Origin of the sequence: Streptomyces sp. NPDC102283 (assembly GCF_044766265.1) — a bacterium.
In the GTDB taxonomy this organism is placed as follows: domain Bacteria; phylum Actinomycetota; class Actinomycetes; order Streptomycetales; family Streptomycetaceae; genus Streptomyces.
Genome location: NZ_JBIWLQ010000003.1, coordinates 295,016 through 351,591, shown reverse-complemented (window position 1 = coordinate 351,591; position 56,576 = coordinate 295,016). Strand labels below are relative to the sequence as shown.

Sequence of the window (56,576 nt, the reverse complement as noted above, 5' to 3'; positions counted from 1 at the left end):
GCGGAGTTCGGCGATGCCGTCCTCCGCCTGGTTCGCGCGTCGCCGGCCCTCGAAGGTGAACGGGCGGGTGACCACGCCGATCGTCAGGGCGCCGAGCGAGCGTGCGATGTTGGCGACGACGGGTGCGCCGCCGGTGCCGGTGCCGCCGCCTTCTCCGGCGGTGACGAAGACCATGTCGGCCCCCTTGAGGACCTCCTCGATCTCCTCACGGTGGTCCTCTGCCGCCTTACGACCGACGGCCGGGTTCGCCCCGGCGCCGAGGCCCCGGGTGAGTTCGCGGCCGACGTCGAGCTTGACGTCGGCGTCGCTCATCAACAGGGCTTGTGCGTCCGTGTTGATCGCGATGAACTCGACGCCCTTGAGGCCGACCTCGATCATTCGGTTGATGGCATTGACACCACCGCCGCCGACACCGATGACCTTGATGACTGCGAGGTAGTTCTGCGGTGCTGCCACGTCGAAGGCCTCTCGCCTCGAGTTACGTGTCGTCGCTCTGCGGTAGCCCCGCGGCGACGACTGATGTCGATGGGGACGGTCCGAACGCCGACCCAAACCCTAACGTTCAAGTTTAGGGTTACCAGTGTGTCTGCTTCCTGGACTCTTCCGAACAGGACACTAAGTCGACAAGTGGCGCACGTTCAACGAACACGCCGAACCTCCCGTTTTTCTTTTCACCCTATGTGATCACCCGTAGCGCTGACCAACCAGGGTGCTGGCCAGCACAAATACCCGTCAACTCGCTGATACCGCCGGGGCGGTGGGAGCACTTACGTCGAACTGTCCCGCTTTGGGGGCGGCTTTCATGAGTGCGGCGAGGACGCTCGCCTTCACCGGCCCGTCTTCGCCACTCCCCCAGGTCACCACACGACCCCGGGTGAGCCGCAAGGAAATCGCGTCGTACGAGGTGACCCGTACGACCTCGGTGTCCTCGGCCACACCCGCCGGAAGGTCTCCGGCGACCCGGACCGCTTCCCGCAACAGACCGTCACCGCCGAAGCGGCGGAGACTCGCGGACGGCTCGGGAGTCAGCTCCAGCAGGGGCACGCCCTCCGGTGCCTTGTCCACGGTGGCGAAGCGCACGCCCTCGGCATCCACTTCCACGAACGCGCCACTCTTTTCGACCAGCAGGACCGGCTTCCGTTCGGTCACCTTAAGGCCGATGCCGTCCGGCCAGGACCGAACGACATCAACTGTGTCGATACGAGGCAACTTCTGGCGCAACCGGCGCTCCATGGCGTCGGTGTCCACGGAGACCAGCGGGGCACCGATCGGCGTGGCGGCAACCGCTTCCACTTCTTCGCTGGTCAGGACCTCGACGCCGCTCGTGCTGACCTTCTCGACGCGGAGCCAGGAGGAGCCGTAGAGCACCCAGATCACGAACGCGGTGAGCAGGGCGGCCGCGACGCCGATCAGGATCAGCAGGGTACGGCGGCCGATCCGGGGCCCCTCGGGGCCGGTGTGCGGCGGGCGGGCGGAGACGTCCGCCCGCCCGGGTGCGCCGCGCTGGGCGGTCGTCGGTCCGGCCACGCTCGCTCCTTCGCCGGACCCGGGGCTCCCGCCCCGGGTCCGCACCGCATCGCGCCGGGCGCCTAGCGGCGCGCGGCAATCGCTTCGTACACCATGCCGACGAGCAGGTCGTCGGCGTCGCGCCGGCCGAACTCGGCAGCGGCGCGGGACATTTCGTACAGCCGGTGAGGGTCCGACAGTACCGGCAGGACGTTGCCCTGCACCCACTCCGGGGTGAGCGCCGCGTCGTCCACCAGCAGGCCGCCGCCGGCGTTGACCACCGGCTGGGCGTTGAGCCGCTGTTCGCCGTTGCCGATGGGCAGCGGGACGTAGGCGGCGGGGAGCCCGACGGCGGAGAGTTCGGCGACGGTCATCGCGCCCGCGCGGCAGAGCATCATGTCGGCCGCGGCGTACGCGAGGTCCATCCGGTCCACGTACGGTACCGGGATGTACGGCGGCATCCCGGGCATGTTGTCGATCCGCGGCAATTCGTTCTTCGGGCCGACCACATGGAGGATCTGGATCCCGGAGCGCTGGAGCAGCGGCGCGACCCGCTGGACCACCTCGTTGAGGTGGCGCGCGCCCTGCGAGCCGCCGGAGACCAGCAGCGTGGGCAGGTTGGGATCGAGCCCGAAGGAGGCGCGGGCCTCCGGGCGGACCCGGGCGCGGTCCAGGGTGGCGATGGTGCGGCGCAGCGGGATGCCGATGTAGCGGGCGCCGCGCAGCTTGCTGTCGGGGGTGGAGACGGCGACCCCATGGGCGTACCGCGAACCGATCTTGTTGGCCAGGCCCGGGCGGGCGTTGGCCTCGTGGACCACGATCGGCACGCCGGCCCGCTTGGCGGCCAGGTAGCCGGGCAGGGCGACGTAGCCGCCGAAGCCGACCACGCAGTCCGCCTTGGTGCGCTCCAGGATCTGCTCGGCGGCCTTGATCGTGCCGCGCAGCCGGCCCGGGACGGTGATCAGTTCGGGCGTGGGCTTACGGGGCAGGGGCACGGCGGGGATGAGCGCGAGCTCGTACCCCCGCTCGGGCACGAGCCTGGTCTCCAGTCCGCGTTCCGTGCCGAGGGCAGTGATTCCCACGGTCGGGTCCTGCCTGCGCAGGGCGTCTGCGAGGGCAAGCGCGGGCTCGATGTGTCCGGCGGTCCCCCCGCCGGCGAGTACGACATGCACCGAAATTCACCGCTCTCCGGACGGACGCTTCTTGACGCGCCGTCTCATCGTCTTCCATCTCACCCCGGGCTTCCGCATGGCCAGGGCCGCCTTGGCGGCTGGGTCCTCCCGTGCGAAGGCGATCATCAGCCCGACCGCGAACATCGTCGGCAGCAGGGCCGACCCCCCGTAGGAGAACAGCGGGAGCGGGACCCCGGCGATCGGCAACAGGCCGAGCACCGCACCGATGTTGATCACGGCCTGGGCCGTGATCCACGTGGTCACGCCTCCCGCGGCAAACCTCACGAAGGGGTCCTCCGTGCGTCCGGCCACGCGGATACCCGCATAGCCTAGGGCCGCGAACAGGGCGAGCACGGACAGCGTCCCCGCCAGACCCAGCTCCTCGCCGGTGATGGCGAAGATGAAGTCGGTGTGAGGTTCCGGGAGTTGACCCCATTTTTCCACACTCGCACCCAGCCCGGAACCGAACCATCCGCCGGACGCCAGAGCATAGATCCCATGTGCGGCCTGCCAGCAGCCACCCTCCGGATCGGGCTCGCTCACGCCCATGCAGGCGAGCCGGGACATCCGGTTGGGGCTGGTCCTGATCAGCAGGAAGGCGATGACCGCGGCGAAGCCGAGTACCCCGGCGAACAGCCGGGTGGGAGCGCCGGCCAGCCAGAGCAGACCGAACAGGATCGCCGTGAGAATGATCGCGGTTCCCATGTCGCCGCCGAGCATGATCAGCCCGAGCAGCATGAAGGCGACCGGCACGAGCGGCACGAGCATGTGCTTCCACTGCGTCAGCAACCGCTTGTCCTGCTTGCGGGCCAGCAGGTCCGCCCCCCACAGGATGAGGGCCAGCTTGCCGAACTCGCTGGGCTGGAGCTGGAACGGGCCGCCCAGGTAGAGCCAGTTCTGGTTGCCGTTGACCGACATCCCTATCCCCGGCACCTGGACCAGGACCATCAGGAAGACGGTGACCATCAGTATCGGGTAGGCCAGCGCCCGGTGGAGCTTCACGGGCATCCGGGACGCGAGCAGCATCAGAGCACCGCCGATGACGGCGGCGAGGAACTGCTTTCCGAAGAAGTACGTCGCGGGCTTGCTGATGTCCAGCGCCTTGATCATCGAGGCGGAGTAGACCATCACCAGGCCCAGCACGGTGATCAGGAGGCTGGAGCCGAGGATCACGTAGTAGGCGGTCAGGGGACGGTCCCAGGCCCGTCGTGCCCGCTCGTAGGTGCGGCGCGGTCCGCCGCCTCGCCCGGTGCGCGGGGGGCGGGGCCCCGAGTCGCCGCGTCCGGAGCCCCGCGGCGTCCCGGGACGCCGCGCTCCGGTGGCGAGGCGCCCGCGCAGGGCGAGTCCGGGCGGAAGCGGCACTCCGGAGAGGGCGGGCGTCGCGGTGAGGGTGCGGGTAACCGAGGCCCGTGCGCGGTCCCGCCGTACGGCGAATCTCTCGTCGGCCGGCATTGTCGCTGTCCCCTCCACTGCTCGGGCCCGGGGCCCGTGACCCCGGGCGAGGAGGCCCGGTCGGTCAGGCGCTCTCGTCGGCGCGTGCGCGGACCGCGTCCGCGAACGCCTCGCCCCGCTTGTTGTAGTTGGTGAACATGTCCATCGAGGCGCAGGCCGGGGCCAGCAGTACCGTATCGCCCGGCCGGGCGAGCTCGGCCGCCCGCGCGACCGCTTCGGACATCGCTCCAGTGTCGGTCCGGTCGAGGTCGACCACCGGGACTTCGGGGGCGTGTCGCGTCAGGGCTTCGTGGATCAGGGCGCGGTCGGCGCCGATCAGCACGACCCCGCGCAGCCGCTTCGCCGCGCCGGTGACCAGTTCGTCGAACGTGGCGCCCTTCGCCAGTCCGCCCGCGATCCAGACGATGGAGTCGTAGGCGGCGAGGGATGCCTCGGTGGCGTGGGTGTTGGTGGCCTTGGAGTCGTCCACGTAGGCGACTTCGTCGATGTCCGCGACGTGTTCGATGCGGTGGGCGTCCGGCCGGAAGGCGCGCAGCCCGTCGCGGACCGCGGCCGCCTCCACGCCGAAGGCGCGGGCGAGGGCCGCGGCGGCGAGGGCGTTGGCGATGTTGTGCGGGGCCGGCGGGTTGACGTCGGTGACCTCGGCCAGTTCCTGGGCCTGCTTCTGGCGGTCGGCGACGAACGCCCGGTCGACGAGGATGCCGTCGACCACGCCGAGCTGCGAGGGGCCGGGGGCCCCGAGGGTGAAGCCGATGGCCCGGCAGCCCTCTTCGACGTCCGCCTCGCGCACCAGGTCCTCGGTGGCCGGGTCGGCCGCGTTGTAGACGCAGGCGACCGTGTTGCCCTCGTAGACGCGGCCCTTGTCGGCGGCGTACGCCTCCATCGAGCCGTGCCAGTCGAGGTGGTCCGGGGCCAGGTTGAGGACGGCGGCGGAGTGGGCGCGCAGGGAGGGCGCCCAGTGCAGCTGGTAGCTGGAGAGTTCGACGGCGAGGACGTCGTACTCGGTCTCGCCGAGCACCGCGTCCAGCAGCGATACGCCGATGTTGCCCACGGCCGCGGTGCGCAGGCCCGCGGCCCGGAGGATCGAGGCCAGCATCCGTACGGTCGTGGTCTTGCCGTTGGTGCCGGTGACGGCGAGCCAGGGCGCGGGCTCCCGGCCGTCGTCACCGCGCAGTCGCCAGGCCAGTTCGACATCGCCCCAGACCGGGACGCCCGCCTCGGCGGCAGCCAGGAAGAGCGGCTTGTCCGGCTGCCAGCCGGGGGCGGTGACGACGAGTTCCGTGGACGGCGGCAGGGTGGCGCCGTCGCCGAGGCGCACGGTGATGCCGAGCGCCTCCAGTTCGGCCGCCTGCGCACGGGCGCGCTCGTCGTCGCCGTCGTTGACGACGGTGACGAGCGCGCCGCGCCCGTGCAGGGCGCGGGCCGCGGGGATCCCGCTGACGCCGAGCCCGGCGACGGTGACGTGCTTGCCCTGCCAGTCCACGGTGCTGCTCACTTCTTGGCTGCCCATCCCGCGTAGAAGAGGCCGAGGCCGACGATCACGCACATGCCCTGGATGATCCAGAAGCGGACCACGACAAGGACTTCGGACCACCCCTTGAGTTCGAAGTGGTGCTGGAGCGGTGCCATCCGGAAGACCCGCTTGCCGGTCATCTTGAACGAACCGACCTGGATGACCACGGACATGGTGATCATCACGAAGAGGCCGCCGAGGATGGCGAGCAGGAACTCGGTGCGGGACAGGATCGCCAGGCCCGCGAGGGCGCCGCCGAGGGCGAGCGAGCCGGTGTCGCCCATGAAGATCTTGGCGGGCGAGGTGTTCCACCACAGGAAGCCGAAGCAGGCGCCCATCAGGGCGGCGGCGACGACGGCGAGGTCGAGCGGGTCGCGCACCTCGTAACAGGCGCTCGGGTTGGTCAGGTTGTCCGCGTTGGCGCAGGACTCCTGGAACTGCCAGAGGCCGATGAAGGTGTAGGCGCCGAAGACCATCACGGAGGCGCCGGTGGCCAGCCCGTCGAGGCCGTCGGTGAGGTTCACGCCGTTGGACATGGCGAGGATCATGAACAGCGCCCAGACGCAGAACAGCACCGGGCCGATCGACCAGCCGAAGTCCTCGACGAACGAGAGCCGGGTGGAGGCCGGGGTGTAGTCCATGGAGTTGGGGAACTGGAGCGAGAGCACCGCGAAGGCGATGCCGACGATCAGCTGTCCCGCCATCTTCGCCTTGGCCCGCAGACCGAGCGACCGCTGCTTGACGATCTTGATGTAGTCGTCGAGGAACCCGACGAGGCCCATGCCTGCCATGAGGAACAGCACGAGTACGCCGGAGTAGCGGATGTCCTCACCCGTGATGACCTTCGCGAGGAGGTACGCGATGATCGTCGCCATGATGAAGGCGATGCCGCCCATCGTGGGCGTGCCCTGCTTGCTGCCGTGCGTGCGCGGGCCGTCGTCCCGGATGAACTGCCCGTATCCCTTGCGGGCCAGCAGCTTGATCAGCAGCGGGGTACCGACCAGGGTCAGGAAGAGCCCGATGGCCCCCGCGAAGAGGATCTGCCTCATCGGCCGGCGACCTCGCCCTCGGTCGAGTTCTCCAGCAGTGCCTGGGCGACCTTCTCCAGGCCGACCGACCGGGACGCCTTCACCAGCACGACGTCTCCCGGGCGCAGTTCACTGCGCAACAGGTCGACGGCCGCCTGTGCGTCGGACACGTGCACCGACTCCTCACCCCACGAACCCTCGTTATAAGCGCCCAGTTGCAGCCAGGAGGCTTCTCTCCCCCCGACAGCGACGAGCTTGCTGACGTTGAGTCGGACGGCGAGCCGTCCGACCGCGTCGTGCTCGGCGAGCGACGCGTCACCGAGCTCGGCCATCTGACCGAGCACCGCCCAGGTGCGTCCCCCGTCGGCCCCTCGGGCCTGACCCATGGCAGCCAGCGCACGCAGCGCGGCTCTCATGGATTCGGGGTTCGCGTTGTAGGCGTCGTTGACGACGGTCACACCGTCCGGACGCTCGGTGACCTCCATGCGCCAGCGGGAGAGGGTGCCCGCCTCCGAGAGCGCCTCGGCGATCTCGGTCACGGACATGCCCAACTCATGGGCGACGGCGGCCGCGGCGAGCGCGTTCGACACGTGGTGCTCACCGTACAGGCGCATGGTCACGTCGCTGCACCCGGTGGGTGTGTGGAGCTCGAAGGCGGGCCGCCCGTCGGCGGTCATCGTGACCTTCTCGCCCCGTACGTCCGCTTCCGGGGCTTCTCCGAAGAGCAGCACGCGGGCCTTGGTGCGCGAGGCCATGGCGCGGACGAGCGGGTCGTCCGCGTTGAGCACGGCGCAGCCGTCCTCCGGCAGGACCTCGACCAGCTCGCCCTTGGCCAGGGCGATGGCCTCCCGGCTGCCGAACTCGCCGAGGTGCGCGGAGCCGACGTTGAGGACCAGGCCGATGCGGGGCGGGGTGAGGTTGGCCAGGTAGTGGATGTGGCCGACGCCGCGGGCCCCCATCTCCAGGACCAGGTGCTCGGTCTCGGCGGTGGCGGTCAGGGCCGTGACCGGCAGGCCGATCTCGTTGTTGAGGGAGCCGGGCGTCCAGACGGTCGGGCCCTTGCGCTGGAGGAGCTGCGCGATCAGGTCCTTGGTGGACGTCTTGCCTGCGGATCCGGTGAGTCCGACGACGGTGGTGCCGAGGCGTTCCACGACGGCACGGGCGAGGGCTCCGAGCGCGCCGACGACGTCGTCCACGACGATCGCCGGAACGCCGACGGGGCGGGCCGCCAGCACGGCTGACGCACCCGCCTCCACGGCTCGCCGGGCGTAGTCGTGGCCGTCGACCCGTTCGCCGGCGAACGCGGCGAACAGGCTGCCGGGCGCGACCTCGCGGGAGTCGATGACGACGGGTCCGGTCACGCCGACTGCCGGATCCGGTATGTCGTACGACTGCCCGCCGACGATTTCGGCGATCTCGGCGAGGGAAAGGGTGATCACTTGGTCATCCCTGACTGTTGTTCTCGAGGTGAGGGACACGGCCCGGGGCGCCGGGGCGCGTCAGGGACCGCTCGATGGCTGCGTGCAGGACCTTGCGGTCGTCGAAGGCGCGTACCACCCCGTGGATGTCCTGGCCCTGTTCGTGCCCCTTGCCGGCGACGAGGACGGTGTCGCCCGCCTCCGCGCGGGCGACGGCGGCGGCGACGGCCGAGGCGCGGTCGGCGTCGACGAGCACGTCGCCGCGCTCGTGGACGGGCACTTCGGCGGCGCCGGAGAGCATCGCGGCGAGGATTGCGAGGGGGTCCTCGGAGCGGGGGTTGTCGGAGGTCAGCACGGCGGTGTCGGCGAGCCGGGCGGCTGCCGCGCCCATCGGGCCGCGCTTGGTGGTGTCGCGGTCGCCGCCGCAGCCGAGGACGATGTGCACCTTGCCCTCGGTGACCTTGCGCAGGGAGCGCAGTACGGACTCGACGGCGTCGGTCTTGTGCGCGTAGTCGACGACGGCGAGGTAGGGCTGTCCGGCGTCCACCCGCTCCAGCCGTCCGGGGACCCCGGGGACGGCCGCGATGCCGTCGGCGGCCGTCTGCGGGTCGACGCCCGCGACGGCCAGCGTGACGATCGCGGCGAGGGTGTTGGCGACGTTGAACGGGCCGGGCAACGGGGCGCGGGCGGTGATCCGCTCGCCCTTCGGGCCGACGGCGGTGAAGGTGCTGTCCTGCGGTCCGACCTCGACGTCCTCGGCGTGCCAGTCGGCGTCCGGGTGGCCCTCGGCGGAGAAGCTGGTGACCGGCACCCCGGACTCGGTCAGGAGCCTGCGGCCGTACTCGTCGTCGAAGTTCACGACGCCGCGGTGGCTGCGTTCGGGGGTGAACAACTGGGCCTTGGCCTGGAAGTAGTCCTCCATGCCGGAGTGGAACTCCATGTGCTCCGGGCTGAGGTTGTTGAAGACGGCGACGTCGAAGACGCAGCCGTCGACCCGGCCGAGCACCAGGGCGTGGCTGGAGACCTCCATCGCGACGGCCTCGACGCCGCGTTCGCGCATGACGGCGAACAGGGCCTGGAGGTCGGTGGCTTCGGGGGTGGTGCGCTCCGACTTGATGCGCTCGTCGCCGATCCGCATCTCGACGGTGCCGATCAGCCCGGTGGAGCGTCCGGCGGCGCGCAGTCCGCCCTCGACGAGGTACGCGGTGGTGGTCTTGCCGGAGGTTCCGGTGATACCGAGCTGGAGCAGGCCGATGCCGGGCCGCCCGTAGATGTCGGCGGCCACCTCGCCCATGACGGCGCGCGGGTCCTCGGTGACCAGCACCGGCAGACCGGTGGCCGCTGCGCGTTCGGCGCCGTCGGGGTCGGTGAGGACGGCGGCGGCGCCGAGGCCCGCGGCCTGGGCCGCGAAGTCGGCGCCGTGGAAGCGGGCGCCGGGCAGGGCCGCGTACACGTCACCCGGGCGCACGGCCCGCGAGTCGTGGGTGATTCCGGTGATCTCACCGGAGCCCGCTGTTTCGACGCCGAGCCGGTCTGCCAGCTCGCCGAGAGGGGTGGGCCGGAGCCGGTCCGGTCGGGGCGCTCCCGGGTAGGTCACAGGCGCGTCCTTCTGAGAGGTTTGGGACTGATCAGCGTGGGGCACGGCGGTGAGCGTACCGGGCCGGTGCGGCGTCTCGCGAAGCGAGGGACCCCGGTTGCGGCGGTTCTCGTTCCGGTTCCCGGGATCGGGGGTGATGGTTGTCACTGAGGGTTCCCTTGGAGGAGATGCTCGCGCATCCCCGTGTTCACTCGCCGGGTTTGAAGGACACCGGCAGCCGGGGCGGCTCGCTGCCGGACGGTGGGGTCTGGAGCGTCTTGAGCGCGAACTCCATGACCTGCTTGTAGATCGGGCCGCAGATCTGGCCGCCGAAGTAGCTGCCCTTGGTGGGGTTCTGGATCGCGCAGTAGACGGTGACCTGTGGGTTGTCGGCGGGGGCGAAGCCTGCGAAGGAGGCGGTGTAGCCCTTGTAGACGCCGCGGACGGGATCGACGCGGTTGGCGGTGCCGGTCTTGCCCGCGACCCGGTAGCCGGGGATGGCGGCCTTGGTGCCGGTCCCTTCCCGGTCGTCGACGACGGACTCCAGCATCGTCGCCAGGGTCTTGGCGGTCTTCTCGCTGACCACCCGGTTCTCCTCGGGGGCCTCGGCCGCCGCGAAGCGCCCGTCGGAGCCCTTGGCGCCACGGACGAGGGTCGGGGCGATCCGTACGCCGCCGTTGGCGATGGTGGAGTAGACCGAGGCGGCCTGGACGGCGTTGAGCGAGAGGCCCTGGCCGAAGGGGATCGTGTACTGCTGCGAGGTCGACCAGTCCTTGGGGTGGGCCAGCAGGCCCGGCGACTCGCCGGGGTAGCCGAGCCCGGTCTTGGAGCCGAGGCCGAATTTGCGGAGGTAGGAGTAGAGGACCTGGTTGGACTCCGCCTGGGTCTTGCCGAGCTGACCGGTCGCCAGGATGGTGCCGATGTTGCTGGACTTGGCGAGGACCCCGTTGAGCGTGAGGTACCAGGTGGGGTGGTCCACGTCGTCCTTGAAGAGCCGGTCGCCGCGGTGCAGCCGGTTGGGGACGGTGACGTGGGTGCCGGGCGTGGCGGCCTTCTCCTCCAGTACGGCGGCCATGGACATGACCTTGCTGGTGGAGCCGGGCTCGTACACGTCCTGGAGGGCGGCGTTGCCGAGGGAGGCGGAGGTCACCTGGGAGAGGTCGTTGGGGTCGTAGCCGGGGGCGTTGGCCATGGCCAGCAGCTCGCCGGTCCGCGTGTTCTGCACGATGACGTAGCCGCGGTCGGCCTTGGACTTCTCGACCTGGTCGCTGATGGCCTTCTGGGCGGCCCACTGGATGTCGCGGTCGATGGTCAGCTCGATGTCGGAGCCGGGCACGGCCGGGATCTCGCTGCCGCCCGCGGTGGGAACCCGACGGCCGCCGGCCTGGGCGTAGCGGATCTTGCCGTCCTCGCCCGCGAGTTCCTTGTCGAGCTGCGATTCGAGGCCTCCGCCGCCCTTGCCGTCGGCGCTGACGAATCCCAGTATCCCGGCGGCGAGACCCCCGTTGGGGTAGACGCGCTTGGTGGTCGGCACCTGGAGGACGCCGGCCAGGACGTTGGCTCCCGGACCGCCCTTCAGTTTGTCCTCGTACGCCTTCTCGGCGAAGACGGACTTGAGGTCCTTGATCTGCTTCCAGACCTGGGGGGTCTGCCGGTAGGCGAGGACGGTGTAGCGGGCCCCCGGCACCGAGAGCTTCTCGACGAGCTCGTCGACGTCCTTGCCGAGGATCGGGGCGAGCAGGGCCGCGGCCTGCTGGGGCGCGTCCGGGGCCTTGCTGTCCTCGGGCGTGAACATCTTCGGGTCGGCCGTGATGTTGTGCGCGTCCACGCTGGTGGCGAGCGCGACGCCCTTGCGGTCGGTGATCTCGCCGCGCTCGGCGGCGACCGTGTACTCCAGGTAGCGGTTCTTCTCGGCCTTGGCCGCGTACGCGCTGGCGTCGACGGCCTGGACCTGGAGCAGTCGGGCCACGAAGGCCAGCATGACCAGCGTCAGCCCGAGGCTGACGAGCCGCAGCCGGGGGCGGGGGCTGCCGAGGCGCAGGGACCGCTGTGCACCGGGGCGCGCGGTGGTGCGTCCCGGTGCGGGACGGGGGCGGCGGGCCGGTGGGCGCGCGCCGGAGCGGCCGGATCCTGATCCCCCGCTGCGGGGGCGGGCCGGTCCGGGTACGCGGCGGCGCGGCGGTTCCTTGGGCGGCACTGCGTCACCTGCCGGGGCTCGTCGGGGGCGGGGAGCTCTCCGCCGCGGGGTCGGTTGCGGGGTCGGGCTCGGTGGCGGACACGGATCCGGCGGGCGAAACGGATCCGGCGGGCCCGGCGGAGGCGCCGGGGCCCGGGGTGGCGCTCGCCGAGGCGCTGGGGCTCGGCGTGGGGCTGGGGCTCGGCGACGGCGGGGCGGTGGCCTCGGTGGGGTTGCCGCGGACCGTGCCGTCGGGGTTCAGGAAGGCGGGGCTGCCGCCGGGGACCATGCCCAGCTCCCGGGCCCGGCGCTCCAGGGCGTCGGGCTGGGAGCGGCTGTCGACGTCGCGCTGGAGGGCCTGCTGCTCGTCGGTGAGCTCGGTGGTGTCCCGCTTCAGCTCGCTGAGCCGGAACGATCCCTCGTTGAGCGCGGAGTTCAGCAGGAGCAGGGCGATGAGCCCGCCGCCCAGGAGCAGGACGACCAGCAGCACGAAGGGGGTGCGGGCCGCGGTGCTGGGCCCGGTGGACGGCATCAGCCGGGCGAGCCGCGCGGCCCGCCCCTTCAGCGGTGCGGCCGCTCTGCTCACCGCACGGCTCCCCGGTCGCCCGGCGTCGGGCGACCGTCTCGCGTCGGACGACGCCGGGCGCTCATCGCTCCTCCGCGCGGATGCGCTGGGCGCCGCGCAGCCGGGCCGGGGCGGCGCGCCGGTTCTCGGCGACCTCCTCCTCGGTGGGCAGCTCGGCGCCCCGGGTGAGCTGCTTCAGCCGGGGCTGGTAGCGCTCGGGGACGACGGGCAGTCCGGGGGGCGCGGTGTTGGCGGCGCCGGCCGCGAAGACCTGCTTGACCAGCCGGTCCTCCAGCGAGTGGTAGGACAGCACGGCGATGCGGCCGCCGACGTCGAGGCACTGGACGGCGGCCGGAATGGCCCGTTCCAGGACGCTCAGCTCGCCGTTGACCTCGATGCGCAGGGCCTGGAAGGTCCGCTTCGCGGGGTTGCCGCCGGTGCGCTTGGCGGCCTGCGGCAGCGCGTCACGGATCAGCTCGACGAGCCGGGCGCTGTTGCTGAACGGCTCCTTCTCGCGCTCGCGCACGACGGCGGAGACGATCCGCTTGGCCTGCTTCTCCTCGCCGTACGCGCGCAGGATCCGGACCAGTTCGCCGGGCGGGTAGGTGTTGAGCACCTCGGCGGCGCCCATGCCGGTGCTCTGGTCCATCCGCATGTCGAGCGGGGCGTCCTGGGCGTACGCGAACCCGCGGTCGGCCTCGTCCAGTTGCATGGAGGAGACGCCGAGGTCGAACAGCACGCCCTGGACCTTCGGGATCCCGAGCCGCGCGAGGACCTCGGGGAGTTCGTCGTAGACCGCGTGGACGAGGGTGGCGCGGTCGCCGTAGGGGGCGAGCCGTTCACCGGAGAGGCGGAGCGCCTCCTTGTCGCGGTCCAGGGCGATCAGCCGGGCGGTGGGGAAGGAGGCGAGCAGCGCCTCGCTGTGGCCGCCGAGGCCGAGGGTGCAGTCGACGACCACGGGCTCCGGGTGGGCCGGGTCCTGGAGAGCCGGGGCCAGCAGGTCCAGACACCTCTGGAGCATCACGGGGACGTGTCGGGTCTGGCTCAAGGCGCCCTCTCAGGCTCTGTCCCGCGGCCGGCACGTACGTCCTGGTCCCCGCCCGCTCTGAAGGGGAGGTTCGCCGGCGCCGGGGAAGAGGCGTCGGCCGACCGAGAGCGGGAGAGGGCCGGGTCGCACGTACGCCGCACATCACGGGGGAAATACGGAATATGCAGGAGGTGCGGGGTGCGATGGTGCAGTGGGTACGGACGTGGTCGGTGACTTCGCGTTACTTTAGTCCACCCTGCCATTCGATCGATTCGCGATCAACGAACCGGGCAGCGAGTCGCGCCACCCGTCCGGATGCGGAGAACTCACCCGAACGGGTGCATCCCTGCGAGTCCTGTGGGTTAGCTCACAACAAGCCGAGTTGGCGTTCTTTGTCCGCTCTCACAACACGCCTGTGCCAGGTGGGAAGGCTAACGTCGTATCCATGTCGACTTCTGCTCACTCTCCCGCCGAGTCCGTGACGTCCACCGCTGCGGCGGTCCGCGAGGGGGGCCAGGTCACCGACCGGCTCGTCGCACTGAACGCCGGGTACGCGAAGGACTTCCGCGATCCGGGCATGGACGCGCGCCCCGTCCTCCAGGTCGCCGTGGTCGCCTGCATGGACGCCCGCCTCGACCTGCACGCGGCGCTCGGCCTGGAGCTCGGCGACTGCCACACCATCCGCAACGCCGGCGGCGTGGTCACCGACGACGTGATCCGCTCGCTGACCATCAGCCAGCGGGCCCTCGGCACCCGCAGCGTGGTCCTCATCCACCACACCAACTGCGGCCTGGAGTCCCTCACCGAGGACTTCCGGCAGGAGCTGGAGCGCGAGGTGGGCCAGCGTCCGGTCTGGGCGGTGGAGGCCTACTCGGACGCCGACCAGGACGTGCGCCAGTCGATGCAGCGGGTGCGCACCTCGCCGTTCCTGCTCCACACCGACGACGTGCGCGGGTTCGTCTTCGACGTGACCACCGGCCTGCTGCGCGAGATCCACTCCGTTTCCTGAACGCGCTCGCCTCCCTTCCCTGCCCTCCCGCCGCACCTCACGCACGCATCACCGCGCCTCACGGTGCCGAAATCGCGACAGACGCTGACATTTCACACCCACTTATCCACAGGCGAGTGACACGAAGCGGTAACGGCAACAAGAATGCGGGTGTGACATCCCCGGGCCTTCCGGCGGAGTGTCCGATTTTTCGGGGTGGGCCGCGCGGGTACGCGCGACGGCCCCTGCGCAAAAGGGCCGAGGAGGGCCGGGTGACGACCTATGACGATCGAGCGAGCCTCACGGATCTGACCACCACAGCAGAGCGGGTGCGCAGGTCGGTGGAGAGTGTGATCGAGGGCAAGCCCGAGGTCGTACGGCTATCGCTGACCGTGCTCCTCGCCGAGGGGCATCTCCTCATCGAGGACGTCCCCGGTGTCGGCAAGACCATGCTGGCCAAGGCGCTGGCGCGGTCCATCGACTGTTCGGTGCGACGGATCCAGTTCACACCGGACCTGCTGCCCTCGGACATCACCGGTGTGTCGATCTTCGACCAGCAGCGGCGGGACTTCGAGTTCAAGCCGGGCGCCATCTTCGCCCAGATCGTGATCGGCGACGAGATCAACCGCGCCTCGCCGAAGACGCAGTCGGCGCTGCTGGAGTCGATGGAGGAGCGCCAGGTCACCATCGACGGGCACTCCTACGAGCTGCCCGACCCCTTCATGGTGGTGGCCACCCAGAACCCGGTGGAGATGGAGGGCACCTACCCGCTGCCCGAGGCCCAGCGCGACCGCTTCATGGCCCGGGTCTCCATCGGCTATCCCAGCCCGGAGGCCGAGCTCCAGATGCTCGACGTGCACGGGGGGATCTCCCCGCTGGACGACCTCCAGCCGGTGGCCCACGCCCACGACATCGTGAAGCTGATCGACGCCGTCCGTACGGTGCACGTCGCCGACGCCGTGCGGCGCTACGCCGTGGAGCTCGTCGGGGCCACCCGCAGCCACCCCGACCTCAGACTCGGCGCCTCCCCGCGCGCGACGCTGCACCTGCTGCGCGCCGCGAAGGCCTCGGCCGCGCTCAGCGGGCGTGACTACGCTCTGCCGGACGACGTCCAGGCGCTGGCGACCCCGGTGCTCGCGCACCGGCTGCTGCCCACCGCCCAGGCCCAACTGAACCGCCGCACGGCCGAGCAGGTGGTCCTGGAGATCATCCAGCGCACTCCCGTACCGACCTCGGCCGACGGCACCGCGCCGCCCTCGCCGGTCGGGCAGGAGCCGGGCCGCCCGCTGTACCACCAGCAGCAGCCCGGGGCACGGCGGCTGTGATGGCGGCCGGCGAGCCCGGCGCCGTGGAGGACGGCGACCGGAAGGGCGGCCTCCGGGCGGCCCTGGGCGGACTGACCACCCGGGGACGCTCGTTCCTGGCCGCCGGTCTCGCCGCCGCCGTCTGCGCCTACGTCCTGGGCCAGGGCGATCTGCTGCGGGTCGGGCTGCTGCTGGCCGTGCTGCCCCTGGTCTGCGTGACCGTGCTCTACCGCACCCGCTACCGGGTGACGGGCACCCGGCGGCTCTCACCGTCGCGCGTGCCCGCGGGCGCGGAGGCCCGGGTGCACCTGCGGATGGAGAACGTCTCCCGGCTGCCCACCGGACTGCTGATGCTCCAGGACCGTGTTCCGTACGTCCTCGGCCCGCGCCCCCGCTTCGTCCTGGACCGGGTGGAGGCGGCCGGCCGGCGCGAGGTGTCCTACCGGGTCCGCTCCGACCTGCGCGGCCGCTATCCGCTGGGCCCGTTGCAGCTGCGGCTCAGCGACCCGTTCGGGATGTGCGAGCTGACCCGCTCCTTCAGCGCGTACGACACCCTCGTCGTCATCCCGCGCACGGTGCCGCTGCCCGTACTGCGGCTGGCGGGCGAGGCCTCCGGATACGGCGACGGGCGGCAGCGGTCCCTCGCGCTGGCCGGTGAGGACGACATCATTCCGCGCGGCTACCGGCACGGCGACGACCTGCGCCGCGTCCACTGGCGCTCCACCGCCCGCCACGGCGAGCTGATGGTGCGCCGTGAGGAACAGCCGCAGCGGGCCAGGTGCACCGTCCTGCTGGACACCCGGGAGATCGGGTATCAGGGCGCCGGGCCCGACTCGGCGTTCGAGTGGGCGGTCTCGGGGGCGGCCTCCGTACTCGTGCACATGCTGGAGCGCGGCTTCGCCGTACGGCTGCTCACGGACGACGGGAACGCGGTGCCCGGCGAAGGATCGGGCGGTTTCGCGGGCTCTACCCAGGAGTCCGCGGACTCGGCGGGCCTGATGCTCGACACACTCGCGGTGGTCGGCCACTCCGACGGCGGGGGACTCTCGCGCGCCCATGACGTGCTGCGCGGCGGCAACGAGGGCCTGCTCATCGCCTTCTTCGGCGATCTGGACGAGGAACAGGCCGCGGTCGCGGCCCGGATGCGGCAGCGGGCCGGGGCCGGGGTCGCCTTCGTCCTGGACAGCTCCGTCTGGGCCGGCGACGAGGACACGGCGAGACGGGCCGAGGATCGGCTGCGACGGCTGCGCGAGTCGGGCTGGGTCGCGGTCCCCGTGGAGCCCGGGGCCGAACTGCCCGCGCTGTGGCAGCGGGCGGGCGGGATGCGCACGGATTCGCCGTCGGCCACGGGCGGCGGCGCGACAGGTTTCACGGGGGGATGGTCATGAGCGGGCGGGCCAGGCTGGCGCTGTGCGCCTATGCGGCGACGCTGCTGGCGTCGGGGGCGCTGATCCCGTTGGTGGAGGGGGTCGGCTGGCTGGCGCAGGCGGCGGTGCTGCTCGGCGTCCAGAGCGGGGTGGGCGCCCTCGCGCGCCGGGTTCCGCTGGCGAGGACGCTGACCGTCGGCGTCCAGACACTGGTCACCCTGCTGCTGCTGACGCTGGTCTTCGTCCGGGACCACGCCCTGTTCGGAGTGCTGCCCGGGCCGGGGGCCCTCATGCGGCTCGGTGAGCTGCTGGTGGAGGGCGGGGAGGACGTCGGCACGTACGCCATCCCGGCGCCGATGACCGACGGCATCAAGCTGATGGTGGTCGGCGGGGTGGTCCTGATCGGCCTCGTGGTCGACGCCCTGGCGGTGACCTTCCGCAGCGCGGCCCCGGCCGGACTGCCCCTCCTCGCCCTGTATTCGGTCGCGGCCGGTCTCTCCGACGGCGGGGCGAGCTGGCTGTGGTTCCTGCTGGCCGCCTCCGGCTATCTGCTGCTCCTGCTGGCGGAGGGCCGGGACCGGCTCTCCCAGTGGGGCCGCGTCTTCGGCGGCGCCTCACGGACTTCGGGAGGTCTGGCCGACGGACTGGCCGGGGTGGGCGGTGGCTCCTCCCCCGTGCGGACCGGGCGGCGGATCGGCGTGCTGGCGCTCGGCATCGCCCTGGTGGCCCCTCTGACCCTGCCCGCCCTGGACAGCGGCCTGCTGGACGGCGACGGCCCGGGGAACGGCAAGGGCAGCGGCGGCGGCACCATCTCCGCGGTGAATCCGCTGGTCTCGCTCCAGAACAACCTCAACCAGCCGGACAACCGGGAGGTGATGACGTACCGCAGCAACATCGAGGACCCGCAGAGCCTCTATCTCCGGATCCTGGCCCTGGACGAGTTCAACGGCAGCGAGTGGCGCTCCTCCACCCGACGGCTGACGGACGTTCCCGACCGCCTCCCGCAGCCCACGGGTCTTGGCAGGGACGTCTCCGTCACCGAGGTCCGGACGAACATCTCCGCATCGCGCTCCTACCAGCAGACCTATCTGCCGCTCCCCTACCCGGCCAGCGAGGTCCGCGTCGGCGGCCGCTGGCGGTACGAGCCCGAGGGCCGCACGCTGGTCGGTGACGACGGGCAGACCACGCGCGGCGCGAGCTACGAGGTCGGCAGCCTGGTCGTCGAACCCACGGCGGACCAGCTCGCGGCCGCGGGTCCGCCGCCCCAGGAGCTGGTCCGTGAGTACACCCAAGTCCCCGGCTCCCTGCCGAACGTGGTCGCCGAGACCGCCGAGCAGGTCACCGAAGGCTCGTCCAACGCCTACGAGCAGGCCGTCAAGCTCCAGGACTGGTTCGCGTCCGACGGCGGCTTCACCTACGACACGACGGTCACCTCGGGGACGGGGTCGTCCGCCATCGCCCGGTTCCTCCGCGACAAGGAGGGCTTCTGCGTCCACTTCTCGTTCTCGATGGCCGCGATGGCCCGGACGCTGGGCATCCCGGCCCGGGTGGCGGTGGGCTTCACCCCGGGCACCATGAAGACGGACGGAGCGATCTCGGTCGGGCTGCGCGACGCGCACGCCTGGCCCGAGCTGTATTTCGAGGGGGTCGGGTGGACCCGGTTCGAGCCCACCCCCAGTCGGGGCAGCACTCCCTCGTGGACCCGGCCCGAGGTCCCCACGGACAGCGCGAGCGACGCGGCCCAGCCCTCCGCGGGCACCTCCGCCGAGCCGTCCGCGGCGCCCTCCGCCGAGGACAGCTGCCCGCCGCAGTTGCGCCAGGAAGGCGGGTGCGGTCCCTCGCAGGAGCCGGGTGCGGCACTGCCGACCGACCGGGGCACTCCTCTCTGGAAGGTGCTGCTGGTGGTTCACGCGGCGGTCCTGCTGGTGGCGGCGGTGGTGGTGTCTCCGCTGCTGTGGCGGATCCGGACGCGGAATCGCCGGCTGGGATCCGGGGGACGGACGCCCGAGGCCGCCGCGGCGCGGACGCTGGCCGCCTGGCGGGAGGTCACCGACACGGCCTGGGACCACGGCGTCGCGCCCGACGAGTCGCTGACGCCCCGGAAGGCGGCGGCCAGGATCGTGCGGCTGGGCCGCCTCGACACCACCGCGGCCGAGGCGGTGCACCGGATCGCGGGCTCGGTGGAGCAGGTGCTGTACGCCCCCGAGCCGCGTCCCGCGGCCGGGCTGGCCGAGGCCGCGCTGGCCGTACGGGCGGGTCTGCGGACATCGGCCGGCCGCTCCACCCGGCTGCGGGCGACGCTTCTCCCCCGATCGTCCGTCCGGGTGGTGTGGGCCCTCACGGAGCGCCGGACCGCGCTCGCGGAGCGATGGGAGAGCCGACCGGGAGCCGGCCGCTGGACGGCCCGGCTGCGCCGCCTCACGCGTCAGCACGGCTGAGGCGGTCGGGGGGCGACCCACGACTGAAGCCTCCGGCCCCGGCCCTGGGAAGGGCAGGGGCCGGAGGCTTCTCACTGTCGCGCCAAGGCCGGCGGCGTGGTCGAGTCATGGGCGCCGTGGGGCAACGGCTGAGGGGCGGCCGCGGAAAACGCGGCCGCCCCTCACCCATCGGTGTCACGTGCCTCAGCCCGACCCTGCGGAGAGGACCAGGGCGAAGGCGTCTACTGACCCTGTTCGTCGCGGCGGCGCTGCCACCGCTGCTCGATGCGGTTCATCATCGACCGGCGTTGTCTCGGTCGGCGGCCTGCGCCGCTGTCCCCGCCGCCTGCGGCGGCCGGCTGTTGTTCACCGGGCTTGGGCGCCTTGCGCCATCCGGTGACCGCGAGCACGGCACAGCCGAGCATGACGAGGAACCCCACCACGCTGATCCAGATCTGCTGGGCGACCATTCCGGCCATGAGGAGCGCGATACCCACCAGGAAGCCAGCGACCGCCTGGTAGACCCTTTTCCGGGTGTACGTACGCAGTCCGCTTCCCTCGAGCGCTGTCGCGAACTTGGGATCTTCGGCGTACAGCGCTCGCTCCATCTGCTCGAGCATGCGCTGCTCGTGCTCCGAGAGCGGCACGGGATCCTCCTCGTCGTCGGCCGCGGGGGCGACCGGTATGCGGCCCTTCCAGGATAGGCAGGGATTCGCCCCCGTGAAACCCGCCCTCTAGCGCTCAGCCAGTCCGGACCGCTGTGTCGGCTCGGCTGTTGAGGCGTAGATTCCCCGACGACCGATCCGTCATGCCGGATGGTGTCACCCGATCATACGGGGCGTACGCCCCTTACGGGGGTCCTGAGTCCCACTCCGTCCGCGCTTGCGTTGCTGATCAGCGGTGCTTCTCGCCCAGAACGTGGAGCTGGGTGGCGACGGAGTGGAACGCGGGCTGCTCGGCGACGGCCGCTTCGAGCTTGAGGAGCGCCTCCACGGCGCCGGGCTCGGTGTCCACCAGCACGCCCGGCACGAGGTCGGCGAAGACCCGCACGCCGTGCACCGCGGCGATCTCCAGACCGGCCGAGGAGACCAGGTCGGAGAGCTGCTCGGCGGTGAACCTGCGGGGCACCGGATCGCCCTCGCCCCAGCGGCCGGCCGGGTCGGTGAGCGCATGCCGGGCCTCCGTGAAGTGACCGGCGAGCGCGCGGGCCAGGACGGCTCCGCCCAGGCCGGCGGCCAGCAGGCTGAGCGCACCGGAGGGCCGCAGCGCCTCGACCGCGTTGCGCACGCCGGCGGCGGGCTCGTCGACGTACTCCAGGACGCCGTGGCAGAGCACCGCGTCGAAGCCGTCGCGCTCCACGACGTCGAACAGCCCGAGGATGTCGCCCTGCACGCCCCGGACCCGGTCGGCTACCCCGGCCTCGGCCGCGCGGCGCTCCAGCGCGAAGAGCGCGTTGGGGCTGGGGTCGACGACGGTGACCCGGTGGCCGAGCCGGGCCGCGGGCACGGCGAAGTTACCGGTGCCGCCGCCGGTGTCCAGGACATCCAGGGCGTCCCTGCCGGTCGCCTTGGCCTGACGGTCCAGAGCCTCCTTGAGGACCTCCCAGACCACGGCGGTACGGAGGGAGGCGCGGGGGCGCGGCTGGTCCGACACGGCAGATGACTCCTCGGCAACGTGCCGCCGGGGACGGCGGAGCGTGAACAGTGCGGGTGGTGAGGTGAGCGGTCACCACCCTATTGCCTCGCACCGCCGGACCGGGGCCCGGCGTCGGCCCGGCGCCGTCGCCCGGCGGGCACCGGTCCGGCGCCGGGCCCCGGTCACCCGCCGCCGGGCCGCTCCGGTCGCGGTTGCGGGAGCACCGGCTGGAGGACCAGGAGCCGTTCCACCAGGCGCAGGAACATGGCCGCGTCGCGCAGCAGGTCGTCGGCGTCGCGCCCGCTGGCGGCTCCCGGCATGCCGGCCTCCGCGCGGGCCCGGCGCTCGGCGCCCGCGGCGAAGAGGGCGCTCCATTCGGTCAGTTCCGGTGCTGTCTCCGGGAGGACCTCCCAGGCACTGCGGATGCGTTCACGGCGGCGCTTGTTCGTCTCGGGGCGGCCTCGGGCGGCGAGCACGGCCGCCGCGGTGCGCAGGGCGGCGAGGTGCGCGGTGGCGTACCGCTCGTTCGGCTCGTGGAGCACGGCGGCCTCTTCGAGGCCGGAGCGGGCCTTGGCGAGCAGTTCGAGAGCGGCGGGCGGCGCCGTGCTGCGGCGCAGCACGGGGTGGACATCGCCGGCCGGACCGGTCAGTGAGGGGGCAGGGCTGCCTGCGCGGCGCCGCGGGGCGGCGGCTGCGGACGAGCTGGCCATGACGAACCTCCTGTCGTCGTGTGACGGCTTCGTGGCCGTCTGTGTCCATGGTGGCGGGCCCCACTGACAATCGACCTCGATGCGTCTTTGACCTGGTGTTTTGCTTCGAGCGCGAGTTCGGACTACCTTTTTGCACTGACCGGTCAGTGCAAAAAGGGGAGGGTCTGTGGAGAGCCCGCACGGCGCGGCTGTCGCCGCCGAGGACTTCGGACTGGAGGGACCACGCGGCTGGGTCTTCCGGAACGTGACGTTCAGTGCCGAGCCAGGGTCGCTGGTGGCCGTCGAGGGACCGTCGGGATCGGGCCGCACCTGTCTGCTGCTCGCCCTGACCGGCCGGATGCGCACCACCGAGGGCCACGCGCGGACCGGCGGTCTGCGACTGCCCGAGCAGGCCGCCGCCGTCCGCAGGATCGCCGCCCTGGGTCCGGTCCCGGCGGTCAGTGAGCTGGACCCGGCCTTCACGGTCGCCGAGCACCTGAACGAACGCGCCCTCCTCCAGGGCCGCTACGGCGCCTCCCTGCGCGCCCTCCTGCGCCCACGGGCCGAACGCCGGGCCGTGGCGGCCGCCCGGGTCGACAAGGCCCTCGACGCCGCGGGCCTCGACCTCGCCACGCTGCCCAAGGCGGGACGCACCTCCGTGCGGGATCTGGAGCGCCTGGAGGCGCTGCGGCTGTCCGTGGCGCTGGCGCTGATCGGCGAGCCGCGACTGCTCGCCGTCGACGACACCGACCTCAAGCTCCCGGCCGCCGAACGCGACCGGGCCTGGGAGTTGCTGCGCTCCGTGGCCGACGCCGGGACGACCGTGCTCGCCGTGTGCAGCGAGGCCCCCGAGGACACCCCGGTCGTGCGTACCGCGCCCGTCACCGAGGAACCCACCACCGATGAGGAGACGGGCGATGCGTAGCCCGAAGCTGGCCGCGCTCGAGTTGAAGCGGTTCGGGCGGGGAAGGCTGCCGGCCGCCGCGCTGGTGGCCCTGCTGCTCCTGCCGCTGCTCTACGGCGCCCTGTACCTGTACTCCTTCTGGGACCCGTACGGGAAGCTCGACAAGCTGCCCGTCGCCCTGGTCAACGACGACAAGGGGGCCACCGACGACGGCAAGCGCGTCGCCGCCGGGGACGAGATCAGCGAGAAGCTGCTCGACTCCAAGGTGTTCGACTGGCACGAGGTGAGCTCCGCCGAGGCCGAGAAGGGCGTCGAGGAGGGTACGTACTACCTCTCGCTGACGATGCCGTCGGACTTCAGCGGGAAGATCGCGTCCAGCGGCGGGGACTCCCCCGAGACCGGCGCGCTCCAGGTGCGGACGAACGACGCGAACAACTACATCGTCGGGCAGATCTCCAGGACGGTCTTCGCAGAGGTGCGCAACGCCGCCTCCACCAACGCCTCCCGGGGCTTCCTCGACCGCATCTTCATCAACTTCTCCGATCTGCACGACAAGACCGCCGAGGCGGCGAAGGGCGCCGACGACCTCAAGGGCGGCATCTCGAAGGCGAAGCAGGGTTCCAAGGACCTCGCGGACGGTCTCAAGGACTCCAAGGCGGGCAGCAAGAAGCTCTCCGACGGCATCGTCAAGCTGAACCAGGGCTCGCGCGATCTCGCCACGGGCTCCGCCCAGGTCGCCGGAGGTACCCAGGTCCTGGCCGACAAGGTCAACGGGATCGCCGATGACGTGCGCCCCTTCTTCCGGGACAACGGGAAGTCCATCCGCGACACGGCCCGCCTCGTCGCCGACACCTCCGGGGCCGTACGGCACAACCTCGACCTGCTGGTGAAGAGCGCGCCCACCGCCGCCGTCGGCGCCGAGGAGGCGGCCGCCGAGCTGACCGAGATCCACCGCACCCGGTGCGAGGAGGCCGAGGAGCCCGACGCCGCGGTCTGCCCCCCGCTGGAGCGCGCGAAGGTCACCGCCGTCGACGTCGCCAAGATCGCCGCCGATGTGAACACGCTGGTCACCAACCAGAACGGCGACCTGAAGAAGCTGAGCACCCAGCTGACCGCCTTCCAGAAGCAGGCCGACGACCTCGCGAAGCGCGCGCCGACGCTGGACGACGACCTGGCGTCGGCCGTGGCCAAGGTCAATGAGCTGAACACCGGTGCACGGAAGGTCGCCAAGGGCGCCCAGGCGCTGCACACCGGACTCGGTGGCGCGCAGACCGGCTCCACCGATCTGGACACCGGTGTCGGCAAGCTGAAGACCGGTGCGGAGAATCTGGACGGCGGGCTCTTCCGGCTCGGCGACGGCTCGACCGAGCTGGCCAGGGGCCTCAACGACGGCGTCGACAAGATCCCGGACTACGACAAGAAGGACCGCGACGCGCGGACCGACGTCATGGCCGACCCCGTCCAGTTGGCGTCCAAGGCGCTGCACGCGGCCCCCAACTACGGCACCGGCTTCGCCCCGTACTTCATCCCGCTGTCCCTGTGGGTCGGCGCGATGGTGGCGTACATGCTGATCCAGCCGCTCAACAAGCGGGCGCTCGCCGCCGGGGCGTCCTCGTGGCGGATCGCGCTCGCCGGCTGGCTCCCGGTCGCCGCCATCGGCACGCTCCAGGTCGGCGCCCTGATGGCCGTCCTGCACTGGGGCCTCGGCCTCCAGATGACCAACGCCGCCGGAACGATCGGCTTCCTGGCGCTGGTGACCTGCTGCTTCGCCGCGATCGTGCAGTGGCTGAACGCCTGCTTCGGGGCCGCCGGGCGGATCCTGGTGCTGGTGGTGCTGATGCTCCAGCTGACCTCGGCCGGGGGCACGTACCCCGTCCAGACCAGCCCCGGCTTCTTCGGCGCGATCCATCCGTACCTCCCCATGACGTACGTCGTCGAGGGGCTGCGCAGGCTGATCACGGGCGGCTCTCTCGGCCCGGTGTGGCTGGGCTGCGCGGTGCTGGGGGCCTTCACCGTCGGCGCGCTGGCCCTGACCGCGTTCACCGCCCGCCGCAAGCAGGTGTGGAGCCTGAGCAGGCTGCACCCGGAGCTGAGCCTGTGAGCGCGCCCGGAGCCGCGTCCGTGAGCACGGCGGGGCCTGGAAGAATCGGACTCATGGAAAGCAGTGGCACCACGCGCCGCCAGGCCACCCGGCAGAAGCTCTACGAGGCGGCGGTGACGCTCATCGCCGAGAAGGGTTTCTCGGCGACCACCGTCGACGAGATCGCCGAGCGGGCCGGGGTCGCCAAGGGCACGGTCTATTACAACTTCAAGAGCAAGACCGAGCTGTTCGAGGAGTTGCTCCGGCACGGCGTGGGGCTGCTCACGGCCTCGCTGCGGGCCGCGGCCGAGGAGTCCGAGGAGCGCGGCGGCACCCGGGTCGAGGCGCTGGACGCGATGATCCGGGCCGGGCTCGCCTTCATCGACCGCTACCCGGCCTTCACCCAGCTGTACGTGGCCGAGCTGTGGCGCACCAACCGCGCCTGGCAGTCCACGCTGCTGGTGGTACGTCAGGAGGCCGTCGCGGTCGTCGAGGACGTGCTGCGGGAGGCCGTGGGCAGCGGTGAGCTGAGCGAGGAGATCGACATCCCGCTGACGGCGGCCGCACTGGTCGGGATGGTGCTGGTGGCGGCGCTGGACTGGCAGGCATTCCAGCCGGAGCGCTCGATCGACGAGGTCCATTCGGCGCTGTCGCTGCTGCTGCACGGGCGGGTCAGCGGCCACTGAGACCCGCCGGGCACTCCGGGTCCGGGGCGCCGGGTCCGGAAACGTACCGGGGCAGGAAACGTGCCGGGTCAGGAAACGTGCCGGGAAAGCCGAAGACGCCGGCCGGTGAAGTTCGCATCCCCCGCGAACCCCACCGGACCGGCGTCTTCCGTGCTTCCGGAAACCCGTTCCCCGTGACCCCGTATGTCCCCCGTGGTCCCCGGGCCCCCGTCGTGCACCCCCGTTGCGTCGGGGGAACCCCACTGTTCCGCCGCCCCGTGCCGGCGGTCCTGGCGCAGCGCCCCTTCCGTGGTCATCACTCTGCCGTCCCCGCAGGTGGGGGCCTATCCGCGTAGCTACTCATCTCCGTCCCTGAGTACGGATACTCAGGGCTCCGTGCCGAACCCCACCCGGGTCCCGCGCGGGGTCGTTACGATCGCCTGCGTGTCGGTAATCCCCCTGGTGTTCACAAGCGGCTGGGCGAGCGGGATCAACGCGTACGCGGTGGTCCTGCTGCTCGGCCTGTTCGGCGCGACCGGCGTCTCCGACGAGGTGCCCGCCGCCTTGCAGCGCACGGACGTCCTGATCGTGGCCGGTGTGCTGTTCCTCTGCGAGGCGGTGGCGGACAAGATCCCCTACGTGGACTCGGTCTGGGACACCGCGCACACCGTGATCCGGCCGGTGACCGGGGCGGTGATCGCCGCGCTGCTGGCCGGGGAGAGCGGTTCGCTGCCGGAGCTGGCGGCCGGCGCGATCGGCGGGTCCACGGCGCTGATGAGCCATCTGGTGAAGGCCGGCACGCGAATGGCCGTCAACACCTCCCCGGAGCCCTTCAGCAACGTCGGGATGAGCATCGCCGAGGACCTCGGGGTCGCCGGAGTCATCACGTTCGCCATATTCAACCCGGTGGCGGCTGCCGTGATCGCGGCCGTGCTGCTGGTGTTCGGCATCGTCACCGTGCTCTTCCTCGCCTCGCGGATCCGCCGCTTCCTGCGCCGCCGGGCCCAGCGCCGCGAGGAGAAACGCCTGGCCGGCACGGGCGGGCACTGGCCTCCCGACTGAGCTGTCGGCGCCGGTCGATAAAGTCACCGGCATGGCACGAATTGCGGTAATCGGCGCCGGGACGGGCGCGATGGCGGCGGCCGCCCGGCTCGCCGTGGCGGGCGAGCGGGTGACGGTCTACGAGCGGTCCGCGAGCTACGGCGGTTCGGTCGGCCGCCATGAGCACGAGGGCTTCGTCTTCGACACCGGGCCCGGGCTGCTGCACCTCCCCGCCGTCCAGCGGGACCTCTTCGTGAAGACCGGCAAGGAGTCGCTGGAGCGGTCCGTGACCCTGACGCAGGTCGATCCGGCGAGCCGCCATCTCTTCGCGGACGGCACGGCCGTGTCCCTGCCCAACGCCTCCCGGGCCGGGGTCGCCACCGCCCTCGACGACGCCCTCGGCACGGGTGCCGGGGCACGCTGGAGCGACTTCATGGACCGGGCCCGGGATGCCTGGGACCGGTCGCGGAGGCCTCTCCTGGAGGAGCCCCTGCGGGCGGACCACCGGGTGCTGGGGCGCGATCCGTATCCGGCGGTGCGGCAGCGCCGGCTGCTGCGCGGCTCCCGGCAGGCGGGCACGGTCGCGGAGATCGGCGCGTGGGAGCTGGCGGACGCGCGGCTCGCCGCCCTGCTCGACGGGTACGCGCTGTCCCACGGGCTCGACCCGCGCACCGCCCCCGCGAGCGCCGCGCTGCTGCCGTACATGGAGCAGACCTTCGGCAGCTGGTACGTGATGGGCGGGATGCGCGAGCTGGCGCGGGCGGTGTACGAGCGGTGCGTGGCCCGCAGGGTGCGGTTCGTCTTCGGCGCCGAGGTGGTCCGGGTCGTCGAGAAGGACGGCCGGGCGGCGGGCGTGGAGCTTGCGGACGGTGAGGTGGCCGAGGCCGACCGGGTGGTGCTCGGCGTCCGGCCGCGCCCGGGGCTGGTGCCGGGTCAGCAGCCCTGGGGCGCGGGCGATGTGACGGTCCGGCCGGGCTCCGGCGCGGGCGCGGCGGGCCGGTTCACGGTTCTGCTGTCGCTGCGCGGGGCCCGGGAGGCGGACACGGCGCACCGGACCGTGGTGCACGGCACCGACGGGGCGGCGGAGCAGGAGGCGGTGTTCGGGGGGCGGGTCGCCGGGCACCCCACGGTGACGGTGCTGCGCCCCGACGATCCGGCGACCCGCCCGGACGCGGAGCACGAGGCGGTGACGCTGACCGCCACGGTGGCTCCGCAGGGACCGGTCGACTGGCGCGACGCCGAGGTGCGGCGGCGCTTCGCCGATGTCCTGGTGGAGCGGGCGGCGGCGGCCGTTCCCGGGCTGCGGGAGCGGATCCTGCACACCGAGGTCCGCACGCCCGCGGAGACCGAGGCCGAGACGGGTGCCGAGGGTGGTGCGGTGCCGCCGCCCTCGCTGGCCGGGGCCGGGGGCGCGTATCTGCATCCGGGCAACCTCACGCGGCTGCCGGGGCTGTATCTCGCGGGCGGCTGGTCGCACCCGGGCGGCGGGCTGGCGCACGCCGGGATGTCGGGGACGCTGGTGGCCGGGCTGATCGTGGAGGGCGACGACTTCCGCGGCTCACGCTGAGCAGGAGCAGAAGCGGGAGCGGGCCCGTGTGCCGCTGCCGACGGGCCCGCCCCCCCGGCAGCGGCGCGGCGTCAGTAGCGGTACTGCTCGTTCTGGCCGGTGTCGTAGCCGTTGCCGTTGCCGTAGGGAGCGGGCGTAGCCGGCTGCTCCGGCGGCATCGGGGGGTACTGCTCGGTGTCGCGCTGCTGCGGGACCCAGACGCCGCCGGGCGGAGTGTCCGCGACGTAGCCCTGGGTGTAGGGGTCGGGGTGGCCCTGCTGACCGCCCTGGCTGTCGTAGCCGTCGCCTTGGCCGTAGTCGTCGTAACCGCCGTAGGAGGGGTCCCCGTTGGTGGTGCCGATGTACGGATCGGAGTAGGCGGCGTAGCTCTGCGGGCCGGTGCCGTAGTCGTAGGTCCCGGCGTAGGGGTCCTGGGCCGGGGGCTGTTCGTAGCCGGTGTACGGGTCGTACGCGGCGTACTGCGGCTGGGCCGAGGGATCGGCCTCGTGGCCGTGGTCCTGGCGGGCACCGCCGTTCGCGTCATGGCTCCGGTTCCCGTAGACGCCGTACTGGCCGGTGTCGTCGGGCAGGGGCTGCGGTTCGTAGACGGACTGTGCGGGCGGGGCGGCCGGGGGCTGGTCGAACCCGGGTCCGGCGACCTCCAGGTCCGAGACCTCCAGCGTGGGTTCCTTCACGGCGGCGCCCTCGCCGCCCCTGCGGCGGCGGCTCTCGCCCGGGCTGCCGCCTATGGCCCAGCCGGTGGAGAAGCCACGCCGGAAGGACAGCGTCACGAAGGTCTGGCCGGTGGCGAAGGCGAGCGTCCCGACGACGATGACCGGAACGGAGGCGAGCAGTACCCCGACCACCACGCCGAGGAAGCCGGCGAAGGCGAGGAGTCGCCAGCGCAGTCGTGCCTTGTACTGCAGCAGCACCTCGCCGAGCAGCCACAGGGCCACCAGACCGAAAGCGATGTAGAGGACCGTCCAGCCCACGCCCGCCCCCTCCTTCGGCCGTAGCCGCTTCGGCGGCGGGTACGACCGGTCACGACTGCTTGTGCAGTCCGAGTTTTTCGTAGATTTCGAGCGTAGCCGTCGAGTTGTTGAGCGTGATGAAGTGCAGTCCGGGCACACCCTCGGACAGCAGCTTCGCGCAGAACTCCGTTGCGAACTCGATGCCAATGGAGCGTACAGCGGCTGGATCGTCCTTGGCCGCGAGGATGCGCTCTTTCAACGACGCGGGCACGGTCGCGTTGCTGAGCTGGGAGAACTTTTCCAACTGCTTCACACTGGTAAGGGGCATGACCTCGGGGATCACCGGCGTTTCGCAACCCGCGGCGACCACACGGTCACGCATCCGCAGATAATCCTCCGGGCGGAAGAACATCTGGGTGATCGCGTAATCCGCGCCGGCCCGGCACTTGTCCACGAAATGACCGATGTCCGTCTCCCAGTCGGACGACCGGGGGTGCATTTCGGGAAATGCCGCCACACCGACGCAGAAGTCGCCCGACTCCTTGATGAGGCGGACGAGGTCGGCGGCGTACTTCACCCCCTGCGGGTGCTCGACCCACTCGCCCATCGGGTCGCCCGGCGGGTCGCCGCGGACCGCGAGGATGTTCCTGATGCCCGCGTCGGCGTACTGCCCGATCATGTTGCGCATTTCGGCGACGGAGTGGTTCACCGCGGTGAGGTGGGCGACCGGGGTGAGGGTGGAGTCGGCGGCGATCTGCTGGGTGGCCCGGACCGTCCCGGCACGGGTGGAGCCGCCCGCGCCGTACGTCACGGAGACGAAGCTCGGGCGGACCGCCTCGACGCGGCGGAGCGCGTTCCAGAGGTTCCGTTCGCCCTTCTCCGTCTTGGGCGCCCAGAACTCGAAGGAGTACGACGTCTTGCCGGTCGCCAGCAGGTCACGCACGGTACGCGCGTGATCCGTCCTGGTGGAGGGTGTGCCAAGGGCCATAAGGGGAGGTTAACCAGGGGGTGGACGCTCCCCCAACCAGGGCAGCAGATTTTGTCTCGTTTTGCCGGACTGTTGTCCATCCCTCGGACAGATGCCCGAGATACCTCGCATCGGCACGCGGCCCGACAGGTGAGCCGGCAAGCGGGCCGGCCCGCCGGTCGGCTCGCGGCACATCAGAGCGCGCGGGCCCTGACGCGTCGGGCGAGGGCGGCGGTGGCGGCGGCGGGATCGTCGGCCTCGGTGATGGCCCGGACGACGACGACGCGGCGGGCTCCGGCGTCCAGCACCTGGTCCAGATTGCCCGCGTCGATCCCGCCGATCGCGAACCAGGGCCGCGACCCGCCGAGGGAGGCGGTGTAACGCACGAGGTCGAGGCCGGGGGCGTGGCGGCCGGGCTTGGTGGGGGTGGGCCAGCAGGGGCCGGTGCAGAAGTAGTCCACACCGTCCTGGGCGAGCGCCGCGTCGACCTCCGCCTCTGCGTGCGTGGAGCGGCCGATCAGCCGGTCGGCGCCGATGATCGCCCGGGCGGCGGGGACCGGCAGGTCTCCCTGGCCGAGGTGCAGGACGTCGGCGCCGATGGCGTGGGCGACGTCGGCACGGTCGTTCACCGCGAGGAGCTTGCCGTGCCGGCGGCAGGCGTCGGCGAACACGGCGAGGTGCTCCAGCTCCTCGGCGGCCTCCGTGCCCTTGTCCCGGAGCTGGACGATGTCGACGCCGGCGGCGAGCACGGCGTCCAGGAAGGCGGGGAGATCACCCTGCCGCTTGCGGGCGTCCGTGCACAGATAGAGCCGGGCATCGGACAGCTGCTCGCGAGGCGTGGACATGGGCGGACTCCCTCGTGGTCGTGACGGTGCACGGGCCGCGCCGGGCGGCCCGTGCTCCGCTTCCTGTCGTGTCGGTTCAGACGGCGAGCGCCTGGGCGCGGCGCTTCACCTCCGTACCGCGATTCTCGCTCAGCGCCTGTGCGGGGGTGCCGGGCAGGGTCTGGTCGGGAGTGAAGAGCCACTCCAGCATCTCTTCGTCGGAATAGCCGTCGTCCCTCAGGAGGGTCAGGGTGCCGGCGAGGCCCTTGACCACCTTGTCGCCGTCGATGAAGGCGGCGGGCACCTGGAGCGCCCGGTTCTCACCACGGCGTACGGCGATCAGCTGGCCATCCCTGACCAGCTGCCGTACGCGCGTCACCTGGACATCGAGCATTTCCGCGATGTCGGGAAGGTGGAGCCAGGCGGGGACGAGAGCATCGGTCTTTGCGTCAATCTCGGTCACAGGGACAAGCGTGCCATCCAGGACCGACAGCCGGTAGCCGGGCCCGACCGTACGGGGGTCGGCCCGGCGGGCCCCGGGTCCGTCACAGGGCGGCGGACTTCAGCGGTACGGCGGGGTCGGCCGCCTTCTCCGGGTCGAGGACGGCCCCCGACTCGATGAGCCTGCGGCCCTGGGCGAGGTCGCGCGGGCGGCCCACGGCGAGCACGGCCACCAGCGCGCCGTCGCGCAGCCAGCACACCGACCAGGCGGCGTCCGCCCCGTCGCCGCGCCACACCAGGGTGTCGGCGTCCGCGTGGTGTCCGGCGTACTGCACGAAGCGGCCGAACTGCTCGGACCAGAAGTACGGGACGGGGTCGTGGACGGGGAGCGGCCCCCCGTTCCGGGCGGCCATGATCGCGGCGACCGCGGTGCGCGGGCCCTGGAGGGCGTTGTCCCAGTGGTGGACCAGCAGGCGTGTCCCGTAGCGGGTGGAGGGGAAGGAGGCGCAGTCCCCGACCGCGTACACGCCGGGCAGCGAGGTGCGCAGCGCGCTGTCGGCCGTGACCGAGCCGTCCGGGCCGAGCGCGACGCCGGAGCCGGCGAGCCAGCGGGTGGCGGGGCGCGCGCCGATGCCGACGACGACGGCCCCGGCGGGCAGGACCCGGCCGTCCGCGAGGACGACGGTCCCCTCCTCGACGCGGTCGACCCGGGCGCCGGTGAGGAGTTCGGCGCCGCTGTCGGCGTACCAGGCGGCCATCGGGGCAGCCACCTCGGCGGGCAGGGTGCCCGCCAGCGGGCGGGCGGCGGCCTCGACGACGGTGACGGCGCAGCCCGCGGCGCGGGCGGCGGTGGCGAACTCCGCGCCGATCCAGCCCGCCCCGACGACGACCACGTCGTGCTGCCGGTCCAGGACGGGCCGCAGCCGGGCGGCGTCGTCGAGGGTGCGCAGGAGGTGGACGCCGGGCACGCCCTCGGCGCCGGGCAGGGTCATCGGCTCCGCGCCGGTCGCGAGGATCAGGGCGTCGTAGGACACCGGCCCGTCGGCGGTGTCCAGCACATGGTCGGCGGCGCGCAGGGCGGTGACGGCCAGGCCGAGGCGCAGGGTGATGTCCAGCGCCTCGAAGTCGACGTCGAAGGCGGAGTCCTCGGCCTTGCCCAGCAGGACGGCCTTGGACAACGGCGGTCGGTCGTAGGGCTGGTGGGGTTCGGCGCCGATCAGGGTGACGGGCCCGGTGAAGCCCGCCTCCCGCAGGGCCACGGCGCTCTGCACACCCGCCATGCCCGCTCCGACGACCACGACGTGCCGTGCCTGCCGTGCCGCCCGCTGTTCCGTCTGCTCGCTCACCCGTCCACCTTAGTCAACTGACGGAGCGTCAGACAGGGGGGTGCGGGGATGGAGGGGCAGGGACCTCGGGGAGGAGCTCAGGAAGGAAGCTGTTCCACCACGCTGGTGCCGCTGCCCTCCTGGGACTCCCAGGCCCACCGCTCCTCCAGCCGCACCCGGCCGTCGGCGAGGTCGACGACCGTGGAGAGGCAGTGCCCGGACGAGGTCGTTCCGTCCTGTTTGAGCTGCACGTAGCGGAAGTCCAGCGTGTCCCCGTCGCGGGTGCCGACGAGATGGCCGCGCACCACGTCGCCGCCCGCGTACTCGGCCCAGATCCGGCCGTCCACCTCGTGGTAGGTGAAGCGGGTGCGGGTGCCGACCTGGCCCGGGGCCTGGTCGGCGACGGGTGACAGGACGAGTCCGTCGAGCGAACGGGCCATGGTGGCTGCTCCTCTACTGGCCGGGGGACGGCGGGGTTTAGGGTGGCCAAGGTAGAACACTCGCGGGAGCCCGGACGCACCGGGCTGAGAGGGAGGCTGGACGGCCTCCGACCGTACGAACCTGCTCCGGGTCATGCCGGCGAAGGGAGGGGCTGGACACTCATGCGCGTCTCGGGGAAGACCTCCGGATCCGACGTCCTCGTCATCGGGGGCGGAATCATCGGCCTGGTCACGGCGTGGCGGGCCGCCCAGCGGGGGCTGCGCGTCACGGTCGCGGACCCGGACCCGGGCGGCGGCGCCGCCCGGGTCGCGGCGGGCATGCTGGCCGCCGTCACCGAACTGCACTACGGCGAGCAGATGCTGCTCGGGCTCAACCTCGCCTCCGCCGCCCGCTATCCCTCCTTCGTCGCCGAGCTGGAGGAGGCGAGCGGCCTGGGCACCGGCTTCCGGACCTGCGGCACGCTCGCCGTCGCGCTGGACTCCGACGACCGGGCGCATCTGCGCGAACTGCACGCCCTCCAGGAGCGTTCGGGCCTGGAGTCGGTCTGGCTGAGCGGCCGTGAGTGCCGCCGCCTGGAGCCGATGCTGGCCCCGGGCGTCCGGGGCGGCCTCCGGGTCGACGGCGACCACCAGGTGGATCCCCGCCGCCTCGCCGCGGCGCTGTTGACCGCGTGCGAACGGGCCGGGGTCGTGTTCCGCCGGACGACCGCCGAGCGGCTCACCGTCGCCGGGGGCCGGGCCGCCGGGGCGCTGCTCGGCGACGGCACGGAGTTCGCGGCCGATCAGGTCGTGCTCGCCGCGGGCAGTCTCAGCGGCCGGCTCGCCGGGCTCCCGCCGGAGCTCGTGCCGCCGGTCCGCCCGGTCAAGGGCCAGGTGCTCCGGCTCACCGTGCCCCGGGCGTACGCCCCCTTCCTCAGCCGCACCGTGCGCGCCGTGGTCCGGGGCGGCCACCTCTACCTCGTGCCGCGCGAGAACGGCGAGCTGGTCGTCGGCGCGACCAGCGAGGAGATGGGCTGGGACACCACGGTCACCGCCGGCGGGGTGTACGAGCTGCTGCGCGACGCCCACGAGCTGGTGCCGGGCATCACCGAGCTGCCGCTCACCGAGACCCGGGCCGGCCTGCGTCCCGCCTCGCCCGACAACGCCCCGCTGCTCGGCCCGACCGCCCTGCCCGGTCTGCTGCTCGCCACCGGCCACCACCGCAACGGCGTCCTGCTGACGCCCGTCACCGGGGACGCGATGGCCGACCTCCTGACCACCGGCGAGCTGCCCGAGACGGCCCGCCCCTTCGCCCCCGGGCGTTTCGCACCCGCCGCCCCCGTACTCCAGGAGCAGCCCGTATGACCCAGCAGCCCGCCGTACCGGAATCCGCCGCCACCGTCTCCGTCTCGGTGAACGGCGAAGTCCGCGCCGTTCCCGCCGGGACGGACCTGGACGCCCTCGTCGCCACGCTGACCCCGGCCCGCTCCGGGGTCGCCGCCGCCGTCAACGAGAGCGTCGTCCCGCGCGGCCGGTGGGCCGCGACCACGCTCGGCGAGGGCGACCGCGTCGAGGTCCTGACCGCCGTACAGGGAGGCTGACCATGTCGGACGACGTCTTCACGCTGGGGCCCGCCACCTACGGCTCCCGCCTGATCATGGGCACCGGCGGGGCCCCGAGCCTGGAGGTGCTGGAGCGCTCGCTGATCGCCTCCGGCACCGAGCTGACCACGGTCGCGATGCGCCGGCTGGACCCGACCGTGCATGGTTCGGTGCTCTCGGTGCTGGAGCGGCTCTCCATCCAGGTCCTGCCGAACACCGCCGGCTGCTTCACCGCGGGCGAGGCGGTGCTGACCGCCCGGCTGGCCCGGGAGGCGCTCGGCACCGACTGGGTGAAGCTGGAGGTGGTCGCCGACGAGCGGACCCTCCTGCCCGATCCGATCGAGCTGCTGGACGCGGCGGAGGTCCTGGTCGACGACGGGTTCATCGTGCTGCCCTACACCAACGACGACCCGGTCCTGGCCCGGAAGCTGGAGGACGTGGGGTGCGCGGCGATCATGCCGCTCGGCTCCCCCATCGGCTCCGGGCTCGGCATCCGCAACCCGCACAACTTCGAGCTGATCGTCGAGCGGGCCGGGGTGCCGGTGATCCTCGACGCGGGGGCCGGAACCGCATCGGACGCGGCGCAGGCGATGGAGTTGGGGTGCGCCGCTGTGATGCTCGCCTCGGCGGTGACCCGGGCCCAGGAACCGGAGCTGATGGCGGGTGCGATGCGTCACGCGGTGGAGGGCGGGCGCCTGGCGTACCGGGCGGGCCGCATCCCGCGCCGCCACTTCGCCGAGGCGTCCTCGCCGGTGGACGGCCGGGCGGCGCTGGACCCGGAGCGTCCGGCGTTCTGAGCGCCGGTACGTGGCCGGGGGCGCCGCCCCCGGACCCCCTGCTCCTCAATCGCCGGAGGGGCTTGAATGGCAGAACGGCACCGGGAACGCCCTCGCCCGTCCGGGGTGTCGGCGGCGGCTCGTAGACTCTCCGGGTGGACACGACCCTCCAGGACCCTCTCGTCGGGCAGCTGCTCGACGGCCGGTATCGCATTGAGGCGCGCATCGCCGTCGGCGGGATGGCCACGGTCTACCGGGCCGTGGACACCCGCCTGGACCGGGTGCTCGCCCTCAAGGTGATGCACCCGGCGCTCGCCATCGACGTCTCGTTCGTCGAGCGCTTCATCCGTGAGGCCAAGTCGGTGGCCCGCCTGGCGCATCCCAATGTCGTCGCGGTCTTCGACCAGGGCGCCGAGGGCGCGTACGTCTATCTCGCGATGGAGTACGTGGCGGGCTGCACCCTGCGCGACGTGCTGCGCGAGCGCGGGGCCCTCCAGCCCCGGGCGGCGCTGGACATCCTGGAGCCGGTCCTCGCCGCGCTCGGCGCCGCGCACCGTGCCGGGTTCGTGCACCGTGACATGAAGCCGGAGAACGTCCTGATAGGGGATGACGGCCGGGTGAAGGTCGCCGACTTCGGCCTGGTCAGGGCGGTCGGCACGGCCACCGACACGACCGGCTCCCTGCTGGGCACCGTGTCCTACCTGGCCCCCGAGCAGATCGAGCACGGCAGCGCCGACACCCGCAGCGACGTGTACGCCTGCGGGGTCGTGCTCTACGAGATGCTGACCGGCGCCAAGCCGCACACCGGCGAGAACGCCGCCCAGGTCATCTACCGGCACCTCAACTCCGACGTCCCCGCCCCGTCCGCCGTCGTACCGGGGCTCCCGGTCGCGCTGGACAGCCTGGTGGCGAGCGCGACCGCACGCAATCCCGAGGTGCGCCCGCACGACGCGGTGCTGCTGCTGGCCGAGTCCCGTGAGGCCCGTGCCACGCTGACCGACGCCGAGCTGGACGCCGTACCGCCGGGGGCCCTGTCCGATGCCCACGACGGCGCGGACGACCGTACGAGCGTGATCCCGCGGGCCCTCCCGGCGGACGGCGACGGCGTGCACCGCACCAGCCGGCTGGAGATGCCGCCCGCGGGACCCGGCGCTCCCCGGCGCGGGACCGGCCGTCGCGGCCCGTTCGGCGGGCCGCACCGCAAGCTGATCTTGGTGCTCACCGCCGTACTGCTGACGCTGGGCATCGGGACGGGCGTCTGGTACATCAACTCCGGGCAGTTCACCCAGGTCCCCTCGCTGCTGGGCCAGACCCAGCAGACGGCGGAGAAGCGGCTCTCCGACGAGGGCCTCGGGCTCAAGGGCGTGGAGCGGGTCTTCAGCGACACCGTCGAGCGGGGCTCCGTCGTCAGCAGCGACCCCGCATCGGGCGACCGGATCCGGGGCAACGGCTCGGTGAGGCTCGTCGTCTCGCGGGGTCCGGAGATCGTGCGGGTGCCCGATGTCCTGGGCCGTTCCCTCGCGGACGCCCGGCGTTCCCTGAAGAAGGTGGGCCTGGTCCCCGGGATGGTGACCAGGGAGTTCAGCGAGGACGTGGCCCGCGGCGAGGTGATCCGCACGGATCCCCGCGCGGGCACCGACCGCAACCCGGACACGGCCGTGGCGCTCGTCGTCAGCAAGGGCGCCCCGATCGACGTCCCGGACGTCACCGGACTCTCCGCCGAGGAGGCCGCCGCCGAGCTGGCGGCCGAGGGGCTGAAGGCCGAGGTGCTGCCCGGCCGGGTCCACTCCGCCCAGGCCGAGGGCGCCGTCGCCGAGCAGTCCCCCGGCGAGGGCGTCGAGGCCGCCGAGGGCGACACCATCGAGCTGACCGTCTCCAAGGGCCCCCGGATGCTGGACGTCCCGGACGTCACCGGCCGGGACGTCGACGAGGCGCGGAGCACGCTGGAGGAGGCGGGCTTCGACGTGAAGGTCGACCGGCCGTTCCTCTCCTTCAGCGACACGATCGCGAGCCAGTCCGTGGACGGCGGCGAGCAGGCCCCCGAGGGGTCCACGATCACGATCAAGACCAAGGGGTTCTAGAACCAGATGCACGCTCTGCGCAATCCGGTGGGCGGACACGTCCCGGTGGCCGGCGGTCTGGCCAAGATCGGCCTGGAGTACGCCCGGGGGCTGGCGGCGGAGACCGTGCAGGTCTTCGTTGCCAATCCGCGCGGCTGGGCCACGCCCGCCGGGAACCCGGCGCAGGACGAGCTGTTCCGGGCCGCGTGCGCGGCGGAATCGATCCCGGCGTACGTCCACGCCCCGTATCTGATCAATTTCGGCTCGCACACCGGGGCGACGGTCGAGAAGTCCGTGGATTCCCTGCGCCACTCACTGCGGCGGGCCCGCGAGATCGGCGCGCTGGGGGTGGTGGTGCACACCGGTTCGGCGACCGGCGGACGGCCGCGCGCCGAGGCGCTGGCCCAGGTGCGCGAGCACATGCGCCCGCTGCTGGACGAGCTGACCCACGACGACTCCCCGGATCTGCTGCTGGAGTCGACGGCCGGCCAGGGCTTCTCGCTGTGCTCGCGGACCTGGGACTTCGGTCCGTACTTCGAGGCGCTGGACTCCCACCCGAAGCTGGGCATCTGCCTGGACACGTGCCACATCTACGCCGCCGGGCACGATCTGGCCGGCCCCTCGGGAATGCGGCAGACCCTCGATCTGCTGGTGGACACGGTCGGGGCGGGGCGGCTCAAGCTGATCCACGCCAATGACTCCAAGGACGTCGTGGGCGCCCACAAGGACCGGCACGAGAACATCGGCGCCGGTCACATCGGGGTGGAGCCCTTCCGGGAGCTGTTCGCGCATCCGGCGACCGAAGGCGTGCCGCTCATCATCGAGACGCCCGGCGGCAAGGAGGGGCACGCGTCGGACGTGGCCCGGCTGAAGGAGCTGCGGGACAGCCCTCAGAGCTCGGGGCCGTCCCCGGGCTCCTCCTGATAGGAGTAGCGCTGCTCGCCCCAGGGGTCGCCGATGTTGTGGTAGCCCCGCTCCTCCCAGAATCCGCGCCGGTCCGCCGTCATGTACTCGATGCCCCGGACCCATTTCGGGCCCTTCCAGGCGTACAGGTGCGGGACCACGAGGCGGAGCGGGAAGCCGTGCTCGGCGGTGAGGAGTTCGCCGTCCTTGTGGGTGGCGAAGAGCGTGTGCTCGGAGGCGAAGTCGTCGAGGCGCAGATTCGATGAGAAGCCGTATTCGGCCCAGACCATCACATGGGTGGCGTCGGGGGCGGGCGGTGCCAGTTCGAGGACCGTACGGGCGGGGATTCCGCCCCATTCGGCGCCCAGCATGCTGAACTTCGTCACGCAGTGCAGATCGGCGACGACCGAGGAGAACGGCAGCGCGGAGAACTCCTGGTGGTTCCAGCAGTGCTTGTCGCCGTCCGCGGTGGCCCCGAAGACCCGGAACTCCCAGCGGTCGGGCTTGAACTTGGGAACGGGCCCGTAGTGGGTGACCGGCCATCCGCGTTGCAGTCGCTGTCCCGGCGGAAGCTCGGACTGGCCTGTCTCGCGGTTCTCCCGGCTTTCCGGCTGACCCATGCCTCCATGGTGACAGACAGGCAGGGGTGGTCATGACCAGGGAGTACCCCCATCCGGGCAACTCGTACTAAGCATGCACTTACTGGACGGCCGCCGGGCGCGGTGCGAGGATCTCGCCAACTCGCAGAATCGATCACCGGTTGGAAGGAGCCTTTGCCATGCAGGGCGACCCCGAGGTCCTTGAGTTTCTCAATGAGCAGCTGACCGCCGAATTGACCGCCATCAACCAGTACTTCCTGCACGCCAAGATGCAGGAGAACTTCGGGTGGACGAAACTCGCCAAATACACCCGGGCCGAGTCCTTCGACGAGATGAAGCACGCCGAGATCCTCACCGACCGGATCCTGTTCCTCGACGGGCTGCCGAACTACCAGCGGCTCTTCCATGTGCGGGTGGGCCAGACGGTCACCGAGATGTTCCAGGCGGACCGCCAGGTCGAGGTGGAGGCGATCGACCGCCTCAAGCGCGGTATCGAGGTGATGCGCGCCAAGGGCGACATCACGTCCGCGAACATCTTCGAGTCGATCCTGGAGGACGAGGAGCACCACATCGACTATCTCGACACCCAGCTGGAGCTGGTCGAGAAGCTCGGCGAGCCGCTCTACATCGCCCAGCTGATCGAGCAGCCGGAGAGCTGACAGCCGCGGGGCTGACCGTCAGGCGGCTTCCGGGAGCTGTACGTCCCCGAGCGCGCTCATGACGGCGGGTTCCTGTCGCTGGTCGAGCAGCTCGCGGCGGGGGCAGTCGCCCCGGCCCAGCAGCGCCTGGATGCGGCGCACACATCCGCCGCAGTCCGTCCCTGCCTTGCAGGCCGAGGCGATCTGCCGGGGGGTGCAGGCTCCGGCGTCCGCATGCTTCTTGACCTGTGCTTCCGTGATGCCGAAGCAGGAACAGACGTACATGCGGTTCACCTCCCTGCGGGTCGGTCACGGGCGCCGCCCCCGATTTCCACGGTGAGGCTAACCTAACCTTACCCGCCGGACAACCGGCGGAAAAGCCCGGAAACGACGGTGGGGCACGGATCACATGGATCCGTGCCCCACAGGTGTGTCCAGCGCAGACCTCTACTGGTCGCGGTACATCTCGGCGACGAGGAAGGCCAGGTCGAGGGACTGGCTGCGGTTGAGCCGGGGGTCGCAGGCCGTCTCGTATCGCTGGTGCAGGTCGTCGACGAAGATCTCGTGGCCGCCGCCCACGCACTCGGTGACGTCGTCGCCGGTCAGCTCCACGTGGATGCCGCCCGGGTGGGTGCCGAGGTCCTTGTGGACCTCGAAGAAGCCCTTGACCTCGTCCAGGACGTCGTCGAAGCGGCGCGTCTTGTGTCCGGAGGCGGCCTCGAAGGTGTTGCCGTGCATCGGGTCGGTCACCCAGGCGACGGTCGCGCCCGAGGCGGTGACCTTCTCGACCAGCTCGGGGAGCTTGTCGCGGACCTTGTCGGCGCCCATCCGGACGACGAAGGTCAGCCGGCCCGGCTCGCGCTCGGGGTCCAGGCGGTCGATGTAGCCGAGCGCCTCGTCGACGGTGGTCGTCGGGCCGAGCTTGATGCCGATCGGGTTGCGGATCCGGGCGGCGAACTCGATGTGCGCGCCGTCCATCTGGCGGGTGCGCTCACCGATCCACACCATGTGGGCGGAGGTGTCGTACAGCTCGCCGGTGCGCGAGTCCGTACGGGTCAGGGCCGACTCGTAGTCCAGCAGCAGCGCCTCGTGCGAGGCGTAGAACTCGACCGCCTTGAACTCCGCCGGGTCGGTGCCGCACGCCTTCATGAAGTTCAGCGCGTTGTCGATCTCGCGGGCCAGCGCCTCGTAGCGCTGGCCGGAGGGGGACGACTTCACGAAGTCCTGGTTCCAGGCGTGGACCTGGCGCAGGTCGGCGTAACCGCCGGTGGTGAAGGCGCGCACCAGGTTCAGCGTGGAGGAGGACGCGTGGTACATCTGCTTCAGCCGCGCGGGGTCCGGGATCCGGGCCTCCTCGGTGAAGGCGAAGCCGTTCACCGAGTCGCCGCGGTAGGTCGGCAGGGTCACGCCGTCGCGGGTCTCGGTCGACTTGGAGCGCGGCTTGGAGTACTGGCCCGCGATACGGCCGACCTTCACCACGGGCACGGAGGCCGCGTAGGTCAGGACGGCGCTCATCTGGAGCAGCGTCTTCAGCTTGGCCCGGATGTGCTCGGCGGACACGGCGTCGAAGGCCTCGGCGCAGTCGCCGCCCTGCAGCAGGAACGCCTCGCCCTTGGCGACGGCTCCCATGCGGGCGCGCAGCTGGTCGCACTCGCCGGCGAAGACGAGCGGCGGATACGACGCGAGGTCCGCGAGTACATCGCGCAGGGCCTCGGAGTCGGGGTACTCGGGCTGCTGCGCCGCGGGAAGGTCTCGCCAGGTGTTGCCACCGGCGACGGAGGTATTGGCGTTCACGGTCACGAGCACAACATTACGGGGTCGGAAGGAGCGTCCAGCCGTGCGCTCAACAGATGAGACACCCGCTCCGATGCCCGGAACGTTCCGCTAGGGTCGGGGCATGTCGACGCGACTGATCGAGACCTCGATCCAGAACTGGTGGTGGACCGCTCATCCGGCGGCCCGCTGATTCATCGCGCTGACACTTCGCGAAGGCCGCCCGAGGGGCGGCCTTTCTGCGTTGCGGAGCCGTTCCTCCCCCTGTGAACCCCGTACGGATTCCCATACGGACCGCCCGGAAGGAACCTGCTCCCATGTCGCAGACCGCATCCCGCTCCGCCTCCGGTCTCATCCGCCGACTGCTGGCCGAGGACGCCCCGCCGTTCGCCCTGCTGCGCCGGCGCACGCCCGGCCGTGACCACGATCACGTCGAACTGCTCATCGGCGGGGTGCGGGAGGCGGACCGGCTGGCCGACCTGCCGGTGGGCGCGGCGCCCGCGCTGGCCCTGGTGCCGTTCCGGCAGATCGCCGAGCGCGGCTTCGACGTGCGCGACGACGGCACCCCGCTGAGCGTGCTGGTCGCCGAGGAGACGCACGAGCTGGAGCTCGCGGAGGTGCTGGCGGCGCTGCCCGCCCATGACGTGGCGGTGGAGGACTGGGGCTTCGACGTGGAGGACGCGGAGTACGCGGACATCGTGCGGCGGGTGATCCGGGACGAGATCGGGCGGGGCGAGGGCGCGAACTTCGTGATCCGGCGGACGTTCCGCGGCGAGATCCCCGGGTTCGGGCGGGCGGACGCGCTGGCGCTGTTCCGGCGGCTGCTGGCGGGCGAGCGGGGCGCGTACTGGACGTTCGTCGTCCACACCGGGGACAGGACGCTGGTGGGGGCGAGCCCGGAGGTGCACGTACGGATGTCCGGCGGGACGGTCGTGATGAACCCGATCAGCGGGACGTACCGCTACCCGGCGGAGGGGCCCACCGCGACGAGCCTGCTGGCCTTCCTCGGGGACCGCAAGGAGAGCGAGGAGCTGTCCATGGTGGTCGACGAGGAGCTGAAGATGATGTGCACGGTGGGCGACATGGGCGGGGTGGTGGTCGGGCCCCGGCTCAAGGAGATGGCGCATCTCGCGCACACCGAGTACGAACTGCGGGGGAAGTCCTCGCTGGATGTGCGGGACGTGCTGCGCGAGACGATGTTCGCGGCGACCGTCACCGGCTCCCCGGTGCAGAACGCGTGCCGGGTCATCGAGCGGTACGAGTCCGGGGGCCGCGGCTACTACGCGGGCGCGTTGGCCCTGCTGGGCAGGGACGCGAGCGGGGCGCAGACGCTGGACTCGCCGATCCTGATCCGTACGGCCGACATCGCCCCGGACGGCTCGCTGAGGGTGCCCGTCGGGGCCACCCTCGTCCGCCACTCGGACCCGGAGAGCGAGGTCGCCGAGACGCATGCCAAGGCGGCCGGGGTGCTCGCCGCGCTGGGGGTGCGGCCGGGCCGGCCCGGGACGGAGGCGGACCGCCCGCGGCTGGCGTCCGACCCCCGGGTGCAGGCGGCGCTGGACGACCGGCGCGGAGGGCTCGCGCCGTTCTGGCTGCGGATGCAGGAGCGCACCCGGGATCTTTCGGGGCACGCGCTGGTGGTGGACGGCGAGGACACGTTCACCGCGATGCTGGCCCATCTGCTGCGGGCGTCCGGTCTTGACGTCTCGGTGCGCCGCTACGACGAGCCGGGGCTGCGCGAGGTGATCCGGGCGCACGAAGGGCCCGTGGTGCTGGGTCCGGGCCCGGGCGATCCGGGCGATCTCACCGATCCGAAGATGCGGCTGCTGCGGGAGATCACCGCGGAGCTGGTGCGGGACCACCGGCACGGGCTGCTGGGGGTCTGCCTCGGGCACGAGCTGATCGCGGCGGAGCTGGGTCTGGAGATCGTGCGCAAGGCCGTGCCGTACCAGGGGGCGCAGACCCGGATCGAGCTGTTCGGCCGGCCGGAGACGGTGGGCTTCTACAACAGCTTCACCGGGCGGTGCGACGGTCCGGCCGCCGTCGAACTGGCCGCGCACGGGATCGAGGTGAGCCGCGACGAGGCGAGCTGCGAGCTGCACGCGCTGCGCGGTCCCGGTTTCGCCTCGGTGCAGTTCCACCCGGAGTCGGTGCTGACGGTGCGGGGCTCGGTGATCGTGACGGAGCTGCTGGCGGGGCTGCCGGTGGTGCCGAGCTGAGGGGCTGTCGGGCGGACTCGGGGCGGACAGCGGACGCGGTCCGGTGCGTGCGGTTCCAAGGCGGAGGAGGGAGGCGACGCGGAGCGTCGTCGACCGACGACAACGCCGGAAGCGCGCGTGCCAGGGCGTGGCCGCCCGCCCCGAGGTCGCCCGACAGCCTCTGAGGGGGCGGCCTCACGTCCTCGGCACGAGGACGTTCTCGCTGTGGCGGCGGGCCAGGTAGTCGGTGACGTTCTGGACGGTCGCGTCGATGATCTGGCCCACCGCGTCCTCGGTGTAGTACGCCTGGTGGGAGGTGACGACGACGTTGGGGAAGGTCACCAGCCGGGCGAGGGTGTCGTCGTCGATGCCCTCCAGGGACTTGTCGAGGAAGAACAGCCCGGCCTCCGCCTCGTACACGTCGAGGCCGACGCCGAGGAAGCGGCCCGCGCGCAACTCGGTGACCAGGGCGGCGGTGTCGATGAGGCCGCCGCGGCTGGAGTTGACGAGGATCGCGTCGTCCTTCATCGCCTTGAGGGCGGCCTCGTCGATGATGTGGTGGGTGCTGGGCAGCAACGGCACGTGCAGGCTGATCAGGTCGGCCTCGGCGAACAGCCGCTCCTTGTCGACGTACTCCATGCCCAGCTCGACGCAGGCCGGGTTCTGCGCCACGTCCCAGCCGAGCAGCTTCATGCCGAAGCCGTGGGCGATGCGGGTGAACGCCTCGCCGATCTTCCCGGTGCCGAGCACCCCGACGGTCCGGCCGCGCATGTCCCGGCCCAGCAGCCCGTCCAGGCGGAAGTCGAAGTCCCGGGTGCGGCTCGCGGCGCGGATGATGCGCCGGTTGACGGCCATGGCGAGCGTCCAGGCGAATTCGGCGACCGAGTACGGGGAGTAGTACGAGACCCGGGCGACGCGCAGGGCGAGGCGCTCGGCGACCTCCAGGTCGATGTTGTTGAAGCCGGTGGAGCGCTGGGCGATCATCTGCGTGCCGCCCGCGGCGAGCGTCTGGAGCACCTGCGAGCCGAGGTCGGCGTTGACGCTGGTGGAGACGATCTCGTAGCCGGCCGCGATGGGGGCGGTGTCCCGGTTCAGGAAGACGTCCAGGCAGCGGACGTCGTGCAGCCCCTCGAAGGCCTTCTCGATCAGGGGCTTCTCGTCGGACTGCACACCGAAGGCCAGGATTTCCACGGGTACTCCCGATCTGTTTCCGCGGGCGGGGACAAACATCGCAAACTGTGGCCGGACAACGCGAATATACGGCTCCGCCCCCGGACCCGCCGGTCAGACGTCGTCGAGGCCGCGCTCGATGGCGTACCGCACGAGCTCCACGCGGTTGTGCAGCTGGAGCTTGCCGAGGGTGTTCTGCACGTGGTTCTGCACGGTGCGGTGCGAGATGACCAGGCGTTCGGCGATCTGCTTGTACGAGAGCCCCTTGGCGACCAGCCGCAGCACCTCGGTCTCCCGGTCGGTGAGCTGCGGGGCCTTGGGCTCGTTCGACGCCACGGGCGCGGGGTCGGAGGCGAGCCGGCGGTACTCGCCGAGGACCAGGCCCGCCAGACCCGGGGTGAAGACCGGGTCACCGGCCGCGGTGGAGCGGACGGCGTCCGTCAGCTCCTGGGTGGAGGCGGACTTCAGCAGATAGCCGGTGGCCCCGGACTTCACCGCCTCCAGGACGTCGGCGTGCTCGCCGCTCGCGGAGAGGACCAGGACCCGCAGGCCCGGGTGGGAGCCGACGAGCTCCTTGCAGACCTGGACGCCGGGCATGCCGGGGAGGTTCAGGTCGAGGACCAGGACGTCCGGGCTCACGGCCTTGGCCCGGCGGACCGCCTGCGGGCCGTCCCCGGCGGTCGCGACGACGTCGAAGCCGGACTCGGCCAGATCGCGGGCGACCGCGTCGCGCCACATGGGGTGGTCGTCGACGACCATGACCCTGATGGGCCGGTCCGCGGCCCCCTGCTCGTCCTGTGCCGCGTTTGCCGCGTTTGCTGCGTTCTGTGTACTCATCGGGCCGATCCTGCCTTCCCCCGGGAAACCTTCGGTGCTTTGGGAACCTTCAACTCGACCTCGCAGCCCTGTCCGGGCACCGAGATCAGCTCTGCCGTGCCGCCCAGGTCGCGCAGCCGGCCGCGGATGGACAGCGCGACCCCGAGCCGCCCCTCCCCCTCCGCCTGGGCGAGCCGCCCCTCCGGGATGCCGGGGCCGTCGTCCCGGACGGTGACGATCACCTCGTCCGGCTCGTCCTCGACCAGGATCCACGCCTGGGCGTCCGGGCCGGCGTGCACGGTCACGTTGTCCAGCGCGGCGCTGACGGCGGCGGCCAGCTCACGGGCCGACTCGGCGGGGAGCAGCACCGGGGCGCCCGGCTCCGCGAAGCTCGTGCGGGAGCCCGCGTGCGGGGCGAGCAGGGCGCGCAGGTCGCAGGCGGCCCCGTCGCCGGACCCTTCGTCGTCGTCCACGTCGACCGTGCGGACCACGGCACCCTCGGCGGCGTCCTCGGAGACCCGGGTCGGTGGGACCAGGCCGCTGGAGACCAGGGTGCGCAGGGCGACCTCCTGCTCCCCGGCCATCCGGCCCAGCTCGGCCGCCTCCCCGCCGATCGCGGTGCCCCGGCGCTGGACCATGGCGAGGACCTGGAGCACGCTGTCGTGGATGTCGCGGGCGAGGCGTTCGCGTTCGCGGGTGGTGGCCTCGATCTCCAGGGCGCGGGCCAGGGTGCGTTCACTGGCGCGGGCGACCTCGACGACGTACCCGATGGCGATGGAGGCGACCCAGACCAGCAGGACGTTGTGGTAGGTGTCCCGGCTGGGCTCGCCGCGCTGGATGATGTTGGCGGCGGCGACGAACGTGGAGGCGAAGGCCGCCCACCGCCAGCCGCCCTTGATCGCGAAGGCGAGGACCGCGCCGGCCGTCCAGATCGACGGCAGCGTCGGGCCGTCGAACGACTGGGAGTCGAAGTCGGCGAGCGGGGTCAGCAGGATGCCGGTCAGCGCGACGACCAGGTCCGCGACGAGGAAGCGTCCGGTGCAGTTCGCCGCCGAACGGACCTTCGGCAGGGTGGCGACCGTCCAGACGAAGAGGAACGCCAGATAGGCGACGGCCACCCAGGGCCGCTCGAACCTCTGCTGGCCGAGGTTGTCCTTCCCGAAGATCGCGAGCAGCACCGCGTAGATCATCGTCAGGACGCGGTAGCCCGTCAGCGCGCGCCACAGCGGCAGCTCGACCGACATCCGTACGACCCGCTCACGCTTGGCCATGGCCCCACACCCCCCGAACGGTGAACGACGCTGTTACGCGCCGGACCGTTCCGTTCCGTTCTCGTCGCTCGCGGTGGCCTGCTTCTGGGCGCGCTTGGCCTCTTCGGCTCCGGCCTTCGCCTCCTGGGCCCTGGCCTTCGCCTCGTCGGCGATCTGGCGCTTGGCGGCGGTGGCGTAGACGTCCACGTACTCCTGGCCGGAGAGCTTCATGATCTCGTACATGACCTCGTCGGTCACCGAGCGCAGGATGAAGCGGTCACCGTCCATGCCCTGGTAGCGGCTGAAGTCCAGCGGCTTGCCGATCCGGATGCCGGGGCGCATCAGCTTGGGCATCACCTGGCCGGGCGGCTGGATCTTCTCGGTGTCGATCATGGCGACCGGGATCACGGGCGCTCCGGTGGCCAGCGCGACCCGGGCCAGACCGCCGGGCTTGCCCCGGTAGAGGCGGCCGTCGGGCGAGCGGGTGCCCTCGGGGTAGATGCCGAAGAGGCCGCCGCTCTCGACGACCTGGATGCCCGCCCTGATCGCCGCCTCGCCCGCGCCGCGGGCTCCGGAGCGGTCGACGGGGAGCTGGCCGACGCCCTTGAAGAAGGCGGCGGTGAGCTTGCCCTTGACCCCGGGGGCGGTGAAGTACTCGGCCTTGGCGATGAACGTGACCTTGCGGTCCAGCACGGCCGGGAGGAAGAACGAGTCGGAGAACGACAGGTGGTTGCTCGCGAGGATCGCCGGACCGCGCTCGGGGATGTTCTCCAGGCCCTCCACCCACGGCCGGAAGGCGAGCTTCAGGGACCCGCCGATGGAGAACTTCATTGCGCCGTAGATCAACTCTTGTGCCTCCTGTTGTGCTGTGGTTGAGACCTTAGCCTGTGAGGCCGTCGCGGCCGCTGCCCGGCAGGGGCGGAGCGGCTGCCCGGGCGGGCCGTGCGGGGCGGCCCCGGGGGGTGTGACGGCCCTGGTCGGTGTCGGTCCGGTCGCGTACGGTGAAGTCATCCGTCAAGCACTCCCCCAGGTGCCCGCCCGCCCCGTCCCACGAACAGGAGACCCTGGTGCCGGTCCTCCCCGGAGCCGAGCCGTTCCGCCACGAGGGCGGAGAGGTCGGCGTCCTCCTCTGTCATGGCTTCACCGGATCACCGCAGTCGCTGCGCCCCTGGGCGGACTATCTGGCCGAGCGCGGGCTGACGGTCTCGCTGCCGCTGCTGCCGGGCCACGGCACCCGCTGGGAGGACATGGCGGTCACCGGCTGGCAGGACTGGTACGCGGAGGTGGACCGGGAGCTGCGGGTCCTCGCGGAGAGGTGCGAGCGGGTCTTCGTCTTCGGTCTGTCCATGGGCGGCGCGCTGGGCCTGCGGCTCGCGGCCAAGCACGGGGACGCGATCAGCGGCCTGGTGCTGGTCAACCCGGCCAACAAGGTGCACGGCCTCTCCGCGTACGCGCTGCCGGTGGCACGTCATCTGGTGCGGACGACCAAGGGCCTGGCCGACGACATCGCGCTCCCGGGGTCGCACGAGGTCGGCTACGACAAGGTGCCGCTGCACGCCGCGCACTCGGTGCGGCAGTTCTTCCGGCTGGTCGACGGGGAGCTGCCCCAGGTGACCCAGCCGGTGGTCCTGCTGCACAGCCCGCAGGACCATGTCGTGCCGCCCGCGGACAGCGCGCGGATCCTGAGCCGGATCTCCTCCACGGACGTCTCGGAGATCCTGTTGGAACAGAGCTACCACGTGGCGACGTTGGACCATGATGCGGAGCGGATCTTCGATGAGAGCTACCGGTTCATCGGCCGTCTCGCACCGAACGTCGGGATGAAGGGGAGCACGTCCGGTGGCTGAGCACGACGCGGAACGCACAGGCAGCGACGAGGAGCGCGAACCGCGCCCCACGGAGCCCGCGGCCGTCCCCGAGGGGACGAAGCCGGCGGGGGCGGAGGGAGCGGAACAGGAGCGGGCGATCGACGAGGAAGCGGCGTGGGCCGCCATCGTCGAGGGGTACGGGGAGGAGCCGCCGGACCCGCCGGGCGCCAAGCCGTTCAAGTCCATCGACGACCTGGCCCTGCTGGAGGACGACCAGCGCAATGTGGTGGGGCCGAAGGACGGCTCCGCCGGTGACCCGGCGGACAAGGGGTCCGGCAAGACGCCCCCGAAGCCGCCGGAGAAGAAGCCGCTCGGCAGCTCCGTGGTCTTCGCGCCCGGTGTCGCCGGTCCCCGCGACTACGAGCTGCCCGAGTCCAAGGACGACGGCGTCGGCGAGCCGGACGACGGGGACGAGGGCCATTTCGTGCCCCCGGAGCCGCCGCCGCTGCCGGAGGCCGACGTCACGGCGAAGTTCGCCTGGCTCGCGGTGATCGGCGGGCCGGTCCTGATGCTCCTGGCCGTGCTGCTCCGATGGGAGATGACGTGGTGGCTGACCACGCTCTGCGTCGGCGGCTTCCTCGGCGGCTTCGCCACCCTGGTGGCCCGGATGCCGCACGACGACGATGACGACACCTACGGCGACCCGGGGCGCGGCGCGGTGGTGTAGGGGGTGTCCGTCATCCGACGGGCACTCTGAGGGCGGCCAGGACCGGCAGATGGTCCGTGGCCGCCCTCAGGTCGTCCTGGCGCACACCGTCCAGCCCGGTCGGCACACCGCAGCCGAGCACCTGAATGCCCGGGGTCGCGAAGACGGCGTCGATGCGCTTACGGGGTTCGTCGGGCGGGAACGTCAGCTCGCCGCCCCAGGGAGCGACGGCCCGGCAGTCCTGGAGGGGCCCGGCCAGGTGCCGGAACGCCTTCCCGGTCGGTACGTCGTTGAGGTCGCCGCCGGCCACGGCGTGCTCCACGCCCATCGCGGCCAGCCGTTCCAGCAGCAGGTCCGCCTGGGCGAGGCGCTCGTCGCGCTGGAGGCTCAGATGGCAGCTCAGCACTCCGAGCCTGGTCCCGCCGATCCGCACCACGGCGGTGGCGAAGCCTCTGCGGTGCAGGCCGGGGGTGAGCGGCAGCAGGACGTCCTCGGTGCGCTCGACGGTCACCCGGAGCGAGCACAGCAGCAGCGGTCCGGCGGCGGTGGCCCCGCCGCTCAGCACCACCAGGCCGCTGCTCTTCGCGAGCCTGGCCGCGGCCTTGCGCCAGCGGAAGAAGCGCGGGGCCTCCTGGACGAGGACAAGGTCGGGGGCGCAGGCGCGGATGACGCGGGCCAGCGCGGCGGTGTCGTCGCGCAGCGACCGGACGTTGTAGCTCAGCACTCTGATGACGGCTGAACCGTCCGGCTCGGTACGGGAGACGGGCAGGGGCGTCAGGGCCATGCGGGCCACGATACGACGGACGCCCGCCGCTGCCCCGGAGGGCGGCGACGGGCGTGCGTCGTGTACGGACGGAGCCGGGTGGCTCAGCCCTGGCGGGCCAGGTCGGCCGCGCCCACGAGCCCTGCCTTGCCGCCGAGTTGGGCGGCGAGCACCTGGGCGTGCGGGCGCCATTCGCCGCCGATCAGCCAGCGCCGGAACGACTTGCGGATCGGGTCGAGGACCAGCTCGCCCTCGTCCGACACGCCGCCGCCGACGATGAACGCGGACGGGTCGAACAGGGAGGCGAGGTCCGCCAGTCCGGCGCCGGCCCAGCGGGCCAGCTCGCGGAACGAGTCGACGGCCACCGGGTCGCCCTGGCGGGCCGCCTCGCTGATGTGCTTGCCCTCGATGCCGTCCACCGAGCCGTCGCCGAGGCCGAGCAGCACGGCGGCGTTCTCGGGGGTGGCGTTGGCGCGCTGCTTCGCGTACCGGACGAGCGCGCGGCCGGAGGCGTACTGCTCCCAGCAGCCCTGGCTGCCGCAGCCGCACAGGAGACCGTCCGGGACGACCCGGATGTGGCCGAACTCGGCGGCCACGCCGAAGCGTCCGCGGCGCAGCTTGTTGCCGATGATGATGCCGCCGCCGAGGCCGGTGCCGAGCGTGATGCAGATGACGTCGTCGTGGCCCTGGCCTGCCCCGAAGCGATACTCCCCCCAGGCCGCGGCGTTGGCGTCGTTCTCGACGACGACGGGCAGGCCGACGCGCTGCTCCACCTTGTCCTTGAGCGGCTCGTGACGCCAGTTGATGTTCGGTGCGAAGAGCACGGTGGCGCGCTTGTCGTCGACGTAGCCGGCGGCGCCGATGCCGACGGCCTCCACCTCGTGTCCCTCGCTCGCGCCGGCCACCGCCGCGCAGATCGCGTCGACGATGCCTTCGGCCGTCGGCGGGGTCGCCACCTTGAACGTCGAGAGGATCCGGCCCTCTTCGTCGACCACTCCAGCCGCGATCTTCGTGCCGCCGATATCGACGCCGATGGTGAGTCCCATGAATCCCTCAGTTTCGGTCGAGCCCCGCTAGGGGCAACCGTACCCGAGGCGTGGCCCGGCCAGGCCGGGGCCGGTGGGTCCCGGCCGATGTGGCCGGCCGGTACCGGCCGTCCGGTCAGTCCAGGTCGATGCGTTCGGTGCCGGAGGGGCCTTCGTCGCGGGGGTCGGACGGGTCGTCGGCGGCCTGCTTCGAGGGGTCCGCGGGGCGCGCGGCGCCCGAGGCGCCCTCGGTGGTGCGGGTCCAGCGGCTCTCCTGGCCCTCGACCGCGGAGCGGTAGGCGGCCAGCAGTTCGCTGCCCGCGGCGGCGAGGTGGTCGAAGAGCTGCGGGTTGCGTTCGATGACCGGTTCGACGGCGGACTTCGCCTGCCGGATGGCCTGCTGGACCGCGCCCTGGGCGGCGGCGCCCAGCAGCGGGGTCTGGAGCGAGGAGACCTTGTCGGCGACCGCGTCGACCAGCTTGCGCAGTTCCTCGGCGGCGGATCCGGGCTGGGGGCCGTACTCGGCCCGGCGGCGGGCCTTCTCGGCCGCGAGGTCCTCGGCGCAGGCGTCGGCCCACGCGTCGCCGTCGACGGGACGATCGGTGGCTTCACTCATGGCGGACTCCTGCGACGCGGGGCGGCCGACGGTCGGCCTGCGGTACACGTACTACCGACGTTACCCGAATGGCCGCGGGCCGTTCAGGAGGTGCGCGGCCACAGGGCCGGATCCGGCGTGAACCGCACCCGCAGCACCCCCTCGGCCAGGGCCGCGCCGGAGACGGTGCAGCGGCGCAGCGCGGAGGCGATCCGCACGATCCGGTGGAAGGAGCCGACGGTCAGGAGCAGTTCGTCGCCCCGGCGGACCAGGCGCAGGTCCTCCTTGGCGGCCCCGGGCAGGGGCAGGCACCAGGTGAGGGTGAGGGTCCCGTCCGCGGCGGCCGGGTCCTCCTCGATCCACCAGGGGTCGCCGGCCGGGCCGGGCGTCCGGCCGTCGGGGGCCGGTATCTCCAGCGCGTCGAGGTCGTCCGGGCCCTGCGGGTCGCGCCCCAGGTGGGCGGCCTCGTGCACGGGGAGGTCCGGGGCCATGTCCTGGCGCCAGTGGTCCAGGCACTTCTCCTGCTGGGCGGCGAGCGCGGCGAACCAGGGGTCGGGCGAGTGCCGGGGCAGCACGCGGGAGGCGACCAGCAGGTCGGCGCGCAGTCCGTGCAGGGCGAGGCCGGTACGGGCGGCGCGCAGGGCGTCCTCGGCGGCGGGGCCGGGCTCCGCGACGAGGCGGAGCGTGGTGGCCCGGTCCTCGATCAGGGCCTGGACGGCGGCCAGCTCGGCGTCCTTGCGGGCGGCGGCCTCGTACAGCCACTGCGCGGGCATCGGGACCCCGGCGAGCTGGGCGAGGACCGGGCGCAGGGCGCGGGCGGCCTGGCGTTCGGCGGGGAGCAGCCGGCGCAGGTAGCGGCGCAGCTGTTCCGGCAGGGCGAGGAGGGCCAGGGCTTCGGCGAGCGGCGGGAGGTCGACGACGAGGGTGTCGTAGCCGGACCAGTCGCCCTCGGCGGCCCGGCGCAGGGTGTGCAGCAGGGCGAGCTGCGGGGAGCCGGGGAGTTCGGTGAGCTCCTCGCCGTCGAGACGGCCCGCGCCGAGCAGGTCCAGGACGCCGGAGGCGCGCTTCTGGAGCTCGGTGAGTTCGGCGCGGAAGTGCTCGCCGGAGTCGATGCGGGCGTGGTCGAGGCCCTCCGCGGCCCGGGTCGGCTCCGGGGCGGCCGGGAAGCCGGGTACGGCCTCGGCGGAGACCAGCAGCGTCCGGCCGCCTGCCGCGGCCGCGGCCAGCGCGGTGGCCGCGGCGACGGTGCTGCGGCCCGCGCCGCCGAGGCCGGTGACCAGGACCGTACGCACGGCCCTCAGTTCCCCGGTGCGGACTCGACGCGCTTCTTCAGACCGGCGAGGGCGCGGTCGATGATGACCTTCTCGGCCTTGCGCTTGATCATGCCGAGCAGCGGGATCTTGACGTCGACGGCGAGCTTGTAGGTGACCTCGGTGCGCTCGCCGCCGCCGAGCGGGGTGAGGGCGTAGGTGCCGTCCAGGGAGCGCAGCATCTGGGACTTGACGAGGCTCCAGCTGACTTCTCTCTCGCCGGTCCAGGTGTAGGAGAGGACGTGGTCGTCCTTGATCGCCCCGGCGTCCAGGACGAGGCGGACCTGCTCGGCGCGGCCCTGGTCGTCGGTGGAGAGGACCTCGGCCTCCTTGACCTCGCCGGTCCACTCCGGGTAGCGGGCGAAGTCCGCGATCACGCCCATGACGTCGGCCGGTGCCGCCTCGATCGTGATGCTCGAGCTGGTGTGTTCAGCCATCGCCGTGGCCCTCCAGTGCGGTGTAACCGGTCGCGTTCGGCAGGAGCCTGCCGCTGTGCAGGCTATCGCGTGCCCGGGGCGCTCCGGTCCACGCCCCGACCGCCCGCGGTCACCAGCTCAGCGCCCAGGGCGTTCCGGTCGAGGCGAAGTGGCCGACGTTGACGCACTCGGTGGTCCCGATCCGCATCCGGCGGACCAACGGCTGGTGAACATGGCCGAAAAGCGCGTACCGGGGGCGGGTGGAGCAGATCGCCTCCAGCAGGGCGCGGCTGCCGCGTTCGAAGCGGCGGGCGACGGTGTCGTACGTCAGCTCGGGGACCTCGGGCGGGATGTGCGAGCAGAGGACGTCGACCGGGCCGAGCGCCTCGACCTTGGCGGCGTACTCCTCGTCGCTGATCTCGTACGGGGTGTTCATCGGGGTCTTCAGGCCGCCGCCGACGAAGCCGAAGACCCGGCCGCCGATCTCGACGCGTTCGCCGTCGAGCACGGTGGTGCCGGGGCGGGCGTACTCGGGCCAGAGGTCGGGGACGTCGACGTTGCCGTAGGTGGCGTACGTCGGAGTGGGGAAGGCGGCGAAGAGTTCCGCGTACTGCCTGCGGACCGCGCCGAGGATCTCGGTGTTGCGGTCGCGGCCCGCCCACAGCTCGCGGCCGAAGGCGCGGGCCTCGTCGTACCGGCGGGCGGTGCGCAGGGCGACGATGCGATCGGCGTTCTCCTTGCCGAACAGGTCGGGGAAGATGCCGCGCGAGTGGTCGGCGTAATCGAGGAAGAGCACCAGGTCACCGAGGCAGATCAGGGCGTCGGCGCCGTCCCCGGCGCGGGCCAGGGCCTCGGTGTTCCCGTGCACGTCGCTGACCACGTGGATCCGGGTCGTTCCCCCGGCCCGGTCCCTGCTGTCCGGTTCGCTGCCTCGCATGGGATCACCCTAGGGTGCCGCTCCCGTCGCTGGTAGACCGTCCGGACCTGCGGTTACTTCCACGTCGGGACGGCAGTGGACTACTGTGCGCGAAAGGGCCATGTGCATGTGTGATGCATAAGACATCTGGCCGGAACCCCCTATCGGGAACCGAGTACCGGTGGGTAACGTCCGGGCAGTCCAGTCGTGCTCACCCCACTGAGCACCCGCCATTCTTGGACCGCAGCCGGTGCGTCACACAGAGCCGTGGCACCGGAGCCCGATGAGGAGCAGCAGTCTTGCGCGAGTTCAGCCTTCCGGCCCTGTACGAGGTCCCGACGGACGGCAACCTGACGGATCTCATCCGCCGCAATGCCGCTCAGCATCCCGACGTCGCGGTGATGAGCCGCAAGGTGGCCGGCGTCTGGACGGACGTCAGCGCCACGCGGTTCCTGGCCGAGGTGAGAGCCGCCGCCAAAGGCCTGATCGCCTCGGGCGTGCAGCCCGGTGACCGGGTCGCCCTGATGTCGCGCACCCGTTTCGAGTGGGTGCTGCTGGACTTCGCGATCTGGAGCGCGGGCGCGGTGACCGTGCCGGTGTACGAGACCAGCTCCGCCGAGCAGGTGCAGTGGATCCTCGGCGACTCCGGGGCGGTGGCGGTGCTCGTGGAGAGCGAGGCGCACGCCGCGTCCGTGGCCTCCGTACGGGACGCGCTGCCGGATCTCGCGCATGTCTGGCAGATCGACGCGGGCGCGGTGGAGGCGCTGGGCGAGGCGGGGGCCCAGGTCTCGGACGAGACCATGGACCTGCGGACCCACAGCGCCAAGGCGGACGACCCGGCGACGATCGTCTACACCTCGGGCACCACGGGCCGCCCCAAGGGCTGTGTGCTCACCCACCGCAGCTTCTTCGCGGAGTGCGGCAACGTGGTGGAGCGGCTGAAGCCCCTCTTCCGTACGGGCGAGTGCTCGGTGCTGCTGTTCCTGCCCGCCGCGCACGTCTTCGGCCGGCTGGTCGAGGTGGCCTCGGTGATGGCCCCGATCAAGCTCGGCTGCGTCCCGGACATCAAGAACCTCACCGACGAGCTGGCCTCGTTCCGGCCGACGCTGATCCTGGGCGTGCCCCGGGTCTTCGAGAAGGTCTACAACGCGGCCCGCGCCAAGGCGCAGGCGGACGGCAAGGGCAAGATCTTCGACCGGGCCGCCGACACGGCGATCGCCTACAGCCGCGCGCTGAGCACCCCGGGCGGCCCTTCGCTGGGGCTGAGGCTCAAGCACAAGCTCTTCGACAAGCTGGTCTTCGGGAAGCTGCGCGCGGTGCTCGGCGGCCGGGGCGAGTTCGCGATCTCCGGCGGCGCTCCGCTGGGCGAGCGGCTCGGCCACTTCTACCGGGGCATCGGCTTCACGGTCCTGGAGGGCTACGGCCTGACCGAGACCTGCGCGGCCACCGCGTTCAACCCGTGGGACCGGCAGAAGATCGGCACGGTCGGCCAGCCGCTGCCCGGTTCGGTCGTGCGGATCGCGGACGACGGCGAGGTGCTGCTGCACGGCGAGCACCTGTTCACCGGGTACTGGAAGAACGAGTCGGCCTCGGCCGAGGCGCTGGCCGACGGCTGGTTCCACACCGGCGACATCGGCACGCTCGACGAGGACGGCTACCTCGCGATCACCGGCCGCAAGAAGGAGATCATCGTGACGGCGGGCGGCAAGAACGTCGCCCCCGCGGTGATCGAGGACCGCATCCGCGCACACGCCCTGGTCGCGGAGTGCATGGTGGTCGGCGACGGCCGTCCGTTCGTCGGCGCGCTGGTCACGCTGGACGAGGAGTTCCTGAGCCGCTGGGCCGAGGAACGCGGCAAGCCGGCCGGCTCGACGGCCCTGTCGCTGCGCGAGGACGCGGAGCTGCTGGCCGAGGTGCAGCGGGCGGTGGACGACGGGAACGCGGCGGTCTCCAAGGCCGAGTCGGTGCGCAGGTTCCGTATCCTGCCCGCCCAGTTCACCGAGGAGGCGGGCCACATCACGCCGTCGCTGAAGCTGAAGCGGAACGTGGTGGCGAAGGACTTCGCGGACGAGGTTGAGTCGATCTACCGCACCTGAGCGGTGTCAGGCGTACGGAGGGGCGGGCGCCCCCGGGGGGGGGGGGGGGGCCCCCCCCGCCGGCCGGGGGGAACCCCCCGGGGGGGGGGGGTGGGCCCCCCCGGCCCCCCCCCCCCCACACCCGCCCCCCCCCCGCCCCCC

The 56,576-nt window shown here is 72.1% G+C and carries 53 protein-coding genes and 1 riboswitch (1 of these 54 cut by a window edge); of the genes, 20 read left to right on the top strand and 33 right to left on the bottom strand.

Going from position 1 to position 56,576, the window contains the following annotated elements:
• The 11 genes from ftsZ to rsmH all read right to left on the bottom strand — a co-directional run.
• On the bottom strand, positions 1-456 hold the 5' end (the start) of the coding sequence (gene ftsZ, locus ACIRJT_RS08370) for a cell division protein FtsZ (RefSeq protein ID WP_403906171.1). It extends 768 nt beyond the left edge of the window; only the first 456 of its 1,224 coding nucleotides appear in the window; the start codon lies at positions 454-456; the stop codon falls past the left edge of the window.
• Positions 457-732: 276 nt separating this feature from the next.
• Entirely contained in the window at positions 733-1,527 is a 795-nt protein-coding gene (locus ACIRJT_RS08365; RefSeq protein WP_403906168.1) for a cell division protein FtsQ/DivIB, read from the bottom strand.
• A 62-nt stretch (positions 1,528-1,589) separates the two neighbouring features.
• Entirely contained in the window at positions 1,590-2,678 is a 1,089-nt protein-coding gene (gene murG, locus ACIRJT_RS08360) for an undecaprenyldiphospho-muramoylpentapeptide beta-N-acetylglucosaminyltransferase (protein WP_007451369.1), read from the bottom strand.
• A gap of 6 nt (positions 2,679-2,684) precedes the next feature.
• The gene (gene ftsW, locus ACIRJT_RS08355; RefSeq protein WP_403906166.1) at positions 2,685-4,130 is read right to left on the bottom strand and encodes a putative lipid II flippase FtsW; all 1,446 of its coding nucleotides are present in this window, start codon (positions 4,128-4,130) and stop codon (positions 2,685-2,687) included.
• A gap of 64 nt (positions 4,131-4,194) precedes the next feature.
• Positions 4,195-5,640: a UDP-N-acetylmuramoyl-L-alanine--D-glutamate ligase gene (gene murD / locus ACIRJT_RS08350; protein WP_403906164.1), complete on the bottom strand. Its 1,446-nt coding sequence runs from the start codon at positions 5,638-5,640 to the stop codon at positions 4,195-4,197.
• Positions 5,622-6,692, bottom strand: a complete 1,071-nt coding sequence (gene mraY, locus ACIRJT_RS08345; RefSeq protein WP_403758100.1) for a phospho-N-acetylmuramoyl-pentapeptide-transferase — start codon at positions 6,690-6,692, stop codon at positions 5,622-5,624. The genes murD and mraY overlap by 19 nt, the downstream gene beginning before the upstream one ends.
• Complete coding sequence (murF, locus tag ACIRJT_RS08340; RefSeq protein WP_403906161.1) at positions 6,689-8,110, bottom strand: UDP-N-acetylmuramoyl-tripeptide--D-alanyl-D-alanine ligase; 1,422 nt, start codon at positions 8,108-8,110, stop codon at positions 6,689-6,691. The genes mraY and murF overlap by 4 nt, the downstream gene beginning before the upstream one ends.
• A gap of 4 nt (positions 8,111-8,114) precedes the next feature.
• Positions 8,115-9,833 carry a UDP-N-acetylmuramoyl-L-alanyl-D-glutamate--2,6-diaminopimelate ligase gene (locus tag ACIRJT_RS08335; RefSeq protein WP_403906159.1) on the bottom strand — a complete coding sequence of 573 codons (1,719 nt, stop codon included), beginning with the start codon at positions 9,831-9,833 and terminating at the stop codon, positions 8,115-8,117.
• A gap of 40 nt (positions 9,834-9,873) precedes the next feature.
• Positions 9,874-11,862, bottom strand: a complete 1,989-nt coding sequence (locus ACIRJT_RS08330) for a peptidoglycan D,D-transpeptidase FtsI family protein (RefSeq protein ID WP_403906156.1) — start codon at positions 11,860-11,862, stop codon at positions 9,874-9,876.
• 4 nt (positions 11,863-11,866) lie between these two features.
• Positions 11,867-12,427 (bottom strand): septum formation initiator family protein, encoded by a 561-nt coding sequence (locus ACIRJT_RS08325; RefSeq protein ID WP_403906154.1) that lies wholly within the window; start codon positions 12,425-12,427, stop codon positions 11,867-11,869.
• A gap of 61 nt (positions 12,428-12,488) precedes the next feature.
• Entirely contained in the window at positions 12,489-13,454 is a 966-nt protein-coding gene (gene rsmH, locus ACIRJT_RS08320; RefSeq protein ID WP_050358054.1) for a 16S rRNA (cytosine(1402)-N(4))-methyltransferase RsmH, read from the bottom strand.
• A gap of 424 nt (positions 13,455-13,878) precedes the next feature.
• On the opposite strand from rsmH, the gene ACIRJT_RS08315 reads away from it, so the two are divergent.
• From ACIRJT_RS08315 to ACIRJT_RS08300, 4 genes are all read left to right on the top strand, one after another.
• Positions 13,879-14,442 carry a carbonic anhydrase gene (locus tag ACIRJT_RS08315; protein WP_251145170.1) on the top strand — a complete coding sequence of 188 codons (564 nt, stop codon included), beginning with the start codon at positions 13,879-13,881 and terminating at the stop codon, positions 14,440-14,442.
• Positions 14,443-14,693: 251 nt separating this feature from the next.
• Positions 14,694-15,746, top strand: a complete 1,053-nt coding sequence (locus tag ACIRJT_RS08310) for an AAA family ATPase (RefSeq protein WP_403906150.1) — start codon at positions 14,694-14,696, stop codon at positions 15,744-15,746.
• Positions 15,746-17,113, top strand: a complete 1,368-nt coding sequence (locus ACIRJT_RS08305) for a DUF58 domain-containing protein (RefSeq protein ID WP_403906148.1) — start codon at positions 15,746-15,748, stop codon at positions 17,111-17,113. Before ACIRJT_RS08310 ends, ACIRJT_RS08305 begins: the two co-directional genes overlap by 1 nt.
• Complete coding sequence (locus ACIRJT_RS08300; RefSeq protein WP_403906145.1) at positions 17,110-19,530, top strand: DUF3488 and DUF4129 domain-containing transglutaminase family protein; 2,421 nt, start codon at positions 17,110-17,112, stop codon at positions 19,528-19,530. Before ACIRJT_RS08305 ends, ACIRJT_RS08300 begins: the two co-directional genes overlap by 4 nt.
• Before the next feature lie 221 nt (positions 19,531-19,751).
• Here the strand turns inward: ACIRJT_RS08300 and ACIRJT_RS08295 are convergent, their stop codons facing one another.
• The 3 genes from ACIRJT_RS08295 to ACIRJT_RS08285 all read right to left on the bottom strand — a co-directional run bounded on the left by ACIRJT_RS08295 (position 19,752) and on the right by ACIRJT_RS08285 (position 21,854).
• On the bottom strand, positions 19,752-20,156 hold the full coding sequence (locus ACIRJT_RS08295; RefSeq protein WP_107411057.1) for a DUF3040 domain-containing protein: 405 nt from the start codon (positions 20,154-20,156) through the stop codon (positions 19,752-19,754).
• Between the two features lie 247 nt (positions 20,157-20,403).
• Positions 20,404-21,162 carry a methyltransferase gene (locus ACIRJT_RS08290; protein ID WP_403906142.1) on the bottom strand — a complete coding sequence of 253 codons (759 nt, stop codon included), beginning with the start codon at positions 21,160-21,162 and terminating at the stop codon, positions 20,404-20,406.
• Positions 21,163-21,326: 164 nt separating this feature from the next.
• Positions 21,327-21,854: an SAV_6107 family HEPN domain-containing protein gene (locus ACIRJT_RS08285; protein WP_403906140.1), complete on the bottom strand. Its 528-nt coding sequence runs from the start codon at positions 21,852-21,854 to the stop codon at positions 21,327-21,329.
• Positions 21,855-22,020: 166 nt separating this feature from the next.
• Between ACIRJT_RS08285 and ACIRJT_RS08280 the strand changes: the two genes are divergently transcribed.
• The 5 genes from ACIRJT_RS08280 to ACIRJT_RS08260 all read left to right on the top strand — a co-directional run bounded on the left by ACIRJT_RS08280 (position 22,021) and on the right by ACIRJT_RS08260 (position 28,090).
• The gene (locus ACIRJT_RS08280; protein ID WP_403906137.1) at positions 22,021-22,758 is read left to right on the top strand and encodes an ATP-binding cassette domain-containing protein; all 738 of its coding nucleotides are present in this window, start codon (positions 22,021-22,023) and stop codon (positions 22,756-22,758) included.
• Positions 22,751-24,838, top strand: a complete 2,088-nt coding sequence (locus ACIRJT_RS08275) for a YhgE/Pip family protein (RefSeq protein ID WP_403906134.1) — start codon at positions 22,751-22,753, stop codon at positions 24,836-24,838. The genes ACIRJT_RS08280 and ACIRJT_RS08275 overlap by 8 nt, the downstream gene beginning before the upstream one ends.
• Before the next feature lie 53 nt (positions 24,839-24,891).
• Positions 24,892-25,503 (top strand): TetR/AcrR family transcriptional regulator, encoded by a 612-nt coding sequence (locus tag ACIRJT_RS08270; RefSeq protein ID WP_371622967.1) that lies wholly within the window; start codon positions 24,892-24,894, stop codon positions 25,501-25,503.
• A gap of 423 nt (positions 25,504-25,926) precedes the next feature.
• Positions 25,927-26,544 carry a DUF4126 domain-containing protein gene (locus ACIRJT_RS08265; RefSeq protein WP_403906130.1) on the top strand — a complete coding sequence of 206 codons (618 nt, stop codon included), beginning with the start codon at positions 25,927-25,929 and terminating at the stop codon, positions 26,542-26,544.
• A 31-nt stretch (positions 26,545-26,575) separates the two neighbouring features.
• Positions 26,576-28,090 (top strand): phytoene desaturase family protein, encoded by a 1,515-nt coding sequence (locus ACIRJT_RS08260; protein WP_403906127.1) that lies wholly within the window; start codon positions 26,576-26,578, stop codon positions 28,088-28,090.
• Positions 28,091-28,161: 71 nt separating this feature from the next.
• Here ACIRJT_RS08260 and ACIRJT_RS08255 read toward each other — a convergent pair whose 3' ends face one another.
• The 6 genes from ACIRJT_RS08255 to ACIRJT_RS08230 all read right to left on the bottom strand — a co-directional run bounded on the left by ACIRJT_RS08255 (position 28,162) and on the right by ACIRJT_RS08230 (position 33,037).
• A complete protein-coding gene (locus ACIRJT_RS08255) occupies positions 28,162-29,061 on the bottom strand; it encodes a hypothetical protein (RefSeq protein WP_403906124.1) in 900 nt (299 codons plus the stop codon).
• A 49-nt stretch (positions 29,062-29,110) separates the two neighbouring features.
• Positions 29,111-30,028, bottom strand: a complete 918-nt coding sequence (metF, locus tag ACIRJT_RS08250; protein ID WP_403906122.1) for a methylenetetrahydrofolate reductase [NAD(P)H] — start codon at positions 30,026-30,028, stop codon at positions 29,111-29,113.
• A gap of 173 nt (positions 30,029-30,201) precedes the next feature.
• Positions 30,202-30,852 carry a thiamine phosphate synthase gene (gene thiE / locus ACIRJT_RS08245; protein ID WP_403906119.1) on the bottom strand — a complete coding sequence of 217 codons (651 nt, stop codon included), beginning with the start codon at positions 30,850-30,852 and terminating at the stop codon, positions 30,202-30,204.
• A gap of 76 nt (positions 30,853-30,928) precedes the next feature.
• A complete protein-coding gene (locus tag ACIRJT_RS08240) occupies positions 30,929-31,294 on the bottom strand; it encodes an Rv2175c family DNA-binding protein (protein ID WP_403906117.1) in 366 nt (121 codons plus the stop codon).
• 82 nt (positions 31,295-31,376) lie between these two features.
• Entirely contained in the window at positions 31,377-32,618 is a 1,242-nt protein-coding gene (locus ACIRJT_RS08235) for an NAD(P)/FAD-dependent oxidoreductase (RefSeq protein WP_403906114.1), read from the bottom strand.
• A gap of 77 nt (positions 32,619-32,695) precedes the next feature.
• Entirely contained in the window at positions 32,696-33,037 is a 342-nt protein-coding gene (locus tag ACIRJT_RS08230) for a hypothetical protein (protein WP_403906112.1), read from the bottom strand.
• 52 nt (positions 33,038-33,089) lie between these two features.
• Positions 33,090-33,202, top strand: a riboswitch (TPP riboswitch).
• Here ACIRJT_RS08230 and thiO point away from each other — a divergent pair.
• From thiO to ACIRJT_RS08205, 5 genes are all read left to right on the top strand, one after another.
• On the top strand, positions 33,200-34,381 hold the full coding sequence (thiO, locus tag ACIRJT_RS08225) for a glycine oxidase ThiO (RefSeq protein WP_403906109.1): 1,182 nt from the start codon (positions 33,200-33,202) through the stop codon (positions 34,379-34,381). It overlaps the preceding riboswitch by 3 nt.
• A complete protein-coding gene (thiS, locus tag ACIRJT_RS08220) occupies positions 34,378-34,617 on the top strand; it encodes a sulfur carrier protein ThiS (RefSeq protein ID WP_403906107.1) in 240 nt (79 codons plus the stop codon). The genes thiO and thiS overlap by 4 nt, the downstream gene beginning before the upstream one ends.
• 2 nt (positions 34,618-34,619) lie before the next feature.
• Positions 34,620-35,414 (top strand): thiazole synthase, encoded by a 795-nt coding sequence (locus ACIRJT_RS08215; protein ID WP_403906104.1) that lies wholly within the window; start codon positions 34,620-34,622, stop codon positions 35,412-35,414.
• Between the two features lie 134 nt (positions 35,415-35,548).
• Entirely contained in the window at positions 35,549-37,474 is a 1,926-nt protein-coding gene (gene pknB, locus ACIRJT_RS08210; RefSeq protein WP_403906102.1) for a Stk1 family PASTA domain-containing Ser/Thr kinase, read from the top strand.
• A gap of 6 nt (positions 37,475-37,480) precedes the next feature.
• On the top strand, positions 37,481-38,377 hold the full coding sequence (locus ACIRJT_RS08205) for a deoxyribonuclease IV (RefSeq protein ID WP_403906099.1): 897 nt from the start codon (positions 37,481-37,483) through the stop codon (positions 38,375-38,377).
• Here the strand turns inward: ACIRJT_RS08205 and ACIRJT_RS08200 are convergent.
• Entirely contained in the window at positions 38,344-38,976 is a 633-nt protein-coding gene (locus ACIRJT_RS08200) for a sulfite oxidase-like oxidoreductase (protein ID WP_403906096.1), read from the bottom strand. The two genes, ACIRJT_RS08205 and ACIRJT_RS08200, sit on opposite strands and share 34 nt — an antisense overlap.
• A 158-nt stretch (positions 38,977-39,134) precedes the next feature.
• On the opposite strand from ACIRJT_RS08200, the gene bfr reads away from it, so the two are divergent.
• On the top strand, positions 39,135-39,614 hold the full coding sequence (gene bfr / locus ACIRJT_RS08195) for a bacterioferritin (protein WP_030117819.1): 480 nt from the start codon (positions 39,135-39,137) through the stop codon (positions 39,612-39,614).
• 18 nt (positions 39,615-39,632) lie between these two features.
• On the opposite strand, the gene ACIRJT_RS08190 is transcribed toward bfr, so the two are convergent.
• Together ACIRJT_RS08190 and ACIRJT_RS08185 are read right to left on the bottom strand one after the other, a co-directional pair.
• Entirely contained in the window at positions 39,633-39,878 is a 246-nt protein-coding gene (locus ACIRJT_RS08190) for a bacterioferritin-associated ferredoxin (RefSeq protein ID WP_403906093.1), read from the bottom strand.
• A gap of 162 nt (positions 39,879-40,040) precedes the next feature.
• Positions 40,041-41,387, bottom strand: coding sequence for a class II 3-deoxy-7-phosphoheptulonate synthase (locus ACIRJT_RS08185; RefSeq protein ID WP_403906574.1), 1,347 nt, complete (start codon positions 41,385-41,387; stop codon positions 40,041-40,043).
• A gap of 103 nt (positions 41,388-41,490) precedes the next feature.
• Here ACIRJT_RS08185 and ACIRJT_RS08180 point away from each other — a divergent pair, with 103 nt between their 5' ends.
• Both ACIRJT_RS08180 and ACIRJT_RS08175 read left to right on the top strand, forming a co-directional pair.
• Entirely contained in the window at positions 41,491-41,559 is a 69-nt protein-coding gene (locus ACIRJT_RS08180) for a trp operon leader peptide (protein WP_215104550.1), read from the top strand.
• Positions 41,560-41,683: 124 nt separating this feature from the next.
• Positions 41,684-43,585 (top strand): anthranilate synthase family protein, encoded by a 1,902-nt coding sequence (locus ACIRJT_RS08175; RefSeq protein ID WP_403906090.1) that lies wholly within the window; start codon positions 41,684-41,686, stop codon positions 43,583-43,585.
• A gap of 174 nt (positions 43,586-43,759) precedes the next feature.
• On the opposite strand, the gene ACIRJT_RS08170 is transcribed toward ACIRJT_RS08175, so the two are convergent.
• The 4 genes from ACIRJT_RS08170 to ACIRJT_RS08155 form a co-directional block, all read right to left on the bottom strand.
• The gene (locus ACIRJT_RS08170) at positions 43,760-44,755 is read right to left on the bottom strand and encodes a 2-hydroxyacid dehydrogenase (RefSeq protein WP_403906088.1); all 996 of its coding nucleotides are present in this window, start codon (positions 44,753-44,755) and stop codon (positions 43,760-43,762) included.
• A gap of 93 nt (positions 44,756-44,848) precedes the next feature.
• Positions 44,849-45,493, bottom strand: a complete 645-nt coding sequence (locus tag ACIRJT_RS08165) for a response regulator (RefSeq protein WP_371627843.1) — start codon at positions 45,491-45,493, stop codon at positions 44,849-44,851.
• Positions 45,494-45,567: 74 nt separating this feature from the next.
• Entirely contained in the window at positions 45,568-46,821 is a 1,254-nt protein-coding gene (gene macS / locus ACIRJT_RS08160) for a MacS family sensor histidine kinase (protein WP_403906085.1), read from the bottom strand.
• Positions 46,822-46,854: 33 nt separating this feature from the next.
• The gene (locus ACIRJT_RS08155; RefSeq protein WP_403906571.1) at positions 46,855-47,631 is read right to left on the bottom strand and encodes a lysophospholipid acyltransferase family protein; all 777 of its coding nucleotides are present in this window, start codon (positions 47,629-47,631) and stop codon (positions 46,855-46,857) included.
• 236 nt (positions 47,632-47,867) lie between these two features.
• Here ACIRJT_RS08155 and ACIRJT_RS08150 point away from each other — a divergent pair, with 236 nt between their 5' ends.
• Both ACIRJT_RS08150 and ACIRJT_RS08145 read left to right on the top strand, forming a co-directional pair.
• Positions 47,868-48,647 carry an alpha/beta hydrolase gene (locus tag ACIRJT_RS08150; protein ID WP_403906082.1) on the top strand — a complete coding sequence of 260 codons (780 nt, stop codon included), beginning with the start codon at positions 47,868-47,870 and terminating at the stop codon, positions 48,645-48,647.
• On the top strand, positions 48,640-49,335 hold the full coding sequence (locus tag ACIRJT_RS08145) for a hypothetical protein (protein WP_403906080.1): 696 nt from the start codon (positions 48,640-48,642) through the stop codon (positions 49,333-49,335). The genes ACIRJT_RS08150 and ACIRJT_RS08145 overlap by 8 nt, the downstream gene beginning before the upstream one ends.
• 10 nt (positions 49,336-49,345) lie before the next feature.
• Here the strand turns inward: ACIRJT_RS08145 and ACIRJT_RS08140 are convergent, their stop codons facing one another.
• From ACIRJT_RS08140 to ACIRJT_RS08115, 6 genes are all read right to left on the bottom strand, one after another.
• Positions 49,346-50,098 carry an endonuclease/exonuclease/phosphatase family protein gene (locus ACIRJT_RS08140; RefSeq protein WP_403906077.1) on the bottom strand — a complete coding sequence of 251 codons (753 nt, stop codon included), beginning with the start codon at positions 50,096-50,098 and terminating at the stop codon, positions 49,346-49,348.
• Positions 50,099-50,181: 83 nt separating this feature from the next.
• Entirely contained in the window at positions 50,182-51,123 is a 942-nt protein-coding gene (locus ACIRJT_RS08135) for an ROK family glucokinase (RefSeq protein ID WP_018957442.1), read from the bottom strand.
• A gap of 115 nt (positions 51,124-51,238) precedes the next feature.
• Positions 51,239-51,718, bottom strand: coding sequence for a DUF5304 domain-containing protein (locus tag ACIRJT_RS08130; RefSeq protein ID WP_403906074.1), 480 nt, complete (start codon positions 51,716-51,718; stop codon positions 51,239-51,241).
• Between the two features lie 83 nt (positions 51,719-51,801).
• The gene (locus ACIRJT_RS08125; RefSeq protein WP_403906072.1) at positions 51,802-52,989 is read right to left on the bottom strand and encodes an ArsA family ATPase; all 1,188 of its coding nucleotides are present in this window, start codon (positions 52,987-52,989) and stop codon (positions 51,802-51,804) included.
• Between the two features lie 5 nt (positions 52,990-52,994).
• Positions 52,995-53,444, bottom strand: a complete 450-nt coding sequence (locus ACIRJT_RS08120; protein WP_403906070.1) for an SRPBCC family protein — start codon at positions 53,442-53,444, stop codon at positions 52,995-52,997.
• Between the two features lie 109 nt (positions 53,445-53,553).
• On the bottom strand, positions 53,554-54,360 hold the full coding sequence (locus ACIRJT_RS08115) for a metallophosphoesterase (RefSeq protein WP_403906068.1): 807 nt from the start codon (positions 54,358-54,360) through the stop codon (positions 53,554-53,556).
• A gap of 278 nt (positions 54,361-54,638) precedes the next feature.
• Here ACIRJT_RS08115 and ACIRJT_RS08110 point away from each other — a divergent pair, with 278 nt between their 5' ends.
• A complete protein-coding gene (locus ACIRJT_RS08110; RefSeq protein ID WP_403906066.1) occupies positions 54,639-56,435 on the top strand; it encodes an AMP-dependent synthetase/ligase in 1,797 nt (598 codons plus the stop codon).
• Positions 56,436-56,576 lie beyond the last annotated feature (141 nt).

Bases quoted from the DNA above. Each gene is read 5' to 3' on its own strand.
- ftsW (WP_403906166.1), bottom strand. From the start codon at position 4,130: ATGCCGGCCGACGAGAGATTCGCCGTACGGCGGGACCGCGCACGGGCC.
- murD (WP_403906164.1), bottom strand. From the start codon at position 5,640: ATGGGCAGCCAAGAAGTGAGCAGCACCGTGGACTGGCAGGGCAAGCAC.
- mraY (WP_403758100.1), bottom strand. From the start codon at position 6,692: ATGAGGCAGATCCTCTTCGCGGGGGCCATCGGGCTCTTCCTGACCCTG.
- ACIRJT_RS08315 (WP_251145170.1), top strand. From the start codon at position 13,879: ATGTCGACTTCTGCTCACTCTCCCGCCGAGTCCGTGACGTCCACCGCT.
- ACIRJT_RS08305 (WP_403906148.1), top strand. From the start codon at position 15,746: ATGGCGGCCGGCGAGCCCGGCGCCGTGGAGGACGGCGACCGGAAGGGC.
- ACIRJT_RS08300 (WP_403906145.1), top strand. From the start codon at position 17,110: ATGAGCGGGCGGGCCAGGCTGGCGCTGTGCGCCTATGCGGCGACGCTG.
- ACIRJT_RS08285 (WP_403906140.1), bottom strand. From the start codon at position 21,854: ATGGCCAGCTCGTCCGCAGCCGCCGCCCCGCGGCGCCGCGCAGGCAGC.
- ACIRJT_RS08275 (WP_403906134.1), top strand. From the start codon at position 22,751: ATGCGTAGCCCGAAGCTGGCCGCGCTCGAGTTGAAGCGGTTCGGGCGG.
- ACIRJT_RS08270 (WP_371622967.1), top strand. From the start codon at position 24,892: ATGGAAAGCAGTGGCACCACGCGCCGCCAGGCCACCCGGCAGAAGCTC.
- ACIRJT_RS08260 (WP_403906127.1), top strand. From the start codon at position 26,576: ATGGCACGAATTGCGGTAATCGGCGCCGGGACGGGCGCGATGGCGGCG.
- metF (WP_403906122.1), bottom strand. From the start codon at position 30,028: ATGGCCCTTGGCACACCCTCCACCAGGACGGATCACGCGCGTACCGTG.
- thiE (WP_403906119.1), bottom strand. From the start codon at position 30,852: ATGTCCACGCCTCGCGAGCAGCTGTCCGATGCCCGGCTCTATCTGTGC.
- ACIRJT_RS08230 (WP_403906112.1), bottom strand. From the start codon at position 33,037: ATGGCCCGTTCGCTCGACGGACTCGTCCTGTCACCCGTCGCCGACCAG.
- thiO (WP_403906109.1), top strand. From the start codon at position 33,200: ATGCGCGTCTCGGGGAAGACCTCCGGATCCGACGTCCTCGTCATCGGG.
- thiS (WP_403906107.1), top strand. From the start codon at position 34,378: ATGACCCAGCAGCCCGCCGTACCGGAATCCGCCGCCACCGTCTCCGTC.
- ACIRJT_RS08215 (WP_403906104.1), top strand. From the start codon at position 34,620: ATGTCGGACGACGTCTTCACGCTGGGGCCCGCCACCTACGGCTCCCGC.
- ACIRJT_RS08205 (WP_403906099.1), top strand. From the start codon at position 37,481: ATGCACGCTCTGCGCAATCCGGTGGGCGGACACGTCCCGGTGGCCGGC.
- ACIRJT_RS08200 (WP_403906096.1), bottom strand. From the start codon at position 38,976: ATGGGTCAGCCGGAAAGCCGGGAGAACCGCGAGACAGGCCAGTCCGAG.
- bfr (WP_030117819.1), top strand. From the start codon at position 39,135: ATGCAGGGCGACCCCGAGGTCCTTGAGTTTCTCAATGAGCAGCTGACC.
- ACIRJT_RS08190 (WP_403906093.1), bottom strand. From the start codon at position 39,878: ATGTACGTCTGTTCCTGCTTCGGCATCACGGAAGCACAGGTCAAGAAG.
- ACIRJT_RS08175 (WP_403906090.1), top strand. From the start codon at position 41,684: ATGTCGCAGACCGCATCCCGCTCCGCCTCCGGTCTCATCCGCCGACTG.
- ACIRJT_RS08165 (WP_371627843.1), bottom strand. From the start codon at position 45,493: ATGGTCGTCGACGACCACCCCATGTGGCGCGACGCGGTCGCCCGCGAT.
- macS (WP_403906085.1), bottom strand. From the start codon at position 46,821: ATGGCCAAGCGTGAGCGGGTCGTACGGATGTCGGTCGAGCTGCCGCTG.
- ACIRJT_RS08155 (WP_403906571.1), bottom strand. From the start codon at position 47,631: ATGAAGTTCTCCATCGGCGGGTCCCTGAAGCTCGCCTTCCGGCCGTGG.
- ACIRJT_RS08140 (WP_403906077.1), bottom strand. From the start codon at position 50,098: ATGGCCCTGACGCCCCTGCCCGTCTCCCGTACCGAGCCGGACGGTTCA.
- ACIRJT_RS08135 (WP_018957442.1), bottom strand. From the start codon at position 51,123: ATGGGACTCACCATCGGCGTCGATATCGGCGGCACGAAGATCGCGGCT.
- ACIRJT_RS08130 (WP_403906074.1), bottom strand. From the start codon at position 51,718: ATGAGTGAAGCCACCGATCGTCCCGTCGACGGCGACGCGTGGGCCGAC.
- ACIRJT_RS08120 (WP_403906070.1), bottom strand. From the start codon at position 53,444: ATGGCTGAACACACCAGCTCGAGCATCACGATCGAGGCGGCACCGGCC.
- ACIRJT_RS08115 (WP_403906068.1), bottom strand. From the start codon at position 54,360: ATGCGAGGCAGCGAACCGGACAGCAGGGACCGGGCCGGGGGAACGACC.